Below are 57,671 nucleotides of genomic sequence, written 5' to 3'. Positions count from 1 at the left end.
ACCATATCGAAACGTTGCGCAAATTCGGCATGAAAGTCTTTTACGGTGATGCTACGCGGATGGATTTACTGGAATCTGCGGGAGCGGCGAAAGCGGAAGTGCTGATTAACGCCATCGACGATCCGCAAACCAATCTGCAACTGACGGAGATGGTGAAAGAACATTTTCCGCATTTGCAGATTATTGCCCGCGCCCGCGATGTCGATCACTACATCCGTTTGCGACAGGCTGGCGTTGAAAAGCCGGAGCGTGAAACCTTTGAAGGTGCGCTGAAAACCGGGCGTCTGGCGCTGGAAAGTTTAGGTCTTGGGCCATATGAAGCGCGAGAACGTGCCGATGTGTTCCGCCGCTTTAATATTGAGATGGTGGAAGAGATGGCAATGGTTGAGAACGACACCAAAGCCCGCGCGGCGGTCTATAAACGCACCAGCGCGATGTTAAGCGAGATCATTACCGAGGATCGTGAACATCTGTCATTAATTCAACGGCATGGCTGGCAGGGAACCGAGGAAGGAAAACATACCGGCAACATGGCGGATGAGCCAGAAACTAAGCCATCGTAATCAGAAAGTGTGGTGTAGCACGCACTTTACAACTAACTGTTTGTTTTTGCGCAACTGTAATGAGGCGAGTCCACGGACATAGCGTGGACTCGCCAGCAGAATATAAAATTTTCCTCAACATCATCCTCACACCAGTCGACGACGGTTTACGCTTTACGTATAGTGGCGACAATTTTTTTTATCGGGAAATCTCAATGATCAGTCTGATTGCGGCGTTAGCGGTAGATCGCGTTATCGGCATGGAAAACGCCATGCCGTGGAACCTGCCTGCCGATCTCGCCTGGTTTAAACGTAACACCTTAAATAAACCCGTGATTATGGGGCGCCATACCTGGGAATCCATCGGCCGCCCGCTGCCAGGACGCAAGAATATTATCATCAGCAGCCAGCCGGGTACGGACGATCGCGTAACGTGGGTGAAATCGGTGGATGAAGCCATCGCGGCGTGTGGTGACGTACCGGAGATTATGGTGATTGGCGGTGGTCGCGTTTATGAGCAGTTCCTGCCAAAAGCGCAAAAACTGTATCTGACGCATATCGACGCGGAAGTGGAAGGCGACACCCATTTCCCGGACTATGAGCCGGATGACTGGGAATCGGTGTTCAGCGAATTCCACGACGCCGATGCGCAGAACTCTCATAGCTATTGTTTTGAGATTCTGGAACGGCGGTAAGTTTGTATAGAATTTACGGCTAGTGCCGGATGCGACGCCGGTCGCGTCTTATCCGGCCTTCCTGTATCAGGCTGTGTTTAAGACGCCGCCGCTTCTCCCATATCCTTATGCCGGTTCGATGGCTGGACGAAATACTGCTTATCTTCCCAGCGCAGGCAGGTTAATGTCCCACCCCAGCAGCATCCGGTATCCAGCGCGTAAATACCTTCCGGCGTACCTTTTCCTTCCAGCGATGCCCAGTGACCAAACACAATATTGTATTCTTCGCTAACTGGCCCTGGAATGGTAAACCACGGTTTCAATGGTGCTGGCGCGTCTTCTGGCGACTCTTTGCTGTACATATCCAGTTGACCGTTCGGGAAGCAAAAACGCATACGGGTAAAAGCGTTGGTGATAAAACGCAGTCGTGCCAGTCCGCGTAACTCTGGCGTCCAGTTGTTTGGCATGTCGCCGTACATGGCGTCGAGGAAGAAAGGATAGGAGTCACTCGACAATACTGCTTCTACGTCGTGAGCACACTCTTTAGCAGTCTCTAAGTCCCACTGCGGCGTGATCCCCGCGTGAGCCATCACCAGCTTTTTCTCTTCGTCGATTTGCAGCAGAGGTTGGCGACGCAGCCAGTTAAGCAGCTCATCAGCGTCGGGCGCTTCCAGCAGCGGTGTCAGGCGGTCTTTCGGTTTATTACGGCTGATCCCGGCGAATACCGCCAGCAGATGCAGATCGTGATTACCCAGCACCAGACGCACGCTGTCGCCTAAGGATTTTACATAGCGCAGAACATCCAGCGAACCAGGCCCGCGAGCGACCAGGTCACCCGTCAGCCAGAGGGTATCTTTCCCAGGGGTAAATTCTATTTTATGCAGCAAAGCGATCAGTTCATCGTAACAACCATGAACGTCGCCAATAAGGTATGTCGCCATATTATTTTAATGAATGAGTATTGGAACGGAGAGTCGAAATACAGGAATGTCGATGCTGAATGGAACGCCATTTTCATCGATCATTTCGTAGTGACCCTGCATGGTGCCCATCGGTGTTTCGATTATCGCACCGCTGGTGTACTGGTACTCTTCGCCAGGGGCGATATGCGGCTGAACGCCCACCACACCTTCGCCCTGGACTTCGGTTTCACGGCCATTGCCGTTGGTGATCAGCCAGTAACGCCCCAACAACTGCACTGGCGCTCGCCCCAGGTTGCGTATGGTTACGGTATAAGCAAAAACGTAACGTTCATTATCAGGTGAAGATTGTGCTTCAATGTAAACACTTTGAACCTGAATACACACTCGGGGCGAATTGATCATCGTTAACTCTCCTGCAAAGACGCGTTCTCCGCCAGATAGTTCGCCATCTGGCAATATTGCGCGACAGAGATATTTTCCGCTCGCATCGCCGGGTCGATGCCCATTCCCGTTAACACCTCGACGCTAAACAGGTTGCCGAGGCTGTTACGAATGGTTTTACGACGCTGGTTAAAGGCTTCGGTGGTGATACGGCTTAACACGCGAACATCTTTAACCGGGTAAGGCATCGTTGCATGAGGAACCAGGCGCACGACAGCGGAATCCACTTTTGGTGGTGGTGTAAAGGCCGATGGCGGTACTTCCAGCACCGGGATCACGTTGCAATAATATTGCGCCATGACGCTTAATCGACCATACGCTTTGCTGTTCGGTCCTGCAACCAGACGATTCACCACCTCTTTTTGCAACATAAAGTGCATGTCGGCAATGGCATCAGTATAGCTAAACAGATGGAACATCAACGGCGTGGAGATGTTATACGGCAGGTTACCGAAAACTCGTAGCGGCTGACCCATTTTCTCAGCCAGCTCACCGAAGTTAAAGGTCATCGCATCCTGCTGATAAATCGTCAGTTTCGGGCCTAAGAATGGATGCGTTTGCAGACGTGCCGCCAAATCGCGGTCAAGTTCGATGACTGTCAGTTGATCCAGACGTTCGCCGACTGGCTCGGTCAACGCTGCCAGACCGGGGCCGATTTCGACCATCGCCTGACCCTTCTGCGGGTTAATGGCAGAAACAATGCTGTCGATCACGAACTGATCGTTGAGAAAGTTTTGCCCGAAGCGTTTACGGGCTAAGTGGCCCTGGTGGACTCGTTTATTCATTGGGTATTAACAATCATTTTGATGGCGAGATTAAGCGCCGTAATAAAACTGCCGACATCGGCTTTGCCACGTCCCGCCAGTTCCAGCGCGGTGCCGTGGTCCACTGATGTGCGAATAAAGGGCAGGCCCAGCGTAATATTCACACCGCGCCCGAAGCCCTGGTATTTTAGCACGGGAAGACCCTGATCGTGGTACATCGCCAGCACCGCGTCGGCGTTGTCGAGATATTTAGGCTGAAACAGGGTATCGGCAGGCAAAGGCCCGTTGAGTTTCATCCCCTGCGCCCGTAACTCGTCGAGCACCGGAATGATGGTGTCTATCTCTTCCGTGCCCATATGACCGCCTTCGCCCGCGTGCGGATTCAGGCCACAGACCAGAATGCGCGGCTCAGCAATACCAAATTTGGTTTGCAAATCGTGATGCAAAATAGAAATGACTTCATGCAGCAGGGGCGGGGTGATGGCGTCAGAGATATCGCGCAGCGGTAAATGCGTCGTTGCCAGCGCCACGCGAAGTTCTTCGGTTGCCAGCATCATCACGACTTTTTTTGCCTGCGAACGCTCTTCGAAAAACTCGGTATGACCGGTAAACGGAATACCAGCGTCGTTAATGACGCCTTTATGCACGGGGCCGGTAATCAGCGCGGCAAATTCACCGTTCAGACAGCCATCACACGCTCGCGCCAGCGTCTCTACCACGTAATGCCCATTTTCAACCGTTAATTGCCCCGCAGTCACAGGTGCACGTAGCGCGACAGGAAGTAGCGTTAATGTGCCCGCAGTTTGCGGTTGTGCAGGGGAGTCTGGGGAGTAAGGGCGAAGATTAAGCGGCAAACCGAGCATCGCTGCCCGGTCAGTAAGGAGAGTGGCATCGGCACAAACAACCAGTTCGACCGGCCACTCACGCTGTGCAAGCTGGACAACTAAGTCCGGGCCACTCCCGGCGGGTTCGCCGGGAGTGATCACAACACGTTGGGTTTTAACCATTAGTTGCTCAGGATTTTAACGTAGGCGCTGGCGCGTTGTTCCTGCATCCAGCTTGCTGCTTCTTCCGAGAACTTACGGTTCATCAGCATACGATAAGCACGATCTTTCTGCGCAGCGTCGGTTTTATCGACATTACGGGTATCCAGCAGTTCGATTAAATGCCAGCCGAATGAAGAGTGAACCGGTGCGCTCATTTGACCTTTGTTCAGGCGGGTCAACGCGTCACGGAAGGCCGGATCGAAAATATCTGGCGTAGCCCAGCCGAGATCGCCGCCCTGGTTGGCAGAGCCTGGATCCTGAGAGAACTCTTTCGCCGCAGCGGCAAACGTGGTTTTACCACTCTTGATGTCCGCTGCAATTTGCTCCAGTTTTACGCGAGCCTGTTCGTCAGTCATGATCGGCGACGGTTTCAGCAGAATATGGCGAGCATGAACTTCGGTTACCGAAATATTTTTGCTTTCGCCGCGCAGATCGTTAACTTTCAGGATATGGAAGCCAACGCCAGAACGAATCGGACCAACAATATCGCCTTTCTTCGCGGTGCTTAATGCCTGGGCGAAAATTCCCGGCAGTTCCTGAATGCGACCCCAGCCCATCTGGCCGCCGTTCAGCGCCTGCTGATCGGCAGAGTGAGCGATCGCCAGTTTACCGAAATCAGCGCCATTACGCGCCTGATCGACAATGGCACGCGCCTGTGTTTCCGCTTCGTTTACCTGCTCAGAAGACGGGTTTTCCGGCAGCGGGATCAGGATGTGGCTTAAGTTCAGCTCAGTGCTGGCATCGTTTTGATTACCGACTTGTTGCGCCAGAGCTTCAACTTCCTGCGGCAGGATGGTGATGCGACGACGCACTTCATTGTTACGCACTTCAGAGATAATCATCTCTTTGCGGATCTGGTTACGATAGGTGTTGTAGTTCAGACCATCGTAGGCCAGACGGCTGCGCATCTGATCCAGCGTCATGTTGTTCTGTTTGGCAATATTGGCAATTGCCTGATCGAGCTGCTCATCGGAGATTTTCACTCCCATTTTCTGCCCCATCTGCAAGAGGATTTGATCCATGATCAAACGCTCCATGATTTGGTGGCGCAGCGTCGCGTCATCAGGAAGTTGCTGCCTTGCCTGGGCGGCATTCATTTTTACCGACTGCATTAATCCATCAACGTCGCTTTCCAGCACGACGCCGTTATTGACGACGGCTGCGACTTTATCGACTACCTGGGGGGCAGCGAAACTGGTGTTCGCGATCATCGCGATACCGAGAAGCAGCGTTTTCCAGTTCTTCATACTTTTTCCATTTCAATTAACCGCACTGCGGATTACGTGGTAAATCAACAAATCACAAAGAGTTTTGATACGGCAGAATGTTCGAACGCAGCATCTCTTGCGTACCCAGACCGTAGTTGGAACTCAGGCCGCGAAGTTCGATGTTAAAGCCGATTGCGTTGTCATATACCGCATGTTGTTTATCGTTATCCCAACCGTTCAGCTTCCGCTCGTAACCGACGCGAATCGCATAGCAGCAGGAGCTGTATTGCACACCTAACATTGAGTCGGCTTGCTTGTTCGCATTGGTGTCGTAGTAGTAAGCCCCGACAATTGACCAACGATCGGCGATTGGCCAGCTGGCGACTGCGCCTACCTGCGAAATACCGTTTTTGTACTGCTCGGCGGTGGAATAGTACTTAGGCAGCGTAGCCTGAATATATTCCGGGCTGGCGTAGCGGTAGTTCAGCTGTACCAGACGGTCTTCATCCCGACGGTATTCAATGCTGGTGTTACTGGTGGCTACGTTATCCAGACGAGTATCGTACTGAATGCCGCCACGCAATCCCCAGCGTTCGGAGATGCGCCAGTAGGTATCGCCTGCCCATACCAGTGAGCCCGTTTTGTCGTCATTCTCCCATGTTATGTTGTCATCGCCGGTGCGAGACTCCGTGAAGTAGTAGATTTGACCAACGGAAATATTAAAACGTTCAACGGCAGCGTCATCATATACGCGAGTTGTGACACCGGTCGTCACCTGGTTAGCCGAAGCAATACGGTCAAGACCACCGTAAGTCCGGTCCCGGAACAGGCCAGAGTAGTCAGATTGCAGCAGAGACGAGTCGTAGTTGTAGATATCGCTCTGATCGCGATACGGCACATACAGGTATTGCGCGCGCGGTTCCAGCGTCTGGGTGTAACCCGGCGCCAGCATTTCCATATCGCGTTCAAAGACCATTTTGCCGTCAACTTTGAATTGCGGCATTACACGGTTAACAGAATCTGCCAACTTATTGTTTTGTGGGTTGCTGTTATACCAGTCAAGATTGGTCTGTTGATAATGCGTCGCCATCAGTTTGGCTTCGGTATTCAGACTCCCCCAGTTATTCGACAACGGAAGATTGATTGTCGGTTCAAGGTGCAGACGTGTGGCTTCTGGCATATTGCTATTGGTATTTACAAAATGCACAGCCTGACCATAGATGCGGGTATCAAACGGACCGAGATCGTTATGGTAGTAATTGACGTCTAACTGCGGTTCAGCGGCGTAGCTGTTGCCACTGGTATCATCAAAAACCTGGAATTGTTTATGCGAAAGCGTGGCGTCAAAGTTCTGCACTGCATAGCCAACGCTGAATTTTTGCGTTGCGTAGCCGTCAGTACTGGAACCGTACTTGTTATCGAAGTCATTGAAATAGCTGGGATCGCTGACTTTGGTGTAGTCGATGTTAAAGCGCCAAACCTGGTCCATCACTCCGGAGTGTTGCCAGTAGAACAACCAACGGCGTGAATTGCTATCTTCTGGATGTTCATCTTCATAGACTTTATCCGAAGGCAGATAATCCAGTTCCATCAAGCCTGCGCCTGCCTGGGTGAGATAACGGAATTCGTTCTCCCACATGATGTTGCCACGACGATGCATATAATGCGGCGTGATGGTGGCATCCATATTTGGCGCGATGTTCCAGTAATATGGCAGATAGAACTCAAAGTAGTTGGTGGTGGTGTATTTGGCGTTCGGGATCAAGAAACCAGAACGGCGTTTATCACCCACCGGCAACTGCAAATACGGGCTGTAAAAGATCGGAACCGGACCCACTTTAAAGCGGGCGTTCCAGATCTCCGCAACTTGTTCTTCGCGGTCATGAATAATTTCGCTACCTACCACGCTCCAGGTATCGGAACCTGGCAAACAGGAAGTAAAGCTACCGTTATCCAGAATGGTGTAGCGGTTTTCGCCACGTTGTTTCATCAGGTCCGCTTTACCACGACCCTGGCGACCCACCATCTGGTAATCACCTTCCCAGACGTTGGTATCTTTGGTGTTCAGATTCGCCCAGCCTTTCGGCCCTTTGAGGATCACCTGGTTATCGTCGTAATGGACATTACCGAGCGCATCAACAGTACGTATCGGCTCCGGTTGTCCTGGTGCCTCTTTTTGATGGAGCTGCACTTCGTCGGCCTGCAGACGGCTGTTACCCTGCATGATATCTACGCTGCCAGTAAACACGGCGTCATCGGGGTAATTCCCCTTTGCGTGGTCAGCATTAATCGTCACGGGTAAGTCGTTAGTATCGCCCTGTACCAGAGGACGGTCATAGCTTGGCACGCCCAACATGCACTGTGAGGCGAGGTCGGCTGCCAGTCCCTGTTGACTATAAAGGGCGGTGGCAATCATGGTGGCCAGGAGAGTGGGGATACGTTTTTTCATACGTTGATTTTATTGTTCCATCATCGGTAACGTTGCGCGTGACAAACGGTCAGAGACTAACGTACTCGTCATCTCTACGCTAGTGTTAATCCTGTCCGAATAGCGTCAGTGGTGTTAGGCACGGCATTGAATGACAGGTATGATAATGCAAATTATAGGCGATGTCCCACAATTGACCGCAGCCGGAAAACGGTAAAAGCACCTTTATATTGTGGGAGATAGCCCTGATATCCGTGTGTCGATTTGGGGAATATATGCAGTATTGGGGAAAAATCATTGGCGTGGCCGTGGCCTTACTGATGGGCGGCGGCTTTTGGGGCGTTGTATTAGGTCTGTTAATCGGCCATATGTTTGATAAAGCCCGCAGCCGCAAAATGGCGTGGTTCGCCAACCAGCGCGAGCGTCAGGCGCTGTTTTTTGCCACCACTTTTGAAGTGATGGGGCATTTAACCAAATCCAAAGGACGTGTTACTGAGGCTGATATTCATATTGCCACATTGCTCATGGATCGGATGAATTTACACGGTGCTTCCCGTACTGCGGCGCAAAATGCATTTCGGGTGGGAAAATCAGACAATTACCCGCTGCGCGAAAAGATGCGTCAGTTTCGCAGTGTTTGCTTTGGTCGTTTCGACTTAATTCGTATGTTTCTGGAGATCCAGATTCAGGCGGCGTTTGCTGATGGTTCACTGCACCCGAATGAACGGGCGGTGCTGTATGTGATTGCTGAAGAGTTAGGGATCTCCCGCGCCCAGTTTGACCAGTTTCTGCGCATGATGCAGGGTGGGGCGCAATTTGGCGGCGGTTATCAGCAGCAATCTGGCGGTGGTAACTGGCAGCAAGCGCAGCGTGGCCCGACACTGGAAGATGCCTGTAACGTGCTGGGCGTGAAGCCGACGGACGATGCAACCACCATTAAACGAGCCTACCGTAAGCTGATGAGCGAACACCATCCGGATAAGCTGGTGGCGAAAGGTTTGCCGCCAGAGATGATGGAGATGGCGAAGCAGAAAGCGCAGGAAATTCAGCAGGCGTATGAGCTGATTAAGCAGCAGAAAGGGTTTAAATAAGTTTCAGAGCGAGTAAGAAATTGTAGGCCGGATAAGACGCGCCAGCGTCGCATCCGGCGATCAGCATCCGGCGGCACAAATTGCCGGATGCGGCGTGAACGCCTTATCCGGACTACCGGACTGCGCCGTCGTCACTATCAAAAATCCGCTGGCGCCTTAAACGTCATACTATTGCCATATGCCGGATGGGTAATCGTCAACATCTCTGCATGTAGCAGCAAACGCGGTGCCATCGCCCTGGCTTCTGGTGAAGCATAAAAACGATCGCCGAGAATCGGATGCCCCAGCGCCAGCATATGCACACGTAGCTGATGCGAACGTCCGGTAATCGGCTTTAACACCACTCTTGCCGTGTTATCCGCCGCATAATCCACGACTTCATATTCTGTCTGCGCAGGCTTACCCGTTTCGTAACAGACTTTCTGTTTCGGGCGGTTTGGCCAGTCGCAAATCAACGGCAGATCCACCAGACCTTCCGCAGGGGATGGATGCCCCCAGACGCGAGCCACATACTGTTTTTTCGGCTCGCGCTCGCGGAACTGGCGTTTTAATTCCCGCTCCGCAGCTTTAGTCAGCGCCACTACAATCACGCCGCTGGTGGCCATATCCAGACGATGCACCGATTCCGCCTGCGGATAATCGCGCTGAATGCGCGTCATCACGCTGTCTTTGTGCTCTTCCAGACGTCCCGGCACAGACAACAAACCGCTCGGTTTGTTGACCACCATAATGTGATCATCCTGATACAGGACAACCAGCCAGGGTTCCTGCGGCGGATTGTAGTTTTCCATCCCCATCTTCGGCTCCGTTACTGATGCGTCACAACGATTAAACGCAGGGCATCCAGACGCCAGCCTGCCTGATCCAGACTTTCCATTACCTGCTGACGGTTGCTTTCAATGGCGGCCAGTTCGTCGTCACGAATGTTCGGGTTCACTGCGCGCAGTGCTTCCAGACGCGACAGTTCCGCAGACAGTTTTTCGTCAGCTTCGTTACGCGCCGCATCGATCAGTGCACGGGCAGACTTCTCAATCTGCGCTTCACCCAGTTGCAGGATAGCGTGAACCTCTTGCTGTACGGCGTTAACCAGCTTGCTACCGGTGTGGCGATTCACTGCGTTAAGCTGACGGTTAAAGGTTTCAAACTCTACCTGTGCCGCCAGGTTGTTGCCGTTTTTATCCAACAGCATACGTACCGGCGTCGGCGGCAGGAAGCGGTTGAGCTGCAACTGCTTCGGCGCTTGTGCTTCAACCACGTAAATCAGTTCCACCAACAGCGTACCTACCGGCAACGCTTTGTTTTTCAACAGTGAAATCGTGCTGCTACCAGTATCGCCAGAAAGGATCAGATCCAGACCGTTGCGGATCAGCGGATGCTCCCAGGTAATAAACTGTGCATCTTCACGCGCCAGCGCCACTTCACGATCAAAGGTGATGGTGATGCCATCTTCCGACAGGCCAGGGAAGTCCGGCACCAGCATATGATCGGACGGCGTCAGCACGATCATGTTGTCGCCGCGATCGTCCTGATTAATACCGATAATATCGAACAGGTTCATGGCGAAGGCGATCAGGTTGGTATCGTCATCCTGCTCTTCAATGCTTTCTGCCAGTGCCTGGGCTTTTTCGCCACCGTTGGAGTGGATCTCCAGCAGGCGGTCACGACCCTGCTCCAGTTGTGCTTTCAGGGCTTCGTGTTGCTCGCGGCAGTTTTTGATCAGATCGTCAAAGCCTTCGGTTTGATCGGGTGAAGCCAGGTAGTTAATCAGATCGTTGTACACGCTATCGTAGATAGTACGTCCGGTCGGGCAGGTGTGCTCGAACGCATCCAGACCTTCGTGATACCAGCGCACCAGCACCGACTGAGCGGTTTTTTCCAGATAAGGTACGTGGATCTGAATATCGTGCGCCTGACCGATACGATCCAGACGACCAATACGCTGCTCCAGCAGGTCTGGGTTGAACGGTAGATCGAACATTACCATGTGGCTGGCGAACTGGAAGTTACGTCCTTCAGAACCGATTTCCGAGCACAGCAGCACCTGTGCGCCGGTATCTTCTTCGGCGAACCAGGCGGCTGCGCGGTCACGTTCGATAATCGACATGCCTTCGTGGAACACAGCAGCGCGAATACCTTCACGTTCGCGAAGCACCTGCTCGAGTTGCAGCGCGGTGGCGGCTTTGGCGCAGATCACCAACACTTTCTGTGAGCGATGACTGGTCAGATAGCCCATCAGCCACTCAACGCGCGGATCAAAGTTCCACCAGGTGGCGTTATCGCCTTCAAATTCCTGATAAATACGCTCCGGATAGAGCATATCGCGGGCGCGGTCTTCCGCACTTTTACGTGCGCCCATAATGCCGGACACTTTAATAGCCGTCTGATACTGCGTCGGCAGCGGCAGTTTAATAGTGTGTAGCTCGCGTTTCGGGAAGCCTTTCACACCGTTACGGGTGTTACGGAACAGCACGCGGCTGGTGCCGTGGCGATCCATCAGCATCGAAACCAGTTCCTGACGGGCGCTCTGGGCATCTTCGCTGTCGCTGTTTGCTGCTTGCAACAGCGGCTCGATATCCTGTTCGCCGATCATCTCACCGAGCATGTTCAGTTCGTCATTGCTCAGTTTGTTACCTGCCAGCAGCATGGCAACGGCGTCCGCAACCGGACGATAATTTTTCTGCTCTTCAACGAATTGCGCGAAATCGTGGAAACGGTTCGGGTCCAGCAGACGCAGACGGGCGAAGTGGCTTCCCATCCCCAGCTGTTCCGGGGTTGCGGTCAGCAGCAGAACGCCCGGCACATGCTCTGCCAGTTGTTCAATGGCCTGATATTCACGGCTCGGCGCATCTTCGCTCCACACCAGGTGATGCGCTTCATCGACTACCAGCAGATCCCACTCGGCTTCACAGAGATGTTCCAGACGCTGTTTGCTGCGGCGGGCAAAATCCAGCGAGCAAATCACCAGCTGTTCGGTGTCGAACGGGTTGTAGGCATCGTGCTGGGCTTCGGCGTAACGCTCATCATCAAACAGGGCAAAGCGCAGGTTGAAACGGCGCAGCATTTCTACCAGCCACTGATGCTGTAAAGTTTCCGGGACGATAATCAGCACACGTTCAGCAGCGCCAGAGAGCAACTGCTGATGCAGGATCATCCCAGCTTCAATGGTTTTCCCTAAACCCACTTCGTCAGCCAGCAGAACGCGCGGCGCGTGGCGGCGGCCAACATCATGAGCGATGTTGAGCTGATGGGGGATCAGACTGGTACGCTGACCACGCAGGCCGCTGTACGGCATACGGAACTGTTCGCTGGAATACTTACGCGCGCGATAACGCAGCGCAAAGCGGTCCATACGGTCAATCTGCCCGGCAAACAGACGGTCCTGCGGTTTGCTGAACACCAGTTTGCTATCAAGGAAAACTTCACGCAGGGCTACGCCGGACTCTTCAGTATCCAGGCGAGTACCGATATAGGTCAGCAAGCCATTTTCTTCTTTTACTTCTTCGACTTGCATCTGCCAGCCATCGTGGCTGGTAATGGTATCACCAGGGTTGAACATCACGCGGGTCACGGGGGAATCACTGCGTGCGTACAGACGGTTTTCACCCGTAGATGGGAAAAGCAGAGTGACAGTTCGCGCATCCACCGCGACAACGGTTCCAAGTCCCAATTCGCTTTCTGTATCGCTGATCCAGCGTTGACCAAGTGTAAAAGGCATATGTGTTCGGCTCTATATCTTTAATTGCAGGCAATAACTACCCGCTACCGGGCTTATGTGGTAGTGGCGTTATTCAGGTCCAGGAATGGAAAGGGCGCTATGGTACTGGATGGCAAAGGATTCGTCACGCATCAAAATGGTATCTGACGAACTCTTTTTTTTGCTCAAAATAGCCCAAGTTGCCCGGTCATAAGTGTAGCAAAATTATCCTCAATAAAAGGGAGTATTCCTTCCGCCACCGGTTGAAGCTGGCGAGTCAGATAGTGTTCGTAATCCAGCGGTGAACGTTGATAGTCCAGCGGTTCCGGGCCGTTAGTGGTCCAGACATATTTAATGGTGCCACGGTTCTGATATTGCAAAGGACGACCACGCTTTTGGTTTTCTTCATCGGCAAGGCGTGCGGCGCGTACATGAGGCGGCACATTACGCTGATATTCGCTCAGCGGACGGCGAAGGCGTTTACGGTAAACCAGCCGCGCATCCAGTTCACCTGCCATCAGTTTGTCGATGGTCTCGCGGATATAATCCTGATATGGCTCGTTGCGAAAGATGCGCAAATACAGCTCCTGCTGAAACTGCTGAGCCAGTGGCGTCCAGTCGGTGCGCACCGTTTCCAGCCCTTTAAATACCATCCGCTGTTTGTCACCCTCCTGAATCAGCCCGGCATAACGCTTTTTACTGCCGGTATCGGCTCCGCGAATGGTTGGCATCAGAAAACGGCAGAAATGAGTTTCATACTCCAGTTCCAGTGCGCTGGTCAGCCGTTGTTTTTGCAGCGTTTCAGCCCACCAGGCGTTAACGTGCTGCACCAGTGTACGACCGATTTTCGCCGCCTCTTCTTCCGAATGTGCGCCTTTCAGCCAGACAAACGTTGAGTCGGTGTCGCCGTAGATCACGTCATAGCCTTGCGCTTCAATTAACGCTTTGGTTTGCCGCATGATCTGATGACCACGCATGGTGATCGACGACGCCAGGCGCGGATCGAAGAAGCGACAGGCGGTGGTGCCGAGCACGCCATAAAAGGCATTCATAATGATCTTCAGCGCCTGCGACAGCGGCTTATTGCCCTGACGTTTGGCTTCATCGCGTCCATGCCAGATGTTAGTTACGATCTCTGGCAGGCAATGTTTTTCCCGCGAGAACCAGGCTTCGAGAAAACCTTCGGTACTGTGCTCTGGATCGGGGTGCGCCATGCCTTCCACCAGCCCGACGGGATCAATCAGAAAGGTGCGGATGATCGACGGGTACAGGCTTTTGTAGTCCAGCACCAGCACCGAATCATACAGCCCTGGTCGCGAATCCATCACGTAGCCGCCAGGGCTGGCGTGCGGCGGCACTTCGCCGAGATTAGGCGCGACATAACCAGCGCGATGCATTCGCGGAAAATAGAGATGACCAAACGCCGCCACCGAACCCCCGTGGCGATCTACAGGCAGGCCGTTAACCGTCGCCCGTTCGAGCAAAAACGGCATGATTTCGGTTTTGTGGAAGATCTGGGTGACCAGCTCGCAATCTTTCAGGTTATAAGTCGCAAGCGAAGGTTTATCTTCGGCGAAACGGCGGTCAATCTCGTCCATCCGATCCCACGGGTTATCGATAGATTTGCCTTCGCCTAACAGCTCCTGAGCGACAGTTTCCAGCGAGAACGAAGAGAAATTCCAGAACGCGGATTTTAGCGCCTCGATACCGTCGATAATTAGCCGGCCTTTGGCCAGGGCAAAAAAGACGCCGTTTTTAAAGCCGTGCTCACGCCACTCCAGCTCGCTGTTATCACGCCCCAGACGCAGCGGAATGCGGTATCTCTCAGCATGTTTTTGCAGCATTCGCAGATCGAACTGCACCACGTTCCAGCCGATGATCACATCGGGATCGTGGTTGGCAAACCAGGCGTTGAGTTTTTCCAGTAGCTGCGGGCGGCTGGCGACGTATTCCAGTTCGAAATCGAGCGAGGAGGCGTCGCCATTCTCTGGCCCCAGCATATAAACGATGCGCTGCCCGCAACCTTCCAGGCCGATGCAGTACAGCTCACCGTGGCGGGTGGTTTCAATATCTATAGAGACCCACTTGAGCGGCGGGCGGTAGTCGGGATGCGGTTTCAGGCGAGCATTAACGATAGCGCCATCACGCAAATCACCCTCGACCCACACCGGAGCGGTAATAAACCGTTCCATCAGATAGCGTTCTGGCGGGCGCACATCGGCCTCGTAAACGGTAACGCCAGCTTCACGCAGGCGCTTTTCGTAATTCATCAACTGGCGATGGGCGCGACAATAAAGGCCATACACCGGCTGGCGGTGAAAATCCTTTAACGCCAGCGGCGTCAGGCGAAATCCTTGCTCACCCTGCAAAATATGTTGAGTGCGGGGAACGTGATCAGCGGGAATAAACGCCACGGACTCTTGCGGCGCAAGCGTGACCTGCAACGGCTCGTTGTCCGTCGCTAACCAAAAGGAAACTTCGGTTCCTTGCGGGGTGTCCCGCCAGTGTCGGGTTAAGATAAAACCTGCCTGCGCCACGCTGAAAATCCAATAAAAAACCAGGCTTGAGTATAGCCTGGTTTTGGTTGACTGGCTGTGGTTTTATACAGTCATTACTGGCCGTAATAGGCTTTTGCGCCATGCTTACGCAGATAGTGCTTATCCAGCAATGTTTGTTGCATATCCGGTAACTGCGGCGCTAACTGACGGCAGAAAATCCCCATATAAGCGACTTCTTCCAGCACGATGGCGTTGTGCACCGCATCTTCGGCATTTTTACCCCACGCAAACGGACCGTGAGAATGCACCAGCACGCCTGGCATTTGCGCCGCATCGATACCCTGTTTTTCGAAGGTTTCTACGATGACGTTACCGGTTTCCCACTCATATTCACCGTTGATTTCTGCGTCGGTCATTTTGCGGGTGCAGGGAATGGTGCCGTAGAAATAGTCGGCGTGGGTGGTGCCGGTTGCCGGAATCGACTGACCTGCCTGCGCCCAGATGGTGGCGTGGCGCGAGTGCGTATGCACAATGCCACCAATGGACGGGAATGCCTGATAGAGCAACCGGTGAGTTGGCGTGTCGGAGGAGGGCTTTTTCTTGCCCTCAACCACTTCACCGGTTTCGATACTGACCACGACCATATCGTCGGCGGTCATGACGCTGTAATCGACGCCGGAAGGTTTGATCACCAAGACGCCGCGCCCGCGATCAACGGCGCTGACGTTGCCCCAGGTCAGCGTGACCAGGTTGTGTTTTGGGAGCGCCAGATTGGCTTCTAATACCTGGCGTTTGAGATCTTCTAACATGTTGACTCCAGAGAGGTCATTTCCCCTCACCCCGGCCCTCTCCCCAAAGGGGCGAGGGGGAAAAGAATGCCGGATGCGCTTTGCTTATCCGGCCTACAAAATCGCAGCGTGTAGGCCTGATAAGACGCGCCAGCGTCGCATCAGGCGTTGAATGCCTGATGCGACTACTTAGCGACGAAATCCGTAATACACTTCGTTCCAGCGCAGCGCGTCTTTAAACGCAGGCAGGCGGGTGTCGTTATCAATCACCGTGATTTCAATGTCGTGCATCTCGGCAAACTGGCGCATATCGTTCAGGTTCAGCGCATGGCTGAAGACGGTATGGTGCGCGCCGCCGGCGAGGATCCACGCTTCGGAAGCGGTTGGCAGATCTGGCTGCGCTTTCCACAGCGCATTCGCCACCGGTAGTTTCGGCAAGGAGTGCGGGGTTTTCACCGTGTCGATGCAGTTAACCAGCAGACGGTAACGATCGCCGAGATCAATCAAGCTGGCGACAATCGCAGGGCCGGTTTGGGTGTTGAAGATCAGGCGGGCAGGATCGTCTTTACCGCCAATGCCAAGGTGCTGAACGTCGAGGATCGGTTTCTCTTCTGCGGCGATCGACGGGCAGACTTCCAGCATATGGGAGCCGAGCACCAGATCATTACCTTTCTCGAAGTGATAGGTGTAGTCCTCCATAAAGGAGGTGCCGCCCTGCAGACCGGTTGACATCACCTTCATGATGCGAAGCAGGGCGGCAGTTTTCCAGTCGCCTTCGCCCGCAAAGCCGTAACCCTGCTGCATCAGACGCTGTACGGCGAGACCCGGAAGCTGTTTCAGGCCGTGCAAATCTTCAAAGGTGGTGGTGAACGCGTGGAAGCCACCTTGTTCCAGGAAACGCTTCATCCCCAGCTCAATACGTGCCGCTTCCAGCACGTTCTGCCGTTTTTCGCCGTGGATTTGTGTGGCAGGCGTCATGATGTAGCTGCTTTCGTACTCATCGACCAGCGCGTTAACATCGCCATCGCTGATGGAGTTTACCACCTGCACCAGATCGCCAACCGCCCAGGTATTCACCGAGAAACCGAACTTGATCTGTGCGGCAACTTTATCGCCGTCAGTGACCGCCACTTCACGCATGTTGTCGCCAAAACGGCAGACTTTCAGATGACGGGTATCCTGTTTAGATACCGCCTGGCGCATCCAGGAGCCGATACGCTCATGCGCTTGCTTATCCTGCCAGTGACCGGTAACGACGGCATGTTGCTGACGCATACGCGCGCCGATGAAGCCGAACTCGCGGCCGCCGTGCGCGGTCTGGTTCAGGTTCATAAAGTCCATGTCGATGCTGTCCCACGGCAGCGCCGCGTTGAACTGGGTGTGGAATTGCAGCAACGGTTTGTTGAGCATGGTCAGGCCGTTGATCCACATTTTTGCCGGGGAGAAAGTGTGCAGCCACACCACCAGACCGGCGCAACGATCGTCGTAATTGGCGTCGCGGCAAATAGCGGTGATTTCATCCGGCGTGGTGCCCAGCGGTTTCAGCACCAGTTTGCAGGGCAGTTTCGCTTCAGTATTCAGCGCATTAACGACGTGCTCGGCATGTTGGGTGACCTGACGCAGAGTCTCTGGGCCGTAAAGATGTTGGCTGCCAATGACAAACCACACTTCATAATTATCAAAAATCGTCATAGTCGTGTCCTTATAGAGTCGGAACGGCCTGGGCAGCCTGTGCCGGGGCGGAAGTTGGAAGATAGTGTTGTTCGGCGCTCATCGCCCATTGCTGATAGCGGCGATAAAGCTGTTCAAAGCGTTGTGCCTGTTCGGTGCGCGGTTGCAGGGTTTTCTCGACCGCACTGGCCATTTTTTGCTGGGCTGATGGGATGTCTGCGTGCACTTTCGCGGCGACGGCAGCGAAAATCGCCGCACCGAGCGCACAGCACTGGTCAGAGGCAACAATTTGCAGCGGGCGATTCAGCACATCGCAGCAGGCCTGCATAATGACCTGGTTTTTCCGCGCGATGCCGCCCAGCGCCATCACGTTATTAACGGCGATCCCCTGATCGGTAAAGCACTCCATGATTGCGCGTGCGCCAAAGGCGGTGGCAGCAATCAAACCGCCGAACAGCAGCGGAGCGTCGGTAGCGAGGTTCAGATCGGTAATCACCCCTTTCAGGCGTTGGTTAGCGTTTGGCGTGCGGCGGCCGTTAAACCAGTCGAGCACCACCGGCAGGTGATCCAGAGACGGATTTTTGGCCCACGCCTCAGTCAGCGCCGGAAGCAGTTGTTTCTGGCTGGCGTTGATTTGCTCTTTCAGTTCCGGATGCTGGGCGGCAAGCTGTTCCAGCGGCCAGCCGAGTACGCGACCAAACCAGGCGTAGATATCACCAAAGGCCGATTGGCCTGCTTCCAGACCGATAAATCCAGGCACCACGCTGCCATCAACCTGGCCGCAAATACCTTTCACCGCGCGTTCACCGACGCTGTGTTTGTCGGCAATCAGAATGTCGCAGGTGGAAGTGCCGATAACTTTTACCAGCGCGTTAGGCTGTGCGCCTGCGCCAACTGCGCCCATATGGCAGTCAAACGCGCCGCCGGAAATCACCACGCTTTCAGGCAGGCCGAGACGCTGCGCCCATTCCGGACATAAGGTGCCCACCGGAATATCGGCAGTCCAGGTATCAGTGAATAGCGGGGAAGGTAAATGACGGTTGAGGATTGGATCCAGCTCATCAAAGAAACTGGCTGGTGGCAGGCCGCCCCAACTTTCGTGCCACAGTGATTTATGCCCGGCGCTGCAACGTCCACGACGGATATCCTGCGGGTGGGTGGTGCCGGAAAGCAGGGCTGGCACCCAATCGCACAGCTCAACCCACGATGCGGCAGATTGCGCAACAGCGTTGTCCTGACGGGTAACGTGGAGAATTTTCGCCCAGAACCATTCGCTGGAATAAATACCGCCAATATAGCGGGAGTAGTCAACGTTGCCCGGTGTGTGACATAAGCGGGTGATCTCTTCTGCTTCTTCAACCGCAGTGTGGTCTTTCCACAATACGAACATCGCGTTCGGGTTTTCGGCAAACTCCGGGCGCAGCGCCAGCACGTTACCGTCAGCGTCAATCGGTGCGGGCGTCGAGCCGGTGCTGTCCACGCCAATTCCGACCACAGTTGCGCGCTGTTCGGCGCTAAGCTCTGCAAGCACGGTTTTCAGCGCCGCTTCCATTGACTCAATGTAGTCACGCGGATGATGACGGAACTGGTTATTCGGGGCATCACAAAATTGCCCTTTCTGCCAACGGGGATACCACTCTACGCTGGTGGCGATCTCTTCACCGGTGGCGCAGTCCACCGCCAAAGCTCGCACAGAATCACTGCCAAAATCGAGGCCAATTGCAATCGCCATCGTTTCACTCCATCCAAAAAAAACGGGTATGGAGAAACAGTAGAGAGTTGCGATAAAAACAGTCAGGCAGTATTCGCTAATCTTATGGATAAAAATGCTATTGCATAGCAAAGTGTGACGCCGTGCAAATAATCAATGTGGACTTTTCTGCCGCGATTATAGACACTTTTGTTACGCGTTTTTGTCATGGCTTTCGTCCCTCCTTGTTACAAAATGCTTTTCACAAGCGGGGTTGCCGGTTGGATTAGTGAAGATAGCCCACCAGAGACGCAATGCTGATGATGTTTAATGCAATATGGACAATTGGTTTCTTCTCTGATTGGCGGGAGTATGAAAAGTATGGCTGAAGCGCAAAATGATCCCCTGCTGCCGGGTTACTCGTTTAACGCCCATCTGGTGGCGGGTTTAACGCCGATTGAGGCCAACGGTTATCTCGATTTTTTTATCGACCGACCGCTGGGAATGAAAGGTTATATCCTCAATCTCACCATTCGCGGTCAGGGGGTGGTAAAAAATCAGGGGCGAGAATTTGTCTGTCGGCCGGGCGATATTTTGCTGTTCCCGCCGGGAGAAATTCATCACTACGGTCGTCATCCGGAGGCTCGTGAATGGTATCACCAGTGGGTTTACTTTCGTCCGCGCGCCTACTGGCATGAATGGCTTAACTGGCCGTCAATATTTGCCAATACCGGTTTCTTTCGCCCGGATGAAGCGCACCAGCCGCATTTCAGCGATCTGTTCGGGCAAATCATTAATGCCGGACAAGGGGAAGGGCGCTATTCGGAATTACTGGCGATAAATCTTCTTGAGCAATTGTTATTGCGGCGTATGGAAGCGATTAATGAGTCGCTCCATCCGCCGATGGATAATCGGGTACGCGAGGCTTGTCAGTACATCAGCGATCACCTGGCGGACAGCAATTTTGATATCGCCAGCGTCGCGCAGCATGTTTGCCTGTCGCCGTCGCGTCTGTCACATCTGTTCCGCCAGCAGTTAGGGATTAGCGTCTTAAGCTGGCGCGAGGACCAGCGCATTAGTCAGGCGAAGCTGCTTTTGAGCACCACCCGGATGCCTATCGCCACCGTCGGGCGCAATGTTGGCTTTGATGATCAACTCTATTTTTCCAGGGTATTTAAAAAATGTACCGGGGCGAGCCCTAGTGAGTTCCGTGCTGGTTGTGAAGAAAAAGTGAATGATGTAGCTGTCAGGTTGTCATAACTGGTAACGAATCAGACAATTGATGGCTTGACGGAGTGGCAATGGGTTTGCAGAATCCCTGCTTCGTCCCTTTGACAGGCACATTATGCAAGCATTGCTGGAACACTTTATTACCCAATCCACCGTGTACTCATTGATGGCGGTGTTATTGGTGGCTTTTCTGGAGTCGCTGGCGCTGGTCGGGTTGATTCTACCCGGTACGGTGCTGATGGCGGGGCTGGGGGCGCTGATTGGCAGTGGCGAGTTAAGTTTCTGGCACGCCTGGCTGGCAGGGATTATTGGCTGCCTGATGGGCGACTGGATCTCCTTCTGGCTGGGCTGGCGTTTTAAAAAGCCGTTGCATCGTTGGTCATTTCTGAAGAAAAACAAAGCACTACTCGACAAAACCGAACATGCGCTGCATCAGCACAGCATGTTCACCATTCTGGTCGGTCGTTTTGTCGGCCCGACGCGTCCGCTGGTGCCAATGGTGGCGGGGATGCTGGATCTGCCGGTGGCGAAATTTATCACGCCAAATATTATCGGCTGTTTGTTGTGGCCGCCGTTTTACTTCCTGCCGGGGATTCTGGCGGGCGCGGCGATTGATATTCCTGCCGGAATGCAGAGCGGTGAGTTTAAGTGGCTGTTGCTGGCGACGGCGGTGTTTTTGTGGGTTGGCGGCTGGCTGTGTTGGCGGTTATGGCGCAGCGGTAAAGCAACTGACCGTTTAAGTCATTATTTGTCGCGTGGTCATTTGTTGTGGCTGACACCGTTGATATCTGCCACTGGCGTGGTGGCGCTGGTGGTGTTAATTCGCCATCCGTTGATGCCGGTGTATATCGATATTTTGCGTAAAGTGGTTGGGGTTTAGGGGATAGTTCGCACCGGCACTGGTTTGTTCCCCTCACCCTAACCCTCTCCCCAGAGGGGCGAGGGGACTGTCCGTGCGCTTTTAACCTGTAATTCCCAACAGCGCCGAAGCACTCGCCTTACCGCTCAACAACTCATCAGTCTTACCCTGCCAGGCGATGCGCCCGTCGGCGACCACCACCGAGCGCGTGGCGATCCGCGCCGCATCTTCCACACTGTGCGATACCATCAACAGCGTCATTTTTTGCTGCTGGCAGCTCGTGCTCACCAGCGTCAACATCTCCTGACGTAACGCCGGATCGAGCGCGGAGAACGGTTCATCAAGCAATAAAATCGGCTGTTCGCGTACCAGACAACGCGCTAACGCTACGCGCTGCCGCTGACCGCCGGAAAGCTCGCCAGGCAACCGCGCCATTAAATTATCAATCCCCATCTGACGGGCGATAGCGTGCATTTTCTCCTGTTGTACCGCGTTCAACTTCAATCCCGGATTTAGCCCCAGCCCGATGTTCTGCGCTACCTTCAGGTGACTGAACAGGTTGTTTTCCTGAAACAGCATTGACACCGGACGGCGTGACGGCGGCGTCGTGGTGTGCTCAACGCCGTCGATAGTCAGCGAACCGCTGGCTGGCGTCAGAAAACCGGCGATCAAATTCAGCAGGGTACTTTTACCTGCGCCGCTTGGCCCGAGGATCGCCACCTGCTCGCCGCGTTCCACCGTTAAGCTAAAACGCATCGGCAAATGGTGGTAAAGCCAGGTGATATCAGTCAGTTTTAACATTTCGCCCCGGTAGTTTTTCAATCACGGTAAACAGCAGAAAACAGAGCAGCAGCAGAATTAACGCGGTGACCGCACCGTCCTGGCTGCGATAAGAGCCAATTTGCTGGTAGAGATAAAACGGCAGGGTGCGGAAATCGTCGTTACCGAACAACGCCACCACGCCAAAATCACCAATCGACAGCACGCAGGCAAAGGCCAACGCCTGCGCCAGCGGGCGTTTCAGCGCGCGAAACTCGACCACTTTTAAGCGCGACCAGCCTTCAATGCCCAGCGACTGACACAACATGCTGTAGCGGGTGGTGATATCGCGCATCGGATTTTCCAGCACCTTCAGCGCGTAAGGGATCGCCATTAACGCATTGGTGAAAATCACAATGCCGTCAGCAGATTGTGGCAGGCCAGTCGTATTGTTGAGCAGCAAAAAGAAACCCGTTGCCAGTACAATACCCGGCATGGCGAGGATCAACATGCCGCTCATCTCCAGCGCCTGACCCGCCAGTATTTTTTGCCGCGCCCGCAGTTCGCGACTGCTCCACAGCAGCATCATGGTCAGCACCACGCACAATACGCCTGCCGCCAGCGCAATACGCAACGAGGTCCACAGCGCCTGCCACAGCACCGGTTGCGTCAGCACTTCCGGTAGCTGGCGATTTACCCCATCGACGATCACCGCCAGTAACGGTGGCAGCAACAGCAGCAGCGCCAGCACAATCAACACAGTGTCGCAAATGCGGCTATGCAGACGATCGTCCGGGTCGCGCCAGCCTTGCAGCATCGTGGTGCCGGGCGCAATGGCCTTACTTAATCGCTGACTCAACAGCACCAGCCCAAGGCAGCACACCATCTGGATCAGCGCCAGCATCGCCGCGCGGGCGGGATCGTAGTCGTAACTCAGCGCCTGATAGATTGCCAGCTCGATAGTGGTCGCCTGTGGCCCGCCGCCCAGCGACAGTACGGTGGCGAAGCTGGCGAAACAGAGCATAAAGATAAGCGCAGCAACCGGCGGGATTTGTCGCCGTAACCACGGCCATTCGACGAAACGAAAGAAGTGCCAGCCACGCATCCCAAGCTGGGCGGCAAGTTGGCGCTGCTCGCCGGGAATATTTTCCAGTGCCTGAAGTAATAAGCGGCTCGCCATCGGCAGATTAAAAAATACGTGCGCCAGCAAAATGCCTTGCAGGCCGTAGGGCGAAAAGGTCCACTCGAGACCAAGCGATTGGCAGAGCGAGGCCAGCCAGCCCTGGCGACCATAGACGCTAAGAATGCCGAAAACGGCGACCAGCACCGGCAGGATCAAGGTCATTGCGCACAGACGTAACAGCGTCAGCCGACCCGGAAAGCGCCTGCGATAGAGCGCGCGGGCAAGGAATATCGCGGGCACGACAGAGAGCAGCGCCGAGAGAAACGCCTGCCAGAAGGAGAAGCGCACCACATGCCACAGGTAGCTGTCCTGCCAGATTGTCGCCCAGTCACCCTGCGGCGCGTTCCACCACAGGGCGAGAAACGCCGCCAGCGCAACCGCTACCACCAGCGTGGCGGCGCTTACGCCTGGAATTAACCAGCCGGGAATTAACGGCTGACGGCGCGTTGCCATTCGCTAATCCATGCCTGACGTTGTGCCGCCACTTCGGCTGGCGTGAATTCCAGCGTGGTTGCTGGTTTGGTCAGTTGTTCAAATCCGGCAGGCAGCGCGACGTTTGCCACCGGATACATCCAGTTGCCGGTTGGGATCGCATTCTGGAAAGCCGGAGAAACCATAAACTGAAGGAACTTTTGCGCCAGCTCCGGCTGCTTGCTGGCAGCGGTGCGGGCGGCGACTTCCACTTGCAGATAGTGACCTTCGCTGAAGTTCGCAGCGGCGTAGTTATCTTTCTTCTCTTCGAGAATGTGATAAGCCGGAGAGGTGGTGTAACTCAGTACCAGATCGCTTTCGCCTTTTAAAAACAGGCCGTAGGCTTCGCTCCAGCCTTTGGTGACCGTGACGGTTTTCTTCGCCAGCTTCTGCCAGGCTTGCGGGGCGTTATTGCCATAGACTTTTTGCATCCACAACAGCAGACCCAGCCCCGGCGTACTGGTACGCGGATCTTCATAAATCACTCGCCAGTTCTGATCGCTCTCAACCAGCTCTTTCAGGCTTTGCGGCGGATTTTTTAGTTTGTTCTTGTCATAGACGAAGGCGAAGTAGCCGTAATCAAATGGTACGAAAGTGTCATTATTCCAGCCGCCGGGAACGTTAACGGCATCGGCTGCCACGCCGCTTTTGGCAAACAGTCCGGTTTTGCTGGCGGCATCTAACAGGTTGTTATCCAGCCCCAGCACCACATCGGCTTTGCTGTTTTTGCCTTCCATCCGTAAACGGTTGAGAAGCGAAACACCATCTTCCAGCGCCACCAGTTTCAGTTCGCAGTTACAGTCGGCTTCAAAGGCTTTTTTAACCACCGGACCAGGCCCCCAGTCGGCGGCGAAGGAGTCGTAGGTATAAACAGTCAGAACGGGTTTAGCGAAAACGGGCGCTGTGCACAGCAACAGCAGGGGAAGACATTTTTTTAACACTTTGCACCTCAAAAAAGAGTGGCAAAGGACTTGAGAAGGAGCCTCAAATCCCTTCGCCGGCGTTATCCGGATCAGGTTCGACGGGTATTTTCTCAGCGCACGCGTCTGCGTGGCACCCCGTTGAGAACGGCGTTAGTGTAGTGATTTTGTTATCAACCAGCAATCATGGATCCGGCGGCGCAAACCACGCCGATTTAAAATCGAACCAACCGAGGGTATTCATGCGCAGGCCGCGCATACTGCGTTGCCCCTGAATAATCAGCCAGTGATGGATCAGCGGCACCATTGCTTTGCTGGCGACCAGTTGCTGGCACCAGTTCGCCAGATTCATCTCGCCATTGCGCCAGCGGGCGGCGTCGGCTTGCCAGTCGATCTGAATACAGTGTTGTAGCAACGGCACCTCGCACAAGTGCGCGAACAGCGAAAAATCTAGCGGTAGCGTAAAGTTGGCGCTGTTAAGCCAGATGTCGCTTTCGATCTCACCTTCGTGCCACTGATCGTAGCTGATCTCTTTGATTTCCAGCGTGACATGGTGACTTGCCAGAATCTGCTGCATGATCCTGGCAATGACCCGATGTTCAATATGATCCTGGTAAAAGGTCAGGGTGAGATGTTCCAGTCCGGCTGGTTTTTCGCAATGTGTCGGGCGGGCATGGTGCCAGCGGGGGAGCATTCCATAAGCCGGGAACCACAGTTGCTGGTACTGTTCCTCGGCGAAATAAACCAGATTGGTAGGAGAAAGTACATAGCTTACCCAGTTTCTGACTTGCTGATTCGCCCCGCGATGGGTGCGGCTGTCGAACAGTAAATAGTAGCAACCTTCCTCCAGACGGCTTTCAATCTCTTTTTCCTCGCCCTGTGGTCCTTTCAGCATCAGCCCTCCGGCTGGCTCGTCGGCAATTTCCGGCAAGACCCAGACGTTAACCTCGTCGATTAGCGCGCGATAACCGAAGAAGTCATCGAATGCCTGAATTTTCAGTTGATTGGCGCTGTTACGCATTACCGCATACGGACCGGTGCCGATGGGATGGCTGGCAAAGTTGCTGAGGTTTTCCCATTCACGCGGCAGGATCATCGCCGGAACTTGCCCCAGCAGTAACGGCAACCAGCGGTCTGGCTGCGTGAGATGGATATCCAGCGTCCAGGGCGTCGGCGATACAATTTCAGCAATATGCGAATAGAGCGGCAGCGTATTGATCCGTTTCAATGAGGCGATCACGTCGTCCATTTCCAGTTCACGACCATGATGAAAATGGACACCCGGACGTAAAAAGAAGCGCCAGTGAAGCGGGGAAATTTGTTGCCAGTGGTGGGCGATGTCCGCTTCCAGTTCCCCATTTTCCTCATTTATGCGGGTTAACGCGCTGAAGATTTGCCGGGCGATATGCGTTTCGGAACGGCGTAATGCGCTGCCAGGCAGCAGGTTGCGCAACGGACGATAGTAGAGGACGCGCAGGATGTGCCGTCCCTGGCGGAAGCTACGCCCCAGATGAGAAACCAGCATTTGCCGCACGGCGGTTTTATCACCGACAAGTTGTACCAGTTGGTCGATGCGATCCTGCTCCAGCAGATCCTCTGCCCGCTGTTGTTGTAGCGCCAGCCCGGTATAGAGGAACGTTAAACGCGAGCGTTTGCCGCGCCCGACTTCCGCTTCCCACGTCAGCCAGCCGCGATCCTGCATGGTGTTGAGCAGGGTGCGCATATGACGACGGGAGCAGCTCAATAACTCCGCCAGTTCGTTCAGCGTTGTCTCCTGAGATTTACCCTCACAGCATTGCCACAGGCGGATGAACTGTTGTTGCAGACGAGCAGATGGCATAAAAGGGGAACTCCTGCGCAAAAGTCAGCAATTTTATTTTCCCTATATTAAGTCAATAATTCTTAACGATGAAGCAATGAGGTATCCCATGCGTCAGTTTTAGCGGCACTATTTTATCGTGACAGAGAAGATGTGCTGGCTTCGCGGGTTAAGCGTTCTACAACGTTTAGCTATGCCTGAAGAACAAGATGCAGTGGGAGGGGAGTGATTCTGACTACTGATTTGCAGACATCATGTGTGACTGAGTATTGGTGTTAATCGCCACGCCAGCAGTGAATACCTGCTGGCTTTTTTCTTTTTAGCGATTGAGTGCCGGACGGTGTACAAACTAACGCATAAACGCCGGTTGCTTCTCTTCATAAGCCGCAATGGCGTCGTCGTGCTGCAGGGTCAGACCGATGCTGTCCAGACCATTCATCATGCAGTGGCGGCGGAAGGCATCGATGGTAAAGCGATAGGTTTTCTCTCCCGCTTTCACCTCTTGCGCCTCCAGATCCACATCGAAGTGAATCCCCGGATTGGCTTTCACCAGGGCAAACAGCTCGTCCACTTCTTCATCGCTTAATTTCACCGGCAGCAACTGGTTATTAAAGCTGTTGCCGTAAAAGATATCGGCGAAACTCGGCGCAATCACCACTTTAAAACCGTAATCGGTCAACGCCCACGGCGCGTGCTCACGCGAGGAACCGCAGCCGAAGTTTTCTCGCGCCAGCAAAATGGAAGCCCCTTGATATTGCGGGAAGTTCAGCACAAAGTCCGGGTTTGGCTGTTGGCCTTTTTCATCGAGAAAACGCCAGTCGTTAAACAGATGCGCGCCAAAACCAGTGCGCGTCACTTTCTGCAAAAACTGTTTCGGGATAATCGCATCGGTATCGACATTGGCGGCATCCAGCGGAACCACCAGGCCTGTGTGTTTGATAAATTTCTCTGCCATAGTGTGCTCCTTATTTGATGTTGCGAATGTCGGCGAAATGTCCGGTCACGGCAGCGGCGGCCGCCATTGCCGGGCTGACCAGATGCGTGCGCCCGCCGCGCCCCTGGCGGCCTTCAAAGTTACGGTTGCTGGTAGAGGCACAACGCTCGCCCGGATTCAGACGGTCGTTGTTCATCGCCAGACACATTGAGCAGCCAGGCAAGCGCCATTCAAAACCGGCTTCAATAAAGATTTTGTCCAGACCTTCTGCTTCTGCCTGGGCTTTTACCGGACCGGAGCCGGGAACCACCAGTGCCTGTACGCCTGGCGCGACTTTCCGGCCTTTGGCGATTTGCGCCGCCGCGCGTAAATCTTCAATACGTGAGTTGGTACAGGAGCCGATAAACACTTTGTCGATAGCCACTTCGGTCAGCGGAATACCCGGTTTCAGTCCCATATAGGCCAACGCTTTTTCTGCCGACGCGCGTTCAACCGGATCGGCAAACGAAGCGGGATCAGGGATATTCTCGTTAACGGAGATCACCTGTCCTGGGTTAGTTCCCCAGGTCACCTGTGGGGCTATCTCTTCTGCTTGCAGAGTGATAACGGTATCGAAAGTTGCGCCTTCGTCGGTTTGCAGGGTTTTCCAGTAGGCGACGGCGTCGTCGAAATCTTTGCCTTTCGGCGCATGAAGACGGCCTTTGACATAGTTAAAGGTGGTTTCGTCCGGCGCAACCAGACCAGCTTTCGCACCCATTTCGATTGCCATATTGCACAGAGTCATGCGGCCTTCCATGCTTAAATCACGGATTGCTTCGCCGCAAAACTCCACCACATGCCCGGTGCCGCCTGCGCTGCCGGTTTTACCGATGATCGCCAGCACGATATCTTTCGCGGTAATGCCAGGCGCAGCTTTGCCCTGGACTTCAATTTTCATGGTCTTCGCACGACCCTGTTTCAGGGTTTGCGTTGCCAGTACGTGTTCAACTTCGGAAGTACCGATACCAAACGCCAGTGCGCCAAACGCGCCGTGAGTGGCGGTATGTGAGTCACCGCAAACAATGGTCATCCCCGGCAAGGTGACACCCTGTTCTGGCCCCATCACGTGGACGATTCCCTGATACGGGTGATTCAGGTCATACAGCTCAACGCCAAACTCTTTGCAGTTTTTGATCAGTTCCTGCATCTGGATGCGCGCCATTTCACCGCAGGCATTAATGTCTTTGGTCTGGGTAGAGACGTTGTGATCCATGGTGGCGAAGGTTTTACCTGGCTGACGCACCGGGCGGCCGTGGGCGCGCAGGCCATCGAACGCCTGCGGTGAGGTCACTTCATGTACCAGATGGCGGTCGATATATAACAGAGGGGTTTCGTTTTCAGCTTCGTAGACTACGTGAGCGTCGAACAATTTTTCGTATAACGTCTTAGCCATGATTACACCCCTTCAGCCACATAGCGGGCAATGATATCGCCCATTTCATCGGTACTAACGGCGGCAGCGCCACGGGCTAAATCCCCGGTGCGAATGCCTTCTTCTAATGCGCGGTTAATGGCGCGTTCAATGGCGGAAGCCGCATCATCGGCATCCAGGCTGTAGCGCAGCAGCAGCGCCAGTGACAGAATTTGCGCAATCGGGTTGGCGATATTTTTGCCTGCGATATCTGGTGCCGAGCCGCCCGCCGGTTCATACAGTCCAAAACCTTGTTCGTTCAGGCTGGCGGAAGGCAACATCCCCATCGAGCCAGTGATCATCGCGCACTCATCAGAAAGAATGTCGCCAAACAGGTTGGAGCACAGCAGAACGTCAAACTGCGATGGATCTTTAATCAGCTGCATGGTGGCATTGTCGATGTACATATGCGCCAGTTCGACATCCGGATATTCAATGGCGATCTCGTTAACGATCTCCCGCCATAAAATAGAGGATTGCAGCACGTTGGCTTTATCGATCGACGTCACTTTGTGGCGACGCTTGCGGGCAGATTCAAACGCGATGCGAGCGATACGCTCGATCTCAAAACGGTGATACACCTCGGTATCAAACGCTTTTTCATATTGTCCGCTACCTTCGCGGCCTTTGGGCTGACCGAAATAGATGCCGCCGGTCAGTTCGCGCACGCACAGGATGTCGAAGCCGTTAGCGGCAATGTCTGCTCGCAGCGGGCAGAACGCTTCCAGTCCCTGATACAGTTTTGCCGGACGCAGGTTGCTGAATAATTTGAAGTGCTTACGCAAAGGCAACAGCGCGCCGCGTTCCGGTTGCTGGTCTGGTGGTAAATGTTCCCACTTCGGGCCACCAACTGAGCCAAACAGCACAGCATCGGCTTGCTCACAACCTTCAACCGTCGCAGGCGGCAGTGGTTGCCCGTGGTTATCAATGGCTGCGCCGCCTACATCGTAATGGCTGGTGGTGATGCGCATCGCAAAGCGGTTGCGCACGGCGTCCAGCACTTTCAGCGCCTGGGTCATCACTTCCGGCCCGATCCCATCTCCGGGCAATACGGCAATATGATAATTCTTCGACATCACACGGTTTCCTTGTTGTTTTCGTTGTGTTGAGCTTTGCGTTGCAACTCTTTTTCGACTTCTGCGGCGCGCCAGATATTGTTCAGCACGTGTACCATCGCTTTGGCGGAGGACTCGACAATATCAGTGGCCAGGCCGACGCCGTGGAAGCGGCGACCATTGTAGTTGGCGACAATATCCACCTGACCCAGCGCATCTTTACCGTGACCTTTGGCGGTCAGGCTGTATTTCACCAGTTCGACGTTGTAGTCAGTGATGCGGTTAATTGCCTGGTAGACGGCATCGACCGGGCCGTTGCCGTTGGCGGCTTCCGCTTTTACTTCCTCGCCACAGACCAGTTTGACGGCGGCGGTGGCGATATCGTTAGAGCCAGACTGCACGCTGAAGTAATCCAGACGGAAATGCTCCGGTTCTTCTTGCTGTTTACCGATGAAGGCCAGCGCCTCCAGGTCGTAATCAAACACCTGACCTTTCTTATCTGCCAGTTTCAGGAACGCGTCGTACAGGTTGTCTAAATTATATTCACTTTCTTTATATCCCATCTCATCCATGCGGTGTTTCACCGCCGCACGACCGGAACGAGAGGTCAAATTCAACTGGATTTGGTTCAGACCAATAGATTCTGGTGTCATGATTTCGTAGTTTTCGCGGTTTTTCAGCACACCATCCTGGTGAATACCTGAGGAGTGTGCGAACGCACCGCTGCCGACAATGGCTTTGTTTGCCGGGATCGGCATATTACAAATCTGGCTAACTAGCTGGCTGGTGCGCCATATTTCCTGGTGATTAATGGCGGTGTGGACGTTGAGAATATCCTTACGTACCTTAATCGCCATGATCACTTCTTCCAGCGAACAGTTACCGGCACGCTCGCCGATCCCGTTCATCGCGCCTTCTACCTGCCGCGCTCCGGCATGTACCGCCGCCAGTGAGTTGCCGACCGCCAGGCCTAAGTCGTCGTGGGTATGCACGGAAATAATGGCTTTATCGATGTTCGGTACACGTTCATACAGGCCGCTGATGATTCCGGCGAACTCAAACGGCATGGTGTAGCCCACGGTATCCGGAATGTTGATGGTGGTGGCGCCGGCGTTAATTGCCGCTTCGACCACTCGCGCCAGGTCGGCAATCGGTGTGCGTCCGGCATCTTCACAAGAAAACTCAACGTCATCAGTGTAATTACGTGCGCGTTTCACCATATAAATAGCACGTTCGATAACCTCATCCAGCGTACTGCGCAGCTTGGTGGCGATGTGCATTGGGGAGGTAGCAATAAAGGTATGAATACGGAAGGCTTCGGCGACTTTCAGGGATTCGGCCGCCACGTCGATATCTTTTTCCACGCAGCGGGCTAACGCACATACGCGGCTATTTTTGATCTGGCGGGCGATGGTTTGCACCGATTCAAAATCGCCCGGCGAAGAGACGGGGAAACCAACTTCCATCACGTCAACCCCCATACGCTCAAGACCCAGCGCAATTTGCAGTTTTTCTTTCACACTCAAGCTTGCCTGTAACGCCTGTTCACCGTCGCGCAATGTGGTATCGAAAATAATGACTTGCTGGCTCATGGTTTGGGTCCTTATCTCTTTTAGAGCGCCTCGCTTCGGGCATAAAAAAACCCGCGCAATGGCGCGGGTTTTTTGTTTGACTGCGTGCTGGCTTAATGCTGAATGCCGCTCACTCGTCTACCGCGCAAAGAAGATGCGTTTAGTAGTAGTAGACCGATAAAGCGAACGATGTGAGTCATTAAATCAGCTCCAGATGAATGCGATATGCTTTTAGAGTTACTGGATACAAAAACGGATGTCAACCCTGACGCAACAAAAACGTCCCGTCAGCGTGAGTTCTGCATGAGTTGAATTAGCTAATTGTGCTGCGCGGGTTAAAACAGTCGATATTAATTTCTGCTTAACAACACATACCTTTCATTGGTGGACATACTTCAGAATAATTTATGGCATTTAATCAATGAGGTAAGAAGGAGGGAAATTTATTCTTTACCCTATCTATCCTGATGATTTGTATTGAATTATATTTTGAGTGAATGTTTTGATATTGATTTTATGAATATTATTGATCGATTAATGTTAAGAATTAATGCATCAAATATATAAATTAATTATTAAATACGCACGTTTAATCCATTTTTTGGATGATTGAGTATTCGCGGAGCTTATGATTAGATTGTTTTCGCAACAAAAACATTATGGATTATTATGCTGTGGTGAATGACTCTTCGCACGGCAATGGATTCTGTTTTTATCAGAACCCGTATCTTTATGTTTTCCTAATTTTACGCATTTTTCTTTTTCTTATTTTATATGCATGGTAAATCATATTTTTCAGGATTATTTCTCTGCATTCCAATAAGGGAAAGGGAGTTAAGTGTGACAGTGGAGTTAACTATGTCAGAGGTAAAAACAGATCATCCAGAAATTGCGGAGTTAAGCAAGCCACAGCTACGCATGGTCGATCTAAACTTATTAACCGTTTTCGATGCCGTGATGCAGGAGCAGAACATTACCCGTGCCGCGCATGTTCTGGGCATGTCGCAACCTGCGGTCAGTAACGCTGTTGCACGCCTGAAGGTGATGTTTAATGACGAGCTTTTTGTTCGTTATGGGCGTGGTATCCAACCGACTGCCCGCGCTTTTCAACTTTTTGGCTCTGTGCGTCAGGCGCTGCAATTAGTGCAAAATGAATTACCAGGTTCAGGTTTTGAGCCGGCCAGCAGCGAACGTGTATTCCATCTTTGCGTTTGCAGCCCGTTAGATAGCATTCTTACCTCGCAGATTTATAATCACATTGAGCAAATCGCGCCAAATATTCATGTGATATTCAAGTCTTCATTAAATCAGAACACCGAACATCAGCTACGTTATCAGGAAACGGAGTTTGTTATTAGTTATGAAGACTTCCATCGTCCTGAATTTACCAGTGTGCCATTATTTAAAGATGAAATGGTGCTGGTAGCCAGCAAGAACCATCCGACTATTAAAGGCCCATTACTGAAACATGACGTTTATAACGAACAACATGCGGCGGTTTCGCTTGATCGTTTCGCGTCATTTAGTCAACCGTGGTATGACACGGTAGATAAGCAAGCCAGTATCGCGTATCAGGGCATGGCAATGATGAGCGTTCTTAGTGTGGTGTCGCAAACGCATCTGGTTGCTATTGCGCCGCGTTGGCTGGCTGAAGAGTTCGCTGAGTCCTTAGAGTTACAGGTATTACCGCTGCCATTAAAACAAAATAGCAGAACCTGTTATCTCTCCTGGCATGAGGCTGCCGGGCGTGATAAAGGCCATCAATGGATGGAAGAGCAATTAGTCTCTATTTGTAAACGTTAAACAAAGGCAGAATAAATCAGGCGCGTAATTCTGGTTTATTCTGCATTTTTTATTAAATGTAGAATTTTATTCTGAATACATGTTTGCCCTGATTTTAGAAATAATGAAAAAATAGAGAAATTGCTGTAACTGGTCGAATTTGACCGATTTATTATCAATTCTGTCCGCCATTCTGGATTATTTTATCGTTTATTTTCTCCTTTCCTCCTGTTTATTCTTATTTCTTCACGCTTGTGAATCAGCTTGTCAATTGCTTAAGCAAGATCGGACGGTTAATGTGTTTTACACATTTTTTCCGCCAAACAGTGAGGCAAGCCATGGAGATGTTGTCTGGAGCCGAGATGGTCGTCCGATCGCTTATCGATCAGGGCGTTAAGCAAGTATTCGGTTATCCCGGAGGCGCGGTCCTTGATATTTACGATGCATTGCATACCGTGGGCGGTATTGATCACGTATTAGTTCGTCATGAGCAGGCAGCGGTACATATGGCCGATGGCCTGGCGCGCGCGACCGGAGAAGTGGGCGTTGTGCTGGTGACATCGGGTCCTGGAGCCACCAACGCAATTACCGGTATCGCCACCGCCTATATGGACTCCATTCCGCTGGTTATCCTTTCCGGGCAGGTGGCAACCTCGCTGATAGGTTACGATGCCTTTCAGGAGTGTGACATGGTGGGAATTTCCCGGCCGGTGGTTAAACACAGTTTTCTGGTTAAGCAAACGGAAGACATTCCGCAGGTGCTGAAAAAGGCTTTCTGGCTGGCGGCAAGCGGGCGTCCTGGTCCGGTGGTGGTTGATTTACCGAAAGATATTCTTAATCCGGCGAACAAATTACCTTACGTCTGGCCGGAATCGGTCAGTATGCGCTCGTATAACCCGACAACGTTGGGTCATAAAGGGCAGATTAAACGTGCACTACAAACGCTGGCTGCGGCGAAAAAACCGGTCGTTTACGTAGGCGGTGGCGCAGTGACTGCGGCTTGCCATCAACAACTCAAACAGATTATTGAGCAACTTAATCTTCCTGTCGTCTCGTCATTAATGGGATTAGGCGCGTTTCCGGCAACGCATCGTCAGGCGCTGGGAATGTTGGGAATGCACGGCACTTACGAAGCCAATATGACAATGCATAATGCCGATGTCATTTTTGCGGTTGGTGTACGCTTTGACGATCGCACTACTAACAATCTGGCAAAGTACTGCCCGAATGCGACGGTGTTACATATTGATATTGATCCAACCTCTATCTCAAAAACCGTGACCGCCGACATCCCGATCGTTGGCGATGCGCGGCTGGTGTTGGATCAAATGCTGGAGTTGTTATCACAAGAAACGTCTTCGCAACCACTGGATGAGATCCGCGACTGGTGGCAGAAAATTGAACAGTGGCGCGCTCGCCAGTGCCTGAAATACGACACTCAGAGCGAAAAGATTAAACCGCAGGCGGTGATAGAGACGCTCTGGCGACTGACGAAGGGGGACGCTTACGTTACGTCCGACGTCGGGCAGCACCAGATGTTCGCCGCACTTTATTATCCTTTCGACAAACCGCGTCGCTGGATCAACTCCGGTGGCCTCGGCACCATGGGGTTTGGTTTACCTGCGGCGCTGGGCGTCAAAATGGCGTTGCCGGAAGAAACTGTGGTCTGCGTTACTGGCGACGGCAGTATTCAGATGAATATTCAGGAGCTGTCTACAGCCTTGCAATACGAGCTTCCGGTGCTGGTGGTGAATCTTAATAACCGCTATCTGGGGATGGTGAAACAGTGGCAGGACATGATCTATTCCGGCCGTCATTCACAATCTTATATGCAATCTCTGCCAGATTTCGTCCGCCTGGCAGAAGCCTATGGTCATGTTGGTATCCAGATTTCGCGCCCGGATGAGCTGGAAAGTAAACTTGGCGAGGCGCTGGAACAGGTACGAAATAATCGCCTGGTATTTGTTGATGTCACCGTCGATGGCAGTGAGCACGTTTATCCGATGCAGATTCGCGGGGGCGGAATGGATGAAATGTGGTTAAGCAAAACGGAGAGAACCTGATTATGCGCCGGATATTATCAGTATTACTCGAAAATGAATCAGGCGCGTTATCCCGCGTGATCGGCCTTTTTGCCCAGCGTGGCTATAACATTGAAAGCCTGACCGTTGCGCCAACCGACGATCCGACATTATCGCGTATGACCATCCAGACCGTGGGCGATGAAAAAGTGCTTGAGCAAATCGAAAAGCAATTACACAAGCTGGTCGATGTGTTGCGCGTGAGCGAGCTGGGGCAGGGCGCGCACGTTGAGCGGGAGATTATGCTGGTGAAAATTCAGGCCAGCGGCTATGGACGTGACGAAGTGAAACGCAATACGGAAATATTTCGTGGGCAAATCATTGATGTCACGCCTTCGCTTTATACCGTTCAACTGGCAGGCACCAGCGATAAACTCGACGCATTTTTAGCATCGATTCGCGATGTGGCGAAAATTGTTGAAGTTGCCCGCTCCGGCGTCGTCGGTCTTTCGCGCGGCGATAAAATAATGCGTTGAGAATGATCTCAATGTGCAATTTGCAGCCCAATAAGTCACGTTGGGCTTTTTTTGCGAATTTAGTAGGAACCTGGAATAAAAGCAGTTGCCGCAGTTAATTTTCTGCGCTTAGATGTTAATGAATTTAATCCATACCAGTACAATGGTTATGGTTTTTACATTTTACGCAAGGGGCAATTGTGAAACTGGATGAAATCGCTCGGCTGGCGGGAGTGTCGCGGACCACTGCAAGCTATGTTATTAACGGCAAAGCGAAGCAATACCGTGTGAGCGACAAAACCGTTGAGAAAGTCATGGCAGTGGTGCGTGAGCACAATTACCACCCGAATGCCGTGGCGGCTGGGCTTCGTGCTGGACGCACACGTTCTATTGGTCTTGTTATCCCCGATCTTGAGAACACAAGTTATACCCGCATTGCTAACTATCTTGAACGCCAGGCGCGTCAACGCGGCTATCAGCTACTCATTGCTTGTTCCGAAGATCAGCCAGACAACGAAATGCGTTGTATTGAGCATCTTTTACAGCGTCAGGTCGATGCCATCATTGTTTCGACTTCGCTGCCGCCAGAGCATCCTTTCTATCAACGCTGGGCTAATGACCCGTTCCCAATTGTCGCGCTGGATCGCGCCCTCGATCGTGAACATTTCACCAGCGTGGTTGGTGCCGACCAGGATGATGCCGAAATGTTGGCGGAAGAGTTACGTAAGTTTCCGGCCGAAACGGTACTTTATCTTGGCGCGCTGCCGGAGCTTTCTGTCAGCTTCCTGCGTGAGCAGGGTTTCCGAACTGCCTGGAAAGATGATCCGCGCGAAGTGCATTTCCTTTATGCCAATAGCTATGAGCGGGAAGCTGCTGCCCAGTTATTCGAAAAATGGCTGGAAACGCATCCGATGCCGCAGGCGCTGTTCACTACCTCTTTTGCATTGTTGCAGGGAGTGATGGATGTCACGTTGCGTCGCGATGGTAAACTGCCTTCCGATCTGGCGATTGCCACCTTTGGCGATAACGAATTGCTCGACTTCTTACAATGTCCTGTGCTGGCCGTGGCTCAGCGTCATCGGGATGTCGCTGAGCGCGTGCTGGAGATTGTCCTGGCGAGTCTGGACGAGCCGCGTAAGCCAAAACCAGGCTTAACGCGCATCAAACGAAATCTCTATCGTCGCGGCGTACTCAGTCGTAGCTAAACGTTAAACAAAAAATGATGCGCCGGTTGATTGCGACTGGCGCATTGAGTACGTAATTGGACATCAATATCCTTTATGTAAATAAGACTATTCCTGACTATTATCCATAAGACCTTCTAAATATCTCACCAATTAACTTCATTCGATGTGCTTAATGATAATTAAGTCGTAACGATGGATTGCGATTGCATTATTTTGTTACATGCAAATCGGCAATTGCCGATTAAACAAACACTTTTCTAATCTTTTACGCAAAGTCGCTGACGTCAGGCATGGCGCGTGCGCAACAGGGACTGTTATCCGGGGGCGATATGTCCTAAAATGCCGCTCGCGTCGCAAACTGACACTTTATATTTTCATTAAGGAAAAAGAAGTCGTTTTTAAAACGGTAATGATGAGTGGGATTTTTTCTTACAACTATTCATAACGTTAATTTGCTTCGTTCGTTGGGCGATTTTTAAACAATGCAGATATTAGTCGTAAACATCGGGTTTTTTGCTTCGGTAAGGAATGTTCCTGGCTTGACAAGCTTTTCCTCCGCTCCGTAAACTCCTTTTAGTGGGAATTTGTGGGATAAAGTGGTAATTGGGGGAAGACTGGCATGTTCCGGGGAGCAACGTTAGTCAATCTCGACAGTAAAGGGCGCTTATCGGTGCCCACCCGTTATCGGGAAGAGCTGCTCGGGAACGCTGCCGGTCAAATGGTGTGTACCATTGACATTCATCACCCATGTCTGCTGCTTTACCCCCTTCCTGAATGGGAAATTATCGAGCAAAAATTATCGCGTCTGTCGAGCATGAACCCGGTTGAGCGCCGTGTGCAGCGCCTTCTGTTAGGTCATGCCAGCGAATGTCAGATGGATGGCGCAGGTCGATTGTTAATCGCGCCAGTACTGCGGCAACATGCCGGGCTGACAAAAGAAGTGATGTTGGTTGGACAGTTCAATAAGTTTGAACTGTGGGATGAAACAACCTGGCATCAACAAGTCAGGGAAGATATCGACGCAGAACAGTTGGCTACCGAAAACTTATCGGAGCGGCTGCAGGACTTGTCTCTATAAAATGATGGAAAACTATAAACACACTACGGTGCTGCTGGATGAAGCCGTAAATGGCCTCAATATCCGTCCTGACGGTATCTACATTGATGGAACTTTTGGTCGCGGTGGTCACTCACGTCTGATCCTCTCGCAGCTTGGCGAAGAGGGACGTTTGCTGGCGATCGATCGCGATCCGCAGGCTATTGCCGTTGCGAAGACTATTGATGATCCGCGCTTCTCCATCATACATGGACCTTTCTCCGCGCTGGGCGAATATGTCGCCGAGCGTGATCTTATCGGCAAGATTGACGGCATTCTCCTCGATCTTGGCGTCTCTTCACCACAACTCGATGATGCTGAACGCGGTTTTTCCTTTATGCGCGATGGCCCGCTGGACATGCGTATGGATCCGACGCGCGGTCAATCCGCTGCCGAATGGCTACAAACTGCCGAAGAAGCCGATATCGCCTGGGTATTGAAAACGTATGGCGAAGAACGTTTCGCTAAACGTATTGCGCGCGCCATTGTCGAGCGTAACCGCGAACAGCCGATGACACGCACCAAAGAACTGGCAGAAGTGGTGGCGGCGGCAACGCCGGTGAAGGACAAATTCAAACATCCCGCGACCCGTACCTTCCAGGCGGTGCGCATCTGGGTAAACAGTGAACTGGAGGAGATAGAGCAGGCGCTAAAAAGCTCGCTCAACGTGCTGGCGCCAGGTGGGCGGCTTTCGATCATCAGTTTTCATTCGCTGGAAGACCGTATTGTGAAACGCTTTATGCGTGAAAACAGTCGTGGTCCGCAGGTTCCGGCAGGATTACCGATGACCGAAGAGCAGCTCAAAAAACTGGGTGGCCGTCAGTTGCGAGCACTAGGCAAGTTGATGCCGGGCGAAGAAGAGGTGGCAGAGAACCCTCGCGCCCGTAGTTCAGTTCTGCGTATTGCAGAGAGGACGAACGCATGATCAGCAGAGTGACAGAAGCTCTAAGCAAAGTTAAAGGATCGATGGGAAGTCACGAGCGCCATGCCTTGCCTGGCGTCATTGGTGACGATCTTTTGCGATTTGGGAAGCTGCCACTCTGCCTGTTCATTTGCATTATTTTGACGGCGGTGACTGTGGTGACCACAGCACACCATACCCGTTTGCTGACCGCTCAGCGCGAACAATTGGTGCTGGAGCGAGACGCTTTAGACATTGAATGGCGCAACCTGATTCTTGAAGAGAATGCGCTCGGCGATCATAGCCGGGTGGAAAGGATCGCCACGGAGAAGCTGCAAATGCAGCATGTCGATCCATCACAAGAAAATATCGTAGTGCAAAAATAAGGATAAACGCGACGCATGAAAGCAGCGGCGAAAACGCAGAAACCAAAACGTCAGGAAGAACATGCCAACTTTATCAGTTGGCGTTTTGCGTTGTTATGCGGCTGTATTTTACTGGCGCTGGCTTTTCTGCTCGGGCGCGTAGCGTGGTTACAGGTTATCTCCCCGGATATGCTGGTTAAAGAGGGCGACATGCGCTCTCTTCGCGTTCAACAAGTATCCACCTCACGCGGCATGATTACTGACCGCTCTGGTCGCCCATTAGCAGTAAGTGTGCCGGTAAAAGCGATCTGGGCTGACCCAAAAGAAGTGCATGACGCTGGCGGTATCAGCGTCGGTGACCGCTGGAAGGCGCTGGCTAACGCGCTTAACATTCCGCTGGATCAGCTCTCAGCCCGCATTAACGCCAACCCGAAAGGACGCTTTATTTATCTGGCGCGTCAGGTAAACCCTGACATGGCGGACTACATCAAGAAACTAAAACTACCGGGGATTCATCTGCGTGAAGAATCTCGCCGTTATTATCCGTCTGGCGAAGTGACCGCTCACCTCATCGGCTTTACCAACGTCGATAGTCAGGGGATTGAGGGTGTCGAGAAGAGTTTCGATAAATGGCTTACCGGGCAGCCGGGCGAACGCATTGTGCGAAAAGACCGCTACGGTCGCGTAATTGAAGATATTTCTTCCACCGACAGCCAGGCAGCGCACAACCTTGCGCTGAGTATTGATGAACGCCTGCAGGCGCTGGTTTATCGCGAACTGAACAACGCGGTGGCCTTTAACAAGGCGGAATCCGGTAGTGCCGTGCTGGTGGATGTCAACACCGGTGAAGTGCTGGCGATGGCTAACAGCCCGTCATATAACCCAAACAATCTGAGTGGCACGCCGAAAGAGGCGATGCGTAACCGTACCATCACCGACGTCTTTGAACCGGGTTCAACCGTCAAGCCGATGGTGGTGATGACTGCGCTGCAACGCGGCGTCGTGCGGGAAAACTCGGTACTGAATACCGTTCCTTATCGAATTAACGGCCACGAAATCAAAGACGTGGCGCGCTACAGCGAATTAACCCTGACCGGGGTATTACAGAAGTCGAGTAACGTCGGTGTTTCCAAGCTGGCGTTAGCGATGCCGTCCTCAGCGTTAGTAGACACTTACTCACGTTTTGGACTGGGAAAAGCGACCAATTTGGGGTTGGTCGGAGAACGCAGTGGCTTATATCCTCAAAAACAACGGTGGTCTGACATAGAGAGGGCCACCTTCTCTTTCGGCTACGGGCTAATGGTAACACCGTTACAGTTAGCGCGAGTCTACGCAACTATCGGCAGCTACGGCATTTATCGCCCGCTGTCGATTACTAAAGTTGACCCCCCGGTTCCCGGTGAACGTGTCTTCCCGGAATCCATTGTTCGCACCGTGGTGCATATGATGGAAAGCGTGGCGCTACCGGGCGGCGGTGGCGTGAAGGCGGCGATTAAAGGCTATCGTATCGCCATTAAAACCGGTACTGCGAAAAAGGTCGGGCCGGATGGTCGCTACATCAATAAATATATTGCTTATACCGCAGGCGTTGCGCCTGCGAGTCAGCCGCGCTTCGCGCTGGTTGTTGTTATCAACGATCCGCAGGCGGGTAAATACTACGGCGGCGCCGTTTCCGCGCCGGTCTTTGGTGCCATCATGGGCGGCGTATTGCGCACCATGAACATCGAGCCGGATGCGCTGACAACGGGCGATAAAAATGAATTTGTGATTAATCAAGGCGAGGGGACAGGTGGCAGATCGTAATTTGCGCGACCTTCTTGCTCCGTGGGTGCCAGACGCACCTTCGCGAGCACTGCGAGAGATGACACTCGACAGCCGTGTGGCTGCGGCGGGCGATCTCTTTGTAGCTGTAGTAGGTCATCAGGCGGACGGGCGTCGATATATCCCGCAGGCGATAGCGCAAGGTGTGGCTGCCATTATTGCAGAGGCGAAAGATGAGGCGACCGACGGTGAAATCCGTGAAATGCACGGCGTACCGGTCATCTATCTCAGCCAGCTCAATGAGCGTTTATCTGCACTGGCGGGCCGCTTTTACCATGAACCCTCTGACAATTTACGTCTCGTGGGCGTAACGGGCACCAACGGCAAAACCACGACTACCCAGCTTCTGGCGCAGTGGAGCCAACTGCTTGGCGAAACCAGCGCGGTAATGGGCACCGTTGGTAACGGCCTGCTGGGGAAAGTCATCCCGACGGAAAATACAACCGGATCGGCAGTTGACGTTCAGCATGAGCTGGCGGGGCTGGTGGATCAGGGCGCGACTTTTTGCGCGATGGAAGTTTCCTCCCACGGGCTGGTACAGCACCGTGTGGCGGCATTGAAATTTGCGGCATCGGTCTTTACTAATTTAAGCCGCGATCACCTTGATTATCATGGTGATATGGAACACTACGAAGCGGCGAAATGGTTGCTTTATTCTGAACATCATTGCGGTCAGGCAATTGTTAACGCTGATGATGAAGTGGGTCGTCGCTGGTTGGCAAAACTGCCGGACGCGGTTGCGGTGTCGATGGAAGACAATATCAATCCGAACGGTCATGGCCGCTGGTTGAAAGCGATCGACGTGAACTATCACGACAGTGGCGCGACTATTCGCTTTAGCTCAAGTTGGGGCGATGGGGAAATAGAAAGCCGCTTGATGGGCGCTTTTAACGTCAGCAACCTGATGCTGGCGCTGGCGACACTGCTGGCGCTGGGCTATCCGCTGGCCGATCTGCTGAAAACCGCCGCGCGTCTGCAACCGGTTTGCGGACGTATGGAAGTGTTCACCGCACCAGGCAAACCGACGGTGGTGGTGGATTACGCGCATACGCCGGATGCACTGGAAAAAGCCTTACAGGCGGCGCGCCTGCACTGTGCGGGCAAGCTGTGGTGCGTCTTCGGCTGCGGCGGCGATCGTGATAAAGGCAAACGTCCACTGATGGGCGCAATTGCTGAAGAATTTGCTGACGTGGCGGTGGTGACGGACGATAACCCGCGTACCGAAGAACCGCGCGCTATCATCAACGATATTCTGGCGGGAATGTTAGACGCCGGACATGTCAAAGTGATGGAAGGCCGCGCTGAAGCGGTAACGTGCGCCGTTATGCAGGCTAAAGAGAATGATGTGGTGCTGGTCGCGGGCAAAGGCCATGAAGATTATCAGATTGTTGGCAATCAGCGTCTGGACTACTCCGATCGCGTCACGGTGGCGCGTCTGCTGGGGGTGATTGCATGATTAGCGTAACCCTTAGCCAACTTACCGATATTCTCAACGGTGAACTGCAAGGTGCAGATATCACCCTTGATGCTGTAACCACTGACACGCGAAAACTGACGCCGGGCTGCCTGTTTGTTGCCCTGAAAGGCGAACGTTTCGATGCTCATGACTTTGCTGACCAGGCGAAAGCTGGCGGCGCGGGCGCACTACTGGTTAGCCGTCCGCTGGATATCGATCTGCCGCAGTTAATCGTTAAAGATACGCGTCTGGCGTTTGGTGAACTGGCTGCATGGGTTCGCCAGCAAGTTCCGGCGCGCGTGGTTGCTCTGACAGGTTCCTCCGGCAAAACCTCCGTTAAAGAGATGACGGCGGCGATTTTAAGCCAGTGCGGCAACACGCTTTATACGGCAGGCAATCTCAACAACGACATCGGCGTGCCGATGACGCTGTTGCGCTTAACGCCGGAATACGATTACGCAGTTATTGAACTTGGCGCGAACCATCAGGGCGAAATTGCCTGGACTGTGAGTCTGACTCGCCCGGAAGCGGCGCTGGTCAACAACCTGGCAGCGGCGCATCTGGAAGGTTTTGGCTCGCTTGCGGGTGTCGCGAAAGCGAAAGGTGAAATCTTTAGCGGCCTGCCGGAAAACGGTATCGCCATTATGAACGCCGACAACAACGACTGGCTGAACTGGCAGAGCGTAATTGGCTCACGCAAAGTGTGGCGTTTCTCACCCAATGCCGCCAACAGCGATTTCACCGCCACCAATATCCATGTGACTTCGCACGGTACGGAATTTACCCTGCAAACCCCAACAGGTAGCGTCGATGTTCTGCTGCCGTTGCCGGGGCGTCACAATATTGCGAATGCGCTGGCAGCCGCTGCGCTCTCCATGTCCGTGGGCGCAACGCTTGATGCTATCAAAGCGGGGCTGGCAAATCTGAAAGCTGTTCCAGGCCGTCTGTTCCCCATCCAACTGGCAGAAAACCAGTTGCTGCTCGACGACTCCTACAACGCCAATGTCGGTTCAATGACCGCAGCAGTCCAGGTACTGGCTGAAATGCCGGGCTACCGCGTGCTGGTGGTGGGCGATATGGCGGAACTGGGCGCTGAAAGCGAAGCCTGCCATGTACAGGTGGGCGAAGCGGCAAAAGCGGCGGGCATTGACCGTGTATTAAGCGTGGGAAAACAAAGCCATGCTATCAGCACCGCCAGCGGTGTTGGCGAACATTTTGCTGATAAATCCGCGTTAATTACGCGTCTTAAGTCACTGATTGCAGAGCAACAGGTGATTACGATTTTAGTTAAGGGTTCACGTAGTGCTGCCATGGAAGAGGTAGTACGCGCTTTACAGGAGAATGGGACATGTTAGTTTGGCTGGCCGAACATTTGGTCAAATATTATTCCGGCTTTAACGTCTTTTCCTATCTGACGTTTCGCGCCATCGTCAGCCTGCTGACCGCGCTGTTCATCTCATTGTGGATGGGGCCGCGCATGATTGCTCATCTGCAAAAACTCTCCTTTGGTCAGGTGGTGCGTAACGATGGCCCGGAATCGCACTTCAGCAAGCGCGGTACGCCGACTATGGGCGGGATTATGATCCTGACGGCGATTGTGATCTCCGTACTGCTGTGGGCTTACCCGTCTAACCCGTATGTCTGGTGCGTACTGGTGGTGCTGGTTGGTTACGGCATCATTGGCTTCGTTGATGACTATCGCAAAGTCGTGCGCAAAGACACCAAAGGGTTGATCGCACGCTGGAAGTATTTCTGGATGTCGGTCATTGCGCTGGGTGTTGCTTTCGCTTTGTACCTTGCCGGGAAAGACACGCCAGCAACGCAACTGGTTGTACCGTTCTTTAAAGATGTGATGCCGCAGTTAGGTTTGTTCTACATCCTGCTGGCCTACTTCGTTATTGTCGGCACCGGTAACGCGGTAAACCTGACCGATGGTCTTGATGGCCTGGCGATTATGCCGACCGTATTTGTCGCTGGTGGTTTTGCGCTGGTGGCGTGGGCGACCGGCAACATGAACTTTGCCAGCTATTTACACATACCGTATCTGCGACATGCAGGGGAACTGGTCATTGTCTGTACCGCGATAGTCGGAGCAGGGCTGGGCTTCCTGTGGTTTAACACCTATCCGGCACAGGTCTTTATGGGCGATGTTGGTTCGCTGGCATTAGGCGGCGCGTTGGGCATTATCGCCGTACTGCTGCGTCAGGAATTCCTGCTGGTGATTATGGGCGGCGTGTTTGTCGTCGAAACCCTGTCGGTTATTTTGCAAGTCGGCTCCTTTAAACTGCGCGGGCAACGTATTTTCCGCATGGCGCCGATTCATCACCACTATGAACTGAAAGGCTGGCCGGAACCGCGCGTCATTGTGCGTTTCTGGATTATTTCGCTGATGCTGGTCCTGATTGGTCTGGCAACGCTGAAGGTACGTTAATCATGGCTGATTACCTGGGTAAAAATGTCGTTATTATCGGCCTGGGCCTCACCGGGCTTTCTTGCGTGGACTTTTTCCTTGCTCGCGGCGTGACGCCGCGCGTAATGGATACGCGTATGACACCGCCTGGCCTGGATAAATTACCCGAAGCGGTGGAGCGCCATACAGGCGGTCTCAATGATGAATGGCTGATGGCGGCAGATCTGATTGTCGCCAGCCCCGGCATTGCGCTGGCGCATCCGTCCCTAAGCGCCGCTGCCGATGCCGGAATTGAAATTGTTGGCGATATCGAGCTGTTCTGCCGCGAAGCACAAGCGCCGATTGTGGCGATCACCGGTTCTAACGGCAAAAGCACTGTCACTACCTTAGTGGGCGAAATGGCGAAAGCAGCAGGTGTTAACGTTGGCGTGGGTGGCAACATTGGCCTGCCAGCCTTGATGCTGCTGGATGCTGAGTGCGAACTGTACGTGCTGGAACTGTCAAGCTTCCAGCTGGAAACGACTTCCAGCTTACAGGCGGTGGCGGCGACCATTCTGAACGTGACTGAAGATCATATGGATCGCTATCCATTTGGTTTACAGCAGTATCGTGCGGCAAAACTGCGTATTTACGAAAACGCAAAAGTTTGCGTGGTTAATGCCGATGATGCCTTAACGATGCCGATTCGCGGTGCAGATGAACGTTGTGTCAGCTTCGGCGTCAATATGGGTGACTATCACCTGAACCATCAGCAGGGTGAAACCTGGCTGCGGGTGAAAGGCGAGAAAGTGTTGAACGTGAAAGAGATGAAACTTTCCGGGCAGCATAACTACACCAATGCGCTGGCAGCACTGGCGCTGGCAGATGCCGCAGGGTTACCGCGTGCCAGCAGCCTGAAAGCATTAACCACCTTTACCGGTCTGCCGCATCGCTTTGAAGTGGTGCTGGAGCATAACGGTGTGCGCTGGATTAACGATTCGAAAGCGACCAACGTCGGTAGTACCGAAGCGGCGCTGAATGGCCTGCACGTAGACGGCACGCTGCATTTGTTGCTGGGCGGCGATGGTAAATCGGCAGACTTCAGCCCACTGGCGCGCTATCTGAATGGCGATAACGTGCGTCTGTATTGTTTCGGTCGTGATGGCGCACAGTTGGCGGCGTTACGCCCGGAAGTGGCAGAGCAAACCGAAACGATGGAACAGGCGATGCGCTTGCTGGCTCCGCGTGTTCAGCCTGGCGATATGGTTCTGCTCTCCCCGGCATGTGCCAGCCTTGATCAGTTCAAGAACTTTGAACAACGAGGCAATGAGTTTGCTCGTCTGGCGAAGGAGTTAGGTTGATGCGTTTATCTCTCCCTCGCCTGAAAATGCCGCGCCTGCCGGGATTCAGTATCCTGGTCTGGATCTCCACGGCGCTAAAGGGCTGGGTGATGGGCTCGCGGGAAAAAGATACCGACAGCCTGATCATGTACGATCGCACCTTGCTGTGGCTGACCTTCGGCCTCGCGGCGATTGGCTTTATCATGGTGACCTCGGCGTCAATGCCCATAGGGCAACGCTTAACCAACGATCCGTTCTTCTTCGCGAAGCGTGATGGCGTCTATCTGATCCTGGCGTTCATTCTGGCGATCATTACGCTGCGTCTGCCGATGGAGTTCTGGCAACGCTACAGTGCCACGATGCTGCTCGGATCAATCATCCTGTTGATGATCGTGCTGGTGGTGGGTAGCTCGGTTAAAGGGGCATCGCGTTGGATCGATCTTGGCTTGTTGCGTATCCAGCCAGCCGAACTGACCAAGCTGTCGCTGTTTTGCTATATCGCCAACTATCTGGTGCGCAAAGGCGACGAAGTGCGTAATAACCTGCGTGGCTTCCTGAAACCGATGGGCGTGATTCTGGTGCTGGCGGTGTTGCTGCTGGCGCAGCCAGACCTCGGTACGGTGGTGGTGCTGTTTGTGACCACGCTGGCAATGCTATTCCTGGCGGGGGCGAAATTGTGGCAGTTCATTGCCATTATCGGTATGGGGATTTCAGCGGTTGTGTTGCTGATCCTCGCTGAACCGTACCGTATCCGCCGTGTTACCGCATTCTGGAACCCGTGGGAAGATCCCTTCGGCAGCGGCTATCAGTTAACGCAATCGCTGATGGCGTTTGGTCGCGGCGAACTGTGGGGGCAAGGTTTAGGTAACTCGGTACAAAAACTGGAGTATCTGCCGGAAGCGCACACTGACTTTATTTTCGCCATTATCGGCGAAGAACTGGGGTATATCGGTGTGGTGCTGGCGCTTTTAATGGTATTCTTCGTCGCTTTTCGCGCGATGTCGATTGGTCGTAAAGCGTTAGAAATTGACCATCGTTTTTCCGGTTTTCTCGCTTGTTCAATTGGCATCTGGTTTAGTTTCCAGGCACTGGTTAACGTAGGCGCGGCGGCAGGGATGTTACCGACTAAAGGTTTGACATTGCCGCTAATCAGTTACGGTGGTTCGAGCTTACTGATTATGTCAACAGCCATCATGATGCTGTTGCGTATTGATTATGAAACGCGTCTGGAGAAAGCGCAGGCGTTTGTACGAGGTTCACGATGAGTGGTCAAGGGAAGCGATTAATGGTGATGGCTGGCGGCACTGGCGGACATGTGTTCCCGGGGCTTGCGGTTGCGCATCATTTAATGGCCCAGGGGTGGCAAGTTCGCTGGCTGGGTACTGCCGATCGTATGGAAGCGGACTTAGTACCGAAGCACGGTATCGAGATCGACTTTATTCGTATCTCTGGTCTACGCGGTAAGGGTATTAAAGCGTTACTCGCAGCTCCGTTGCGTATCTTTAACGCCTGGCGTCAGGCGCGGGCGATTATGAAAGCGTATAAACCTGACGTGGTGCTCGGTATGGGCGGCTACGTTTCAGGCCCAGGAGGTCTGGCCGCGTGGTCGTTAGGCATTCCTGTTGTACTTCATGAACAAAACGGTATTGCGGGCTTAACCAATAAATGGCTGGCGAAGATTGCGACCAAAGTGATGCAGGCGTTTCCAGGCGCTTTCCCTAATGCGGAAGTGGTGGGTAATCCTGTTCGTACCGATGTGCTGGCGCTGCCGTTGCCGCAGCAACGTTTGGCTGGACGTGAAGGTCCGGTTCGTGTGTTGGTAGTGGGTGGTTCTCAGGGCGCACGCATTCTTAACCAGACAATGCCGCTGGTTGCAGCAAAGCTGGGCGATTCAGTCACTATCTGGCATCAGAGCGGCAAAGGTTCGCAACAATCCGTTGAACAAGCGTATGCCGAAGCAGGGCAACCGCAGCATAAAGTGACGGAATTTATTGATGATATGGCGGCGGCGTATGCGTGGGCGGATGTTGTCGTTTGCCGCTCTGGTGCGTTGACGGTGAGTGAAATCGCTGCGGCGGGGTTACCAGCATTGTTTGTGCCGTTTCAGCATAAAGACCGCCAGCAATACTGGAATGCACTGCCGCTGGAAAAAGCGGGCGCAGCCAAAATTATCGAGCAACCACAGCTTACTGTGGATGCTGTCGCCAACACCCTGGCCGGGTGGTCGCGAGAAACCTTATTAACCATGGCAGAACGCGCCCGTGCTGCATCCATCCCGGATGCCACCGAGCGAGTGGCAAATGAAGTGAGCCGGGCTGCCCGGGCGTAATTGTGGCGATGCCTTTTGCATCGCATGAATTTGAGAAGTTAATGGCGTAAAGAATGAATACACAACAATTGGCAAAACTGCGTTACATCGTGCCCGAAATGCGTCGCGTTCGGCACATTCACTTTGTCGGCATCGGTGGTGCCGGTATGGGCGGTATTGCCGAAGTTCTGGCCAATGAAGGGTATCAGATCAGTGGTTCAGATTTAGCGCCAAATCCGGTCACGCAGCAGTTAATGAATCTGGGGGCGACGATTTACTTCAACCATCGCCCGGAAAACGTGCGCGACGCCAGCGTGGTCGTTGTTTCCAGTGCAATTTCTGCTGACAACCCTGAGATTGTTGCCGCCCATGAAGCGCGTATTCCGGTGATCCGTCGCGCGGAAATGCTGGCTGAGTTAATGCGTTTTCGTCATGGCATCGCCATTGCCGGAACGCACGGCAAAACGACAACCACCGCGATGGTTTCCAGCATCTATGCGGAAGCGGGTCTCGATCCAACTTTCGTTAACGGTGGGCTGGTAAAAGCGGCTGGCGTTCATGCACGTTTGGGGCATGGCCGCTACCTGATTGCCGAAGCGGATGAGAGCGATGCATCGTTCCTGCATCTGCAACCCATGGTGGCGATTGTCACCAATATCGAAGCCGACCATATGGATACCTACCAGGGCGACTTTGAGAATTTAAAACAGACCTTTATTAATTTTCTGCACAACCTGCCGTTTTATGGGCGTGCGGTAATGTGTGTTGACGATCCGGTGATCCGCGAATTGTTACCGCGCGTGGGGCGTCAGACCACAACTTACGGCTTCAGCGAAGATGCCGACGTGCGTGTAGAAGATTATCAGCAGATTGGTCCGCAGGGACACTTTACGCTGCTACGCCAGGACAAAGAGCCAATGCGCGTAACCCTGAATGCGCCTGGTCGTCATAATGCGCTGAACGCGGCGGCTGCGGTTGCGGTTGCTACGGAAGAGGGGATTGACGACGACGCTATTCTGCGTGCGCTGGAGAGCTTCCAGGGAACCGGTCGTCGCTTCGATTTCCTCGGTGAATTCCCGCTGGAGCCGGTCAACGGTAAAAGTGGTACAGCAATGCTGGTCGATGACTACGGTCACCACCCGACCGAAGTGGACGCCACCATTAAGGCGGCGCGTGCAGGCTGGCCGGATAAAAACCTGGTAATGCTGTTTCAGCCGCACCGTTTTACCCGTACGCGCGACCTGTATGATGATTTCGCCAATGTGCTGACGCAGGTTGATACCCTGTTGATGCTGGAAGTGTATCCGGCTGGCGAAGCGCCAATTCCGGGAGCGGACAGCCGTTCGCTGTGTCGCACGATTCGTGGACGTGGGAAAATTGACCCCATTCTGGTGCCGGACCCGGCGCAGGTAGCCGAGATGCTAGCACCGGTATTAACCGGTAACGACCTGATTCTCGTTCAGGGGGCTGGTAATATCGGAAAAATTGCCCGTTCTTTAGCTGAAATCAAACTGAAGCCGCAAACTCCGGAGGAAGAACAACATGACTGATAAAATCGCGGTTCTGTTGGGCGGAACCTCCGCAGAACGGGAAGTTTCTTTGAACTCTGGTGCCGCAGTGTTAGCCGGGCTGCGCGAAGGCGGCGTCGACGCGCATCCTGTCGACCCGAAAGAAGTTGACGTGACGCAACTGAAATCGATGGGATTTCAGAAAGTATTTATCGCTCTGCACGGGCGCGGCGGTGAAGACGGCACATTGCAGGGGATGCTTGAGCTGATGGGACTGCCTTATACCGGCAGCGGAGTGATGGCATCTGCGCTTTCAATGGATAAACTACGCAGCAAACTGCTGTGGCAAGGTGCTGGTTTACCCGTAGCGCCGTGGGTAGCGTTAACCCGCGCAGAGTTTGAAAAAGGCATTAGCGATAAGCAGTTAGCCGAAATTTCTGCTCTGGGTTTACCATTAATCGTTAAGCCGAGCCGCGAAGGTTCCAGCGTGGGAATGTCAAAAGTAGTAGCAGAAAATGCTCTACAAGATGCATTAAGATTGGCATTTCAGCACGATGAAGAAGTATTGATTGAAAAATGGCTAAGTGGGCCGGAGTTCACTGTTGCGATACTCGGTGAAGAAATTTTACCGTCAATACGTATTCAACCCGCCGGAACCTTCTATGATTATGAGGCGAAGTATCTCTCTGATGAGACACAGTATTTCTGCCCCGCAGGTTTAGACGCGGCACAAGAGGCCAATTTGCAGGCATTAGTGCTGAAAGCATGGACGACTTTAGGTTGCAAAGGATGGGGGCGTATTGATGTCATGCTGGACAGCGATGGACAGTTTTATCTGCTGGAAGCCAATACCTCTCCGGGTATGACCAGCCACAGTCTGGTGCCGATGGCGGCACGTCAGGCAGGCTTAAGCTTCTCGCAGTTGGTAGTACGAATTCTGGAACTGGCGGACTAATATGTCGCAGGCTGCTCTGAACACGCGAAACAGTGAAGAAGAAATTTCTTCTCACCGCAATAATGGAACGCGTCTGGCGGGGATACTTTTCCTGTTGACGGTTTTAACGACTGTGTTGGTGAGCGGCTGGGTCGTGTTGGGCTGGATGGAAGATGCGCAACGCCTGCCGCTCTCAAAGCTGGTGTTGACCGGTGAACGCCATTACACGCGTAATGACGATATCCGGCAGTCGATCCTGGCATTGGGTGAGCCGGGTACTTTTATGACTCAGGATGTCAACATCATCCAGACGCAAATTGAACAACGCCTGCCGTGGATTAAGCAGGTGAGCGTCAGAAAGCAGTGGCCTGATGAATTGAAGATTCATCTGGTTGAATATGTGCCGATTGCGCGGTGGAATGATCAACATATGGTAGACGCCGAAGGAAACACCTTCAGCGTGCCGCCAGATCGCACCAGCAAGCAGGTGCTCCCGATGTTGTATGGCCCGGAAGGCAGCGCCAATGAAGTGTTGCAGGGTTATCGCGAAATGGGGCAAATGCTGGCAAAGGACAGATTTACTCTGAAGGAAGCGGCAATGACCGCGCGGCGTTCCTGGCAGTTGACGCTGAATAACGATATTAAGCTCAACCTTGGCCGGGGCGATACGATGAAACGTTTGGCTCGCTTTGTAGAACTTTATCCGGTTTTACAGCAGCAGGCGCAAACCGATGGCAAACGGATTAGCTACGTTGATTTGCGTTATGACTCTGGAGCGGCAGTAGGCTGGGCGCCCTTGCCGCCGGAGGAATCTACTCAGCAACAAAATCAGGCACAGGCAGAACAACAATGATCAAGGCGACGGACAGAAAACTGGTAGTAGGACTGGAGATCGGCACCGCGAAGGTTGCCGCTTTAGTAGGGGAAGTTCTGCCCGACGGTATGGTCAATATCATTGGTGTGGGCAGCTGCCCGTCACGTGGTATGGATAAAGGCGGGGTTAACGACCTCGAATCTGTGGTCAAATGCGTACAACGCGCCATTGACCAGGCAGAATTGATGGCAGATTGCCAGATCTCTTCGGTATATCTGGCGCTTTCTGGTAAGCACATCAGCTGCCAGAATGAAATTGGTATGGTGCCCATTTCTGAAGAAGAAGTGACGCAAGAAGATGTGGAAAACGTCGTCCATACCGCGAAATCGGTGCGTGTGCGCGATGAACATCGTGTGTTGCATGTGATCCCGCAAGAATATGCGATTGACTATCAGGAAGGGATCAAAAATCCGGTAGGACTTTCGGGCGTGCGAATGCAGGCAAAAGTGCACCTGATCACATGTCACAACGATATGGCGAAAAACATCGTCAAAGCGGTTGAACGTTGTGGGCTGAAAGTTGACCAACTGATATTTGCCGGACTGGCATCAAGTTATTCGGTATTGACGGAAGACGAACGTGAACTGGGAGTCTGCGTCGTCGATATCGGTGGTGGTACAATGGATATCGCCGTTTATACCGGTGGGGCATTGCGCCACACCAAGGTAATTCCTTATGCTGGCAATGTGGTGACCAGCGACATTGCCTATGCCTTTGGCACGCCGCCAAGCGACGCCGAAGCGATTAAAGTTCGCCATGGCTGCGCGTTGGGTTCCATCGTCGGTAAAGATGAGAGCGTGGAAGTGCCGAGCGTAGGTGGGCGACCACCGCGTAGTCTGCAACGTCAGACGCTGGCGGAGGTGATTGAGCCACGGTATACCGAGTTGCTCAACCTGGTCAACGAAGAGATATTGCAGCTCCAGGAAAAGCTTCGCCAACAAGGCGTGAAACATCACCTGGCGGCGGGCATTGTATTAACCGGTGGCGCGGCGCAGATCGAAGGACTTGCCGCCTGCGCTCAGCGCGTGTTTCATACGCAGGTGCGTATTGGCGCGCCGCTGAATATCACCGGTTTAACTGATTATGCTCAGGAGCCGTATTACTCGACGGCTGTGGGATTGCTTCACTACGGGAAAGAGTCACATCTTAACGGTGAAGCGGAAGTAGAAAAACGTGTTACAGCATCAGTTGGCTCGTGGATCAAGCGACTCAATAGTTGGCTGCGAAAAGAGTTTTAATTTTTATGAGGTCGACGGTGATTACGGCCTCAGGCGACAGGCACATATCGGAGAGAAACTATGTTTGAACCAATGGAACTTACCAACGACGCGGTGATTAAAGTCATCGGCGTCGGCGGCGGCGGCGGTAATGCTGTTGAGCACATGGTGCGTGAGCGCATTGAAGGTGTTGAATTTTTCGCGGTAAATACCGATGCACAGGCGCTGCGTAAAACGGCGGTTGGGCAGACGATTCAGATCGGTAGTGGTATCACCAAAGGACTGGGCGCTGGCGCTAATCCAGAAGTTGGCCGTAATGCGGCTGATGAGGATCGCGATGCACTACGTGCGGCGCTGGAAGGTGCAGACATGGTATTTATTGCAGCAGGTATGGGTGGTGGTACTGGTACAGGTGCTGCGCCGGTCGTTGCTGAAGTGGCAAAAGATTTGGGTATCCTGACCGTTGCTGTCGTGACTAAGCCTTTCAACTTTGAAGGCAAGAAGCGTATGGCCTTCGCGGAGCAGGGGATCACTGAATTGTCCAAGCATGTGGACTCATTGATCACCATCCCGAACGACAAACTGCTGAAAGTGCTGGGGCGCGGTATCTCCCTGCTTGATGCGTTTGGCGCCGCGAACGATGTGCTGAAAGGCGCAGTTCAGGGTATCGCCGAACTGATTACTCGTCCGGGTCTGATGAACGTGGACTTTGCAGACGTACGTACCGTGATGTCTGAAATGGGCTACGCAATGATGGGTTCTGGCGTGGCGAGCGGTGAAGATCGTGCGGAAGAAGCGGCTGAAATGGCTATCTCTTCTCCATTGCTGGAAGACATCGACCTGTCTGGTGCGCGCGGCGTGCTGGTTAACATCACGGCGGGCTTCGACTTGCGTCTGGATGAGTTCGAAACCGTAGGTAACACCATCCGTGCATTTGCTTCGGATAACGCGACTGTGGTTATCGGTACTTCTCTTGACCCGGATATGAACGACGAACTGCGTGTAACCGTGGTTGCAACAGGTATCGGCATGGACAAACGTCCTGAAATCACTCTGGTGACCAATAAACAAGTTCAGCAGCCGGTGATGGATCGTTACCAGCAGCACGGTATGGCACCGCTGACGCAAGAGCAGAAACCGGTAGCTAAAGTGGTGAACGACAATACGCCGCAAACTGCGAAAGAGCCGGATTATCTGGATATCCCAGCTTTCCTGCGTAAGCAAGCTGACTAAGATTAAGCTGGAATTTGGGTTACCAGGCTCTTTGTGCTAAACTGGCCTGCCGAATGTATAGTACACTTCGGTTGGATAGGTAATTTGGCGAGATAATACGATGATCAAACAAAGGACACTTAAACGTATCGTTCAGGCGACGGGTGTCGGTTTACATACCGGCAAGAAAGTCACTCTGACGTTACGCCCTGCGCCGGCCAACACCGGGGTCATCTATCGTCGCACCGACTTGAATCCACCGGTAGATTTTCCGGCCGATGCCAAATCTGTGCGTGATACCATGCTCTGTACGTGTCTGGTCAACGAGCATGATGTACGGATTTCAACCGTTGAGCACCTGAATGCTGCGCTCGCGGGCTTAGGCATCGATAACATTGTTATCGAAGTTAACGCACCGGAAATCCCGATCATGGACGGTAGTGCCGCTCCGTTTGTTTACCTGCTGCTTGATGCGGGTATTGACGAGCTGAACTGCGCCAAGAAATTTGTTCGCATCAAAGAGACTGTTCGTGTCGAAGATGGCGATAAGTGGGCTGAATTTAAGCCATACAATGGTTTTTCGCTGGATTTCACCATCGATTTCAACCATCCGGCTATCGATTCCAGCAATCAACGTTATGCGATGAACTTCTCTGCTGATGCGTTTATGCGCCAGATCAGCCGTGCGCGTACGTTCGGTTTCATGCGTGATATCGAATACCTGCAGTCCCGTGGTTTGTGCCTGGGCGGCAGTTTCGATTGTGCCATCGTTGTTGACGATTATCGCGTACTGAACGAAGACGGTCTGCGTTTTGAAGACGAATTTGTTCGTCACAAAATGCTCGATGCGATCGGTGACTTGTTCATGTGTGGTCACAACATTATTGGTGCATTTACCGCTTATAAATCCGGTCATGCACTGAATAACAAATTGTTGCAGGCTGTCCTGGCAAAACAGGAAGCCTGGGAATATGTGACCTTCCAGGACGACGCAGAACTGCCGTTGGCCTTCAAAGCGCCTTCAGCCGTACTGGCATAACGACATTTATACTGTCGTATAAAATTCGACTGGCAAATCTGGCACTCTCTCCGGCCAGGTGAACCAGTCGTTTTTTTTGAGCTTTTATCAGAGCCGTAAGAAACGGTGCGAACGCTGTTTTCTTAAGCACTTTTACGTACAACTTATCTTCATTCCTGCTGTGGACTTCAGGCTTTAATGATAAGATTTGTGCGCTAAAAACGTTTGAATACGATCGGGATGGCAATAACGTGAGTGGAATACTGACGCGCTGGCGACAGTTTGGTAAACGCTACTTCTGGCCGCATCTCTTGTTAGGGATGGTCGCGGCGAGTTTAGGTTTGCCTGCGCTCAGCAACGCCGCCGAACCAAATGCGCCCGCAAAAGCGACAACCCGCAACCACGAGCCTTCCGCCAAAGTTAACTTTGGTCAGTTGGCCTTGCTGGAAGCGAACACGCGCCGCCCGAACTCAAACTATTCTGTTGATTACTGGCATCAGCACGCAATTCGCACGGTAATCCGTCATCTTTCCTTCGCAATGGCACCGCAAACGCTGCCCGTTGCCGAAGAATCTTTGCCTCTTCAGGCGCAACATCTTGCTTTACTGGATACGCTCAGCGCGCTGCTGACCCAGGAAGGCTCGCCGTCTGAAAATGATTATCGCATTGATTATGCGCATTTTACCCCACAAGCAACATTCAGCACGCCCGTCTGGATAAGCCTGGCGCAAGGCATCCGTGCTGGCCCTCAACGCCTCAGCTAACAACAATAAACCTTTATTTCATTTTATTAACTCCGCAACGCGGGGTGTTTGAGATTTTATTATGCTAATCAAATTATTAACTAAAGTTTTCGGTAGTCGTAACGATCGTACCCTGCGCCGGATGCGCAAAGTGGTGAACATCATCAATGCCATGGAACCGGAGATGGAAAAACTCTCCGACGAAGAACTGAAAGGGAAAACCGCAGAGTTCCGCGCGCGCCTGGAAAAAGGCGAAGTGCTGGAAAATCTGATCCCGGAAGCCTTCGCCGTCGTGCGTGAAGCAAGTAAGCGCGTCTTTGGTATGCGTCACTTCGATGTACAGTTGCTCGGCGGTATGGTTCTTAATGAACGTTGCATCGCGGAAATGCGTACTGGTGAAGGTAAAACCCTGACCGCAACGCTGCCTGCTTACCTGAACGCATTAACCGGTAAAGGTGTGCACGTTGTTACCGTCAACGACTACCTGGCGCAACGTGACGCCGAAAACAACCGTCCGCTGTTTGAATTTCTCGGCCTGACCGTCGGCGTCAACCTGCCGGGAATGCCTGCGCCGGCAAAGCGTGAGGCTTACGCGGCTGACATTACTTACGGTACTAACAATGAATACGGCTTTGACTACCTGCGCGACAACATGGCGTTCAGCCCTGAAGAACGTGTACAGCGTAAACTGCACTATGCGCTGGTGGACGAAGTGGACTCCATCCTGATCGATGAAGCGCGTACACCGCTAATTATTTCCGGCCCGGCTGAAGACAGCTCGGAAATGTATAAACGTGTGAATAAAATCATTCCGCACCTGATCCGTCAGGAAAAAGAAGACTCCGAAACCTTCCAGGGTGAAGGCCACTTCTCGGTTGATGAAAAATCTCGCCAGGTGAACCTGACCGAACGTGGTCTGGTGCTGATTGAAGAACTGCTGGTGAAAGAAGGCATCATGGATGAAGGGGAGTCGCTGTACTCTCCGGCCAACATCATGCTGATGCATCACGTAACGGCGGCGCTGCGCGCTCATGCGCTGTTTACTCGCGACGTCGATTACATCGTTAAAGATGGCGAAGTTATCATCGTTGACGAACACACCGGTCGTACCATGCAGGGGCGTCGCTGGTCCGATGGTCTGCACCAGGCTGTTGAAGCTAAAGAAGGTGTGCAGATCCAGAACGAAAACCAGACGCTGGCTTCTATCACCTTCCAGAACTACTTCCGTCTGTATGAAAAACTGGCAGGGATGACCGGTACTGCTGATACCGAAGC

49 protein-coding genes, 1 pseudogene and 1 riboswitch (2 of these 51 running past the window's edge) are annotated in these 57,671 nt (G+C 53.1%); of the genes and pseudogenes, 29 read left to right on the top strand and 21 right to left on the bottom strand.

Translation table 11 applies throughout. The annotated features are described in order from the left end of the window. Positions 1–563, top strand: partial view of a glutathione-regulated potassium-efflux system protein KefC gene (gene kefC / locus LG381_RS00760; protein ID WP_225761911.1) — the end only. The gene continues 1,297 nt to the left of window position 1, outside the view; only the last 563 of its 1,860 coding nucleotides appear in the window; its start codon lies off the left edge, out of view; the stop codon is at positions 561–563. Positions 564–757: 194 nt separating this feature from the next. Then, positions 758–1,237, top strand: a complete 480-nt coding sequence (folA, locus tag LG381_RS00755) for a type 3 dihydrofolate reductase (protein WP_024212612.1) — start codon at positions 758–760, stop codon at positions 1,235–1,237. A 77-nt stretch (positions 1,238–1,314) separates the two neighbouring features. Here the strand turns inward: folA and apaH are convergent, their stop codons facing one another. The 6 genes from apaH to lptD are packed head-to-tail and all read right to left on the bottom strand — an operon-like array spanning position 1,315 to position 8,047. After that, positions 1,315–2,157: a bis(5'-nucleosyl)-tetraphosphatase (symmetrical) ApaH gene (apaH, locus tag LG381_RS00750; RefSeq protein ID WP_000257166.1), complete on the bottom strand. Its 843-nt coding sequence runs from the start codon at positions 2,155–2,157 to the stop codon at positions 1,315–1,317. 6 nt (positions 2,158–2,163) lie between these two features. Continuing rightward, complete coding sequence (apaG, locus tag LG381_RS00745) at positions 2,164–2,541, bottom strand: Co2+/Mg2+ efflux protein ApaG (RefSeq protein ID WP_000610899.1); 378 nt, start codon at positions 2,539–2,541, stop codon at positions 2,164–2,166. A gap of 2 nt (positions 2,542–2,543) precedes the next feature. Then, entirely contained in the window at positions 2,544–3,365 is an 822-nt protein-coding gene (gene rsmA / locus LG381_RS00740) for a 16S rRNA (adenine(1518)-N(6)/adenine(1519)-N(6))-dimethyltransferase RsmA (protein WP_001042779.1), read from the bottom strand. Further along, the gene (pdxA, locus tag LG381_RS00735; protein WP_225761910.1) at positions 3,362–4,351 is read right to left on the bottom strand and encodes a 4-hydroxythreonine-4-phosphate dehydrogenase PdxA; all 990 of its coding nucleotides are present in this window, start codon (positions 4,349–4,351) and stop codon (positions 3,362–3,364) included. Before pdxA ends, rsmA begins: the two co-directional genes overlap by 4 nt. Next, on the bottom strand, positions 4,351–5,637 hold the full coding sequence (gene surA, locus LG381_RS00730) for a peptidylprolyl isomerase SurA (RefSeq protein WP_000800488.1): 1,287 nt from the start codon (positions 5,635–5,637) through the stop codon (positions 4,351–4,353). Before surA ends, pdxA begins: the two co-directional genes overlap by 1 nt. A 52-nt stretch (positions 5,638–5,689) precedes the next feature. Further along, entirely contained in the window at positions 5,690–8,047 is a 2,358-nt protein-coding gene (gene lptD, locus LG381_RS00725) for an LPS assembly protein LptD (protein WP_105290140.1), read from the bottom strand. A 254-nt stretch (positions 8,048–8,301) separates the two neighbouring features. Between lptD and djlA the strand changes: the two genes are divergently transcribed. Further along, positions 8,302–9,117, top strand: a complete 816-nt coding sequence (djlA, locus tag LG381_RS00720; RefSeq protein ID WP_001200584.1) for a co-chaperone DjlA — start codon at positions 8,302–8,304, stop codon at positions 9,115–9,117. A 137-nt stretch (positions 9,118–9,254) separates the two neighbouring features. On the opposite strand, the gene rluA is transcribed toward djlA, so the two are convergent. From rluA to araB, 6 genes are all read right to left on the bottom strand, one after another. Next, on the bottom strand, positions 9,255–9,914 hold the full coding sequence (gene rluA, locus LG381_RS00715; RefSeq protein WP_000525207.1) for a bifunctional tRNA pseudouridine(32) synthase/23S rRNA pseudouridine(746) synthase RluA: 660 nt from the start codon (positions 9,912–9,914) through the stop codon (positions 9,255–9,257). A gap of 11 nt (positions 9,915–9,925) precedes the next feature. Next, positions 9,926–12,832 carry an RNA polymerase-associated protein RapA gene (gene rapA, locus LG381_RS00710; protein WP_225761909.1) on the bottom strand — a complete coding sequence of 969 codons (2,907 nt, stop codon included), beginning with the start codon at positions 12,830–12,832 and terminating at the stop codon, positions 9,926–9,928. A gap of 164 nt (positions 12,833–12,996) precedes the next feature. Next, a complete protein-coding gene (gene polB / locus LG381_RS00705) occupies positions 12,997–15,348 on the bottom strand; it encodes a DNA polymerase II (RefSeq protein WP_225761908.1) in 2,352 nt (783 codons plus the stop codon). A gap of 74 nt (positions 15,349–15,422) precedes the next feature. Next, positions 15,423–16,118 carry an L-ribulose-5-phosphate 4-epimerase gene (araD, locus tag LG381_RS00700; RefSeq protein ID WP_000888701.1) on the bottom strand — a complete coding sequence of 232 codons (696 nt, stop codon included), beginning with the start codon at positions 16,116–16,118 and terminating at the stop codon, positions 15,423–15,425. A 168-nt stretch (positions 16,119–16,286) separates the two neighbouring features. Beyond that, positions 16,287–17,789, bottom strand: coding sequence for an L-arabinose isomerase (gene araA, locus LG381_RS00695; RefSeq protein ID WP_000151749.1), 1,503 nt, complete (start codon positions 17,787–17,789; stop codon positions 16,287–16,289). Between the two features lie 10 nt (positions 17,790–17,799). Next, positions 17,800–19,500, bottom strand: coding sequence for a ribulokinase (gene araB, locus LG381_RS00690; RefSeq protein ID WP_225761907.1), 1,701 nt, complete (start codon positions 19,498–19,500; stop codon positions 17,800–17,802). A 339-nt stretch (positions 19,501–19,839) separates the two neighbouring features. Here araB and araC point away from each other — a divergent pair, with 339 nt between their 5' ends. Both araC and LG381_RS00680 read left to right on the top strand, forming a co-directional pair. Next, a complete protein-coding gene (araC, locus tag LG381_RS00685) occupies positions 19,840–20,718 on the top strand; it encodes an arabinose operon transcriptional regulator AraC (protein WP_016159393.1) in 879 nt (292 codons plus the stop codon). 85 nt (positions 20,719–20,803) lie between these two features. After that, a complete protein-coding gene (locus LG381_RS00680) occupies positions 20,804–21,568 on the top strand; it encodes a VTT domain-containing protein (RefSeq protein WP_001148380.1) in 765 nt (254 codons plus the stop codon). 81 nt (positions 21,569–21,649) lie between these two features. Here LG381_RS00680 and thiQ read toward each other — a convergent pair whose 3' ends face one another. From thiQ to sgrR, 4 genes are all read right to left on the bottom strand, one after another. Continuing rightward, positions 21,650–22,348, bottom strand: a complete 699-nt coding sequence (gene thiQ / locus LG381_RS00675) for a thiamine ABC transporter ATP-binding protein ThiQ (RefSeq protein WP_105290137.1) — start codon at positions 22,346–22,348, stop codon at positions 21,650–21,652. Then, positions 22,332–23,942, bottom strand: a complete 1,611-nt coding sequence (thiP, locus tag LG381_RS00670; protein ID WP_225761906.1) for a thiamine/thiamine pyrophosphate ABC transporter permease ThiP — start codon at positions 23,940–23,942, stop codon at positions 22,332–22,334. Before thiP ends, thiQ begins: the two co-directional genes overlap by 17 nt. Next, the gene (gene thiB / locus LG381_RS00665) at positions 23,918–24,901 is read right to left on the bottom strand and encodes a thiamine ABC transporter substrate binding subunit (protein WP_024212615.1); all 984 of its coding nucleotides are present in this window, start codon (positions 24,899–24,901) and stop codon (positions 23,918–23,920) included. Before thiB ends, thiP begins: the two co-directional genes overlap by 25 nt. A gap of 30 nt (positions 24,902–24,931) precedes the next feature. Continuing rightward, positions 24,932–25,031: riboswitch (TPP riboswitch) on the bottom strand. A gap of 33 nt (positions 25,032–25,064) precedes the next feature. Further along, on the bottom strand, positions 25,065–26,720 hold the full coding sequence (gene sgrR / locus LG381_RS00660) for a DNA-binding transcriptional regulator SgrR (RefSeq protein WP_175118993.1): 1,656 nt from the start codon (positions 26,718–26,720) through the stop codon (positions 25,065–25,067). A 115-nt stretch (positions 26,721–26,835) separates the two neighbouring features. On the opposite strand from sgrR, the pseudogene LG381_RS22420 reads away from it, so the two are divergent. Further along, a pseudogene (locus tag LG381_RS22420) lies at positions 26,836–26,941 on the top strand (glucose uptake inhibitor SgrT). A 107-nt stretch (positions 26,942–27,048) separates the two neighbouring features. Here the strand turns inward: LG381_RS22420 and leuD are convergent. The 5 genes from leuD to leuL all read right to left on the bottom strand — a co-directional run bounded on the left by leuD (position 27,049) and on the right by leuL (position 31,909). After that, positions 27,049–27,654 (bottom strand): 3-isopropylmalate dehydratase small subunit, encoded by a 606-nt coding sequence (gene leuD / locus LG381_RS00655; RefSeq protein WP_000818244.1) that lies wholly within the window; start codon positions 27,652–27,654, stop codon positions 27,049–27,051. Between the two features lie 10 nt (positions 27,655–27,664). Continuing rightward, positions 27,665–29,065: a 3-isopropylmalate dehydratase large subunit gene (gene leuC, locus LG381_RS00650; RefSeq protein WP_137325532.1), complete on the bottom strand. Its 1,401-nt coding sequence runs from the start codon at positions 29,063–29,065 to the stop codon at positions 27,665–27,667. A gap of 2 nt (positions 29,066–29,067) precedes the next feature. Continuing rightward, positions 29,068–30,159, bottom strand: coding sequence for a 3-isopropylmalate dehydrogenase (gene leuB / locus LG381_RS00645; protein WP_000042349.1), 1,092 nt, complete (start codon positions 30,157–30,159; stop codon positions 29,068–29,070). After that, the gene (gene leuA / locus LG381_RS00640; protein WP_000082869.1) at positions 30,159–31,730 is read right to left on the bottom strand and encodes a 2-isopropylmalate synthase; all 1,572 of its coding nucleotides are present in this window, start codon (positions 31,728–31,730) and stop codon (positions 30,159–30,161) included. The genes leuB and leuA overlap by 1 nt, the downstream gene beginning before the upstream one ends. 92 nt (positions 31,731–31,822) lie before the next feature. Next, positions 31,823–31,909, bottom strand: coding sequence for a leu operon leader peptide (gene leuL, locus LG381_RS00635; RefSeq protein ID WP_001300467.1), 87 nt, complete (start codon positions 31,907–31,909; stop codon positions 31,823–31,825). A 658-nt stretch (positions 31,910–32,567) separates the two neighbouring features. On the opposite strand from leuL, the gene leuO reads away from it, so the two are divergent. The 23 genes from leuO to secA all read left to right on the top strand — a co-directional run. Beyond that, positions 32,568–33,512, top strand: a complete 945-nt coding sequence (leuO, locus tag LG381_RS00630; protein WP_010345415.1) for a transcriptional regulator LeuO — start codon at positions 32,568–32,570, stop codon at positions 33,510–33,512. Positions 33,513–33,829: 317 nt separating this feature from the next. Further along, on the top strand, positions 33,830–35,554 hold the full coding sequence (ilvI, locus tag LG381_RS00625; RefSeq protein WP_225761905.1) for an acetolactate synthase 3 large subunit: 1,725 nt from the start codon (positions 33,830–33,832) through the stop codon (positions 35,552–35,554). Positions 35,555–35,556: 2 nt separating this feature from the next. Next, positions 35,557–36,048 carry an acetolactate synthase small subunit gene (gene ilvN, locus LG381_RS00620; RefSeq protein WP_010355142.1) on the top strand — a complete coding sequence of 164 codons (492 nt, stop codon included), beginning with the start codon at positions 35,557–35,559 and terminating at the stop codon, positions 36,046–36,048. Between the two features lie 11 nt (positions 36,049–36,059). After that, positions 36,060–36,146 (top strand): hypothetical protein, encoded by an 87-nt coding sequence (locus LG381_RS00615; protein WP_032224418.1) that lies wholly within the window; start codon positions 36,060–36,062, stop codon positions 36,144–36,146. An 81-nt stretch (positions 36,147–36,227) separates the two neighbouring features. Beyond that, on the top strand, positions 36,228–37,232 hold the full coding sequence (gene cra / locus LG381_RS00610) for a catabolite repressor/activator (protein ID WP_000762401.1): 1,005 nt from the start codon (positions 36,228–36,230) through the stop codon (positions 37,230–37,232). Positions 37,233–37,833: 601 nt separating this feature from the next. Continuing rightward, on the top strand, positions 37,834–38,292 hold the full coding sequence (mraZ, locus tag LG381_RS00605) for a division/cell wall cluster transcriptional repressor MraZ (protein ID WP_000488288.1): 459 nt from the start codon (positions 37,834–37,836) through the stop codon (positions 38,290–38,292). 1 nt (position 38,293) lies between these two features. Further along, on the top strand, positions 38,294–39,235 hold the full coding sequence (gene rsmH, locus LG381_RS00600; RefSeq protein ID WP_000970479.1) for a 16S rRNA (cytosine(1402)-N(4))-methyltransferase RsmH: 942 nt from the start codon (positions 38,294–38,296) through the stop codon (positions 39,233–39,235). Further along, positions 39,232–39,597 (top strand): cell division protein FtsL, encoded by a 366-nt coding sequence (gene ftsL, locus LG381_RS00595; RefSeq protein WP_000625658.1) that lies wholly within the window; start codon positions 39,232–39,234, stop codon positions 39,595–39,597. The genes rsmH and ftsL overlap by 4 nt, the downstream gene beginning before the upstream one ends. Positions 39,598–39,612: 15 nt before the next feature. Beyond that, positions 39,613–41,379, top strand: coding sequence for a peptidoglycan glycosyltransferase FtsI (ftsI, locus tag LG381_RS00590; protein ID WP_000642204.1), 1,767 nt, complete (start codon positions 39,613–39,615; stop codon positions 41,377–41,379). Then, positions 41,366–42,853 (top strand): UDP-N-acetylmuramoyl-L-alanyl-D-glutamate--2,6-diaminopimelate ligase, encoded by a 1,488-nt coding sequence (murE, locus tag LG381_RS00585; protein ID WP_105290133.1) that lies wholly within the window; start codon positions 41,366–41,368, stop codon positions 42,851–42,853. The genes ftsI and murE overlap by 14 nt, the downstream gene beginning before the upstream one ends. Continuing rightward, positions 42,850–44,208, top strand: coding sequence for a UDP-N-acetylmuramoyl-tripeptide--D-alanyl-D-alanine ligase (murF, locus tag LG381_RS00580; protein ID WP_225761904.1), 1,359 nt, complete (start codon positions 42,850–42,852; stop codon positions 44,206–44,208). The genes murE and murF overlap by 4 nt, the downstream gene beginning before the upstream one ends. Further along, a complete protein-coding gene (gene mraY, locus LG381_RS00575) occupies positions 44,202–45,284 on the top strand; it encodes a phospho-N-acetylmuramoyl-pentapeptide-transferase (RefSeq protein ID WP_000964122.1) in 1,083 nt (360 codons plus the stop codon). Before murF ends, mraY begins: the two co-directional genes overlap by 7 nt. A 2-nt stretch (positions 45,285–45,286) precedes the next feature. Then, positions 45,287–46,603 (top strand): UDP-N-acetylmuramoyl-L-alanine--D-glutamate ligase, encoded by a 1,317-nt coding sequence (gene murD, locus LG381_RS00570; RefSeq protein WP_000796424.1) that lies wholly within the window; start codon positions 45,287–45,289, stop codon positions 46,601–46,603. After that, on the top strand, positions 46,603–47,847 hold the full coding sequence (gene ftsW, locus LG381_RS00565) for a cell division protein FtsW (protein ID WP_010345404.1): 1,245 nt from the start codon (positions 46,603–46,605) through the stop codon (positions 47,845–47,847). Before murD ends, ftsW begins: the two co-directional genes overlap by 1 nt. Beyond that, entirely contained in the window at positions 47,844–48,911 is a 1,068-nt protein-coding gene (gene murG, locus LG381_RS00560; RefSeq protein ID WP_000016572.1) for an undecaprenyldiphospho-muramoylpentapeptide beta-N-acetylglucosaminyltransferase, read from the top strand. Before ftsW ends, murG begins: the two co-directional genes overlap by 4 nt. Before the next feature lie 53 nt (positions 48,912–48,964). After that, positions 48,965–50,440, top strand: a complete 1,476-nt coding sequence (gene murC, locus LG381_RS00555) for a UDP-N-acetylmuramate--L-alanine ligase (RefSeq protein ID WP_001096083.1) — start codon at positions 48,965–48,967, stop codon at positions 50,438–50,440. Further along, complete coding sequence (gene ddlB / locus LG381_RS00550; RefSeq protein ID WP_032224424.1) at positions 50,433–51,353, top strand: D-alanine--D-alanine ligase; 921 nt, start codon at positions 50,433–50,435, stop codon at positions 51,351–51,353. Before murC ends, ddlB begins: the two co-directional genes overlap by 8 nt. A 1-nt stretch (position 51,354) precedes the next feature. Further along, positions 51,355–52,185 carry a cell division protein FtsQ gene (gene ftsQ / locus LG381_RS00545; RefSeq protein WP_000075731.1) on the top strand — a complete coding sequence of 277 codons (831 nt, stop codon included), beginning with the start codon at positions 51,355–51,357 and terminating at the stop codon, positions 52,183–52,185. Beyond that, positions 52,182–53,444, top strand: a complete 1,263-nt coding sequence (gene ftsA / locus LG381_RS00540) for a cell division protein FtsA (RefSeq protein ID WP_000588474.1) — start codon at positions 52,182–52,184, stop codon at positions 53,442–53,444. The genes ftsQ and ftsA overlap by 4 nt, the downstream gene beginning before the upstream one ends. Before the next feature lie 60 nt (positions 53,445–53,504). Further along, positions 53,505–54,656, top strand: a complete 1,152-nt coding sequence (ftsZ, locus tag LG381_RS00535; protein WP_000462777.1) for a cell division protein FtsZ — start codon at positions 53,505–53,507, stop codon at positions 54,654–54,656. 100 nt (positions 54,657–54,756) lie between these two features. Then, positions 54,757–55,674 (top strand): UDP-3-O-acyl-N-acetylglucosamine deacetylase, encoded by a 918-nt coding sequence (gene lpxC, locus LG381_RS00530; protein ID WP_000595482.1) that lies wholly within the window; start codon positions 54,757–54,759, stop codon positions 55,672–55,674. A 230-nt stretch (positions 55,675–55,904) separates the two neighbouring features. Next, entirely contained in the window at positions 55,905–56,417 is a 513-nt protein-coding gene (secM, locus tag LG381_RS00525; protein ID WP_225761903.1) for a secA translation cis-regulator SecM, read from the top strand. Positions 56,418–56,478: 61 nt separating this feature from the next. Then, positions 56,479–57,671, top strand: partial view of a preprotein translocase subunit SecA gene (gene secA / locus LG381_RS00520; RefSeq protein WP_000905801.1) — the 5' portion only. 1,513 nt of this gene lie beyond the right edge of the window; 1,193 of the gene's 2,706 nt are visible here — the first part of the coding sequence; its start codon is at positions 56,479–56,481; its stop codon lies off the right edge, out of view.

Origin of the sequence: Escherichia sp. Marseille-Q3837 (genome assembly GCF_916618735.1) — a bacterium.
Taxonomy (GTDB): Bacteria; Pseudomonadota; Gammaproteobacteria; order Enterobacterales; family Enterobacteriaceae; genus Escherichia; species Escherichia ruysiae.
Note: the sequence above shows the minus strand (reverse complement) of the source record. Positions and strands in the feature narration are given on the sequence as shown.

Bases quoted from the DNA above. Each gene is read 5' to 3' on its own strand.
- folA (WP_024212612.1), top strand. From the start codon at position 758: ATGATCAGTCTGATTGCGGCGTTAGCGGTAGATCGCGTTATCGGCATG.
- apaH (WP_000257166.1), bottom strand. From the start codon at position 2,157: ATGGCGACATACCTTATTGGCGACGTTCATGGTTGTTACGATGAACTG.
- apaG (WP_000610899.1), bottom strand. From the start codon at position 2,541: ATGATCAATTCGCCCCGAGTGTGTATTCAGGTTCAAAGTGTTTACATT.
- rsmA (WP_001042779.1), bottom strand. From the start codon at position 3,365: ATGAATAAACGAGTCCACCAGGGCCACTTAGCCCGTAAACGCTTCGGG.
- pdxA (WP_225761910.1), bottom strand. From the start codon at position 4,351: ATGGTTAAAACCCAACGTGTTGTGATCACTCCCGGCGAACCCGCCGGG.
- surA (WP_000800488.1), bottom strand. From the start codon at position 5,637: ATGAAGAACTGGAAAACGCTGCTTCTCGGTATCGCGATGATCGCGAAC.
- lptD (WP_105290140.1), bottom strand. From the start codon at position 8,047: ATGAAAAAACGTATCCCCACTCTCCTGGCCACCATGATTGCCACCGCC.
- djlA (WP_001200584.1), top strand. From the start codon at position 8,302: ATGCAGTATTGGGGAAAAATCATTGGCGTGGCCGTGGCCTTACTGATG.
- rluA (WP_000525207.1), bottom strand. From the start codon at position 9,914: ATGGGGATGGAAAACTACAATCCGCCGCAGGAACCCTGGCTGGTTGTC.
- rapA (WP_225761909.1), bottom strand. From the start codon at position 12,832: ATGCCTTTTACACTTGGTCAACGCTGGATCAGCGATACAGAAAGCGAA.
- araD (WP_000888701.1), bottom strand. From the start codon at position 16,118: ATGTTAGAAGATCTCAAACGCCAGGTATTAGAAGCCAATCTGGCGCTC.
- araA (WP_000151749.1), bottom strand. From the start codon at position 17,789: ATGACGATTTTTGATAATTATGAAGTGTGGTTTGTCATTGGCAGCCAA.
- araB (WP_225761907.1), bottom strand. From the start codon at position 19,500: ATGGCGATTGCAATTGGCCTCGATTTTGGCAGTGATTCTGTGCGAGCT.
- araC (WP_016159393.1), top strand. From the start codon at position 19,840: ATGGCTGAAGCGCAAAATGATCCCCTGCTGCCGGGTTACTCGTTTAAC.
- LG381_RS00680 (WP_001148380.1), top strand. From the start codon at position 20,804: ATGCAAGCATTGCTGGAACACTTTATTACCCAATCCACCGTGTACTCA.
- thiQ (WP_105290137.1), bottom strand. From the start codon at position 22,348: ATGTTAAAACTGACTGATATCACCTGGCTTTACCACCATTTGCCGATG.
- thiP (WP_225761906.1), bottom strand. From the start codon at position 23,942: ATGGCAACGCGCCGTCAGCCGTTAATTCCCGGCTGGTTAATTCCAGGC.
- sgrR (WP_175118993.1), bottom strand. From the start codon at position 26,720: ATGCCATCTGCTCGTCTGCAACAACAGTTCATCCGCCTGTGGCAATGC.
- leuD (WP_000818244.1), bottom strand. From the start codon at position 27,654: ATGGCAGAGAAATTTATCAAACACACAGGCCTGGTGGTTCCGCTGGAT.
- leuC (WP_137325532.1), bottom strand. From the start codon at position 29,065: ATGGCTAAGACGTTATACGAAAAATTGTTCGACGCTCACGTAGTCTAC.
- leuB (WP_000042349.1), bottom strand. From the start codon at position 30,159: ATGTCGAAGAATTATCATATTGCCGTATTGCCCGGAGATGGGATCGGG.
- leuA (WP_000082869.1), bottom strand. From the start codon at position 31,730: ATGAGCCAGCAAGTCATTATTTTCGATACCACATTGCGCGACGGTGAA.
- leuL (WP_001300467.1), bottom strand. From the start codon at position 31,909: ATGACTCACATCGTTCGCTTTATCGGTCTACTACTACTAAACGCATCT.
- leuO (WP_010345415.1), top strand. From the start codon at position 32,568: ATGTCAGAGGTAAAAACAGATCATCCAGAAATTGCGGAGTTAAGCAAG.
- ilvI (WP_225761905.1), top strand. From the start codon at position 33,830: ATGGAGATGTTGTCTGGAGCCGAGATGGTCGTCCGATCGCTTATCGAT.
- ilvN (WP_010355142.1), top strand. From the start codon at position 35,557: ATGCGCCGGATATTATCAGTATTACTCGAAAATGAATCAGGCGCGTTA.
- LG381_RS00615 (WP_032224418.1), top strand. From the start codon at position 36,060: ATGTGCAATTTGCAGCCCAATAAGTCACGTTGGGCTTTTTTTGCGAAT.
- mraZ (WP_000488288.1), top strand. From the start codon at position 37,834: ATGTTCCGGGGAGCAACGTTAGTCAATCTCGACAGTAAAGGGCGCTTA.
- rsmH (WP_000970479.1), top strand. From the start codon at position 38,294: ATGATGGAAAACTATAAACACACTACGGTGCTGCTGGATGAAGCCGTA.
- ftsL (WP_000625658.1), top strand. From the start codon at position 39,232: ATGATCAGCAGAGTGACAGAAGCTCTAAGCAAAGTTAAAGGATCGATG.
- ftsI (WP_000642204.1), top strand. From the start codon at position 39,613: ATGAAAGCAGCGGCGAAAACGCAGAAACCAAAACGTCAGGAAGAACAT.
- murF (WP_225761904.1), top strand. From the start codon at position 42,850: ATGATTAGCGTAACCCTTAGCCAACTTACCGATATTCTCAACGGTGAA.
- mraY (WP_000964122.1), top strand. From the start codon at position 44,202: ATGTTAGTTTGGCTGGCCGAACATTTGGTCAAATATTATTCCGGCTTT.
- murD (WP_000796424.1), top strand. From the start codon at position 45,287: ATGGCTGATTACCTGGGTAAAAATGTCGTTATTATCGGCCTGGGCCTC.
- ftsW (WP_010345404.1), top strand. From the start codon at position 46,603: ATGCGTTTATCTCTCCCTCGCCTGAAAATGCCGCGCCTGCCGGGATTC.
- murG (WP_000016572.1), top strand. From the start codon at position 47,844: ATGAGTGGTCAAGGGAAGCGATTAATGGTGATGGCTGGCGGCACTGGC.
- murC (WP_001096083.1), top strand. From the start codon at position 48,965: ATGAATACACAACAATTGGCAAAACTGCGTTACATCGTGCCCGAAATG.
- ddlB (WP_032224424.1), top strand. From the start codon at position 50,433: ATGACTGATAAAATCGCGGTTCTGTTGGGCGGAACCTCCGCAGAACGG.
- ftsQ (WP_000075731.1), top strand. From the start codon at position 51,355: ATGTCGCAGGCTGCTCTGAACACGCGAAACAGTGAAGAAGAAATTTCT.
- ftsA (WP_000588474.1), top strand. From the start codon at position 52,182: ATGATCAAGGCGACGGACAGAAAACTGGTAGTAGGACTGGAGATCGGC.
- ftsZ (WP_000462777.1), top strand. From the start codon at position 53,505: ATGTTTGAACCAATGGAACTTACCAACGACGCGGTGATTAAAGTCATC.
- lpxC (WP_000595482.1), top strand. From the start codon at position 54,757: ATGATCAAACAAAGGACACTTAAACGTATCGTTCAGGCGACGGGTGTC.